The organism is Pseudomonas sp. SJZ079 (assembly GCF_007993865.1).
Lineage (GTDB): Bacteria > Pseudomonadota > Gammaproteobacteria > Pseudomonadales > Pseudomonadaceae > Aquipseudomonas.
The window spans coordinates 126,038-182,979 of sequence record NZ_VIUH01000005.1 but is presented as its reverse complement, the minus strand read 5'-3'; the positions used below and the strand labels follow the sequence as shown (position 1 = coordinate 182,979).

The 56,942-nt window shown below is 60.8% G+C and carries 55 protein-coding genes and 2 pseudogenes (1 of these 57 cut by a window edge); 13 read left to right on the top strand and 44 right to left on the bottom strand.

Translation table 11 applies throughout. The features are described from left to right. From FBY03_RS07600 to FBY03_RS07580, 5 genes are all read right to left on the bottom strand, one after another. Positions 1-1,446: the 5' portion of a VWA domain-containing protein gene (locus FBY03_RS07600; RefSeq protein WP_147171585.1), read on the bottom strand. 288 nt of this gene lie to the left of the window's left edge; 1,446 of the gene's 1,734 nt are visible here — the first part of the coding sequence; the start codon lies at positions 1,444-1,446; the stop codon falls past the left edge of the window. Between the two features lie 86 nt (positions 1,447-1,532). Beyond that, positions 1,533-2,972 carry a PLP-dependent aminotransferase family protein gene (locus tag FBY03_RS07595; RefSeq protein ID WP_147171584.1) on the bottom strand — a complete coding sequence of 480 codons (1,440 nt, stop codon included), beginning with the start codon at positions 2,970-2,972 and terminating at the stop codon, positions 1,533-1,535. A 292-nt stretch (positions 2,973-3,264) separates the two neighbouring features. Then, on the bottom strand, positions 3,265-4,077 hold the full coding sequence (locus FBY03_RS07590) for an OmpA family protein (protein ID WP_147171583.1): 813 nt from the start codon (positions 4,075-4,077) through the stop codon (positions 3,265-3,267). Continuing rightward, positions 4,074-4,427 (bottom strand): DUF4398 domain-containing protein, encoded by a 354-nt coding sequence (locus FBY03_RS07585; RefSeq protein WP_147171582.1) that lies wholly within the window; start codon positions 4,425-4,427, stop codon positions 4,074-4,076. The genes FBY03_RS07590 and FBY03_RS07585 overlap by 4 nt, the downstream gene beginning before the upstream one ends. Positions 4,428-4,436: 9 nt before the next feature. Next, positions 4,437-5,261: an ABC transporter substrate-binding protein gene (locus FBY03_RS07580; RefSeq protein ID WP_147171581.1), complete on the bottom strand. Its 825-nt coding sequence runs from the start codon at positions 5,259-5,261 to the stop codon at positions 4,437-4,439. A 113-nt stretch (positions 5,262-5,374) separates the two neighbouring features. On the opposite strand from FBY03_RS07580, the gene FBY03_RS07575 reads away from it, so the two are divergent. Then, positions 5,375-6,304: an alpha/beta fold hydrolase gene (locus FBY03_RS07575; RefSeq protein ID WP_147171580.1), complete on the top strand. Its 930-nt coding sequence runs from the start codon at positions 5,375-5,377 to the stop codon at positions 6,302-6,304. 338 nt (positions 6,305-6,642) lie between these two features. Here the strand turns inward: FBY03_RS07575 and FBY03_RS07570 are convergent, their stop codons facing one another. Further along, the gene (locus FBY03_RS07570) at positions 6,643-7,572 is read right to left on the bottom strand and encodes an electron transfer flavoprotein subunit alpha/FixB family protein (protein WP_147171579.1); all 930 of its coding nucleotides are present in this window, start codon (positions 7,570-7,572) and stop codon (positions 6,643-6,645) included. Further along, on the bottom strand, positions 7,573-8,322 hold the full coding sequence (locus FBY03_RS07565; RefSeq protein ID WP_147171578.1) for an electron transfer flavoprotein subunit beta/FixA family protein: 750 nt from the start codon (positions 8,320-8,322) through the stop codon (positions 7,573-7,575). A gap of 323 nt (positions 8,323-8,645) precedes the next feature. Between FBY03_RS07565 and FBY03_RS07560 the strand changes: the two genes are divergently transcribed. Beyond that, positions 8,646-10,310, top strand: a complete 1,665-nt coding sequence (locus tag FBY03_RS07560; protein WP_147171577.1) for an electron transfer flavoprotein-ubiquinone oxidoreductase — start codon at positions 8,646-8,648, stop codon at positions 10,308-10,310. A gap of 82 nt (positions 10,311-10,392) precedes the next feature. On the opposite strand, the gene FBY03_RS07555 is transcribed toward FBY03_RS07560, so the two are convergent. From FBY03_RS07555 to FBY03_RS07540, 4 genes are all read right to left on the bottom strand, one after another. Next, positions 10,393-10,962, bottom strand: coding sequence for a DUF1285 domain-containing protein (locus FBY03_RS07555; RefSeq protein ID WP_147171576.1), 570 nt, complete (start codon positions 10,960-10,962; stop codon positions 10,393-10,395). A 9-nt stretch (positions 10,963-10,971) separates the two neighbouring features. Then, complete coding sequence (locus FBY03_RS07550) at positions 10,972-11,574, bottom strand: DUF4823 domain-containing protein (protein WP_147171575.1); 603 nt, start codon at positions 11,572-11,574, stop codon at positions 10,972-10,974. Positions 11,575-11,648: 74 nt separating this feature from the next. Then, a complete protein-coding gene (locus FBY03_RS07545; RefSeq protein WP_147171574.1) occupies positions 11,649-11,993 on the bottom strand; it encodes a hypothetical protein in 345 nt (114 codons plus the stop codon). Between the two features lie 202 nt (positions 11,994-12,195). Next, entirely contained in the window at positions 12,196-13,218 is a 1,023-nt protein-coding gene (locus FBY03_RS07540) for an AraC family transcriptional regulator (RefSeq protein ID WP_147171573.1), read from the bottom strand. A gap of 157 nt (positions 13,219-13,375) precedes the next feature. On the opposite strand from FBY03_RS07540, the pseudogene FBY03_RS23215 reads away from it, so the two are divergent. The 3 genes and pseudogenes from FBY03_RS23215 to FBY03_RS07530 form a co-directional block, all read left to right on the top strand. Then, positions 13,376-14,326 (top strand): annotated as a pseudogene (locus FBY03_RS23215) (FAD-dependent oxidoreductase); the annotation flags it as partial. A gap of 798 nt (positions 14,327-15,124) precedes the next feature. After that, positions 15,125-17,335 carry a molybdopterin oxidoreductase family protein gene (locus tag FBY03_RS23210; RefSeq protein ID WP_256677883.1) on the top strand — a complete coding sequence of 737 codons (2,211 nt, stop codon included), beginning with the start codon at positions 15,125-15,127 and terminating at the stop codon, positions 17,333-17,335. 100 nt (positions 17,336-17,435) lie between these two features. Continuing rightward, positions 17,436-17,870 (top strand): annotated as a pseudogene (locus tag FBY03_RS07530) (transposase); the annotation flags it as partial. Positions 17,871-17,966: 96 nt separating this feature from the next. On the opposite strand, the gene FBY03_RS07525 reads toward FBY03_RS07530, so the two are convergent. From FBY03_RS07525 to FBY03_RS07515, 3 genes are all read right to left on the bottom strand, one after another. Then, positions 17,967-18,719 carry a hypothetical protein gene (locus tag FBY03_RS07525; protein ID WP_147171571.1) on the bottom strand — a complete coding sequence of 251 codons (753 nt, stop codon included), beginning with the start codon at positions 18,717-18,719 and terminating at the stop codon, positions 17,967-17,969. 194 nt (positions 18,720-18,913) lie between these two features. After that, positions 18,914-20,362, bottom strand: coding sequence for a DUF5666 domain-containing protein (locus FBY03_RS07520; RefSeq protein ID WP_256677878.1), 1,449 nt, complete (start codon positions 20,360-20,362; stop codon positions 18,914-18,916). Then, a complete protein-coding gene (locus FBY03_RS07515; RefSeq protein WP_147171570.1) occupies positions 20,359-21,213 on the bottom strand; it encodes a DUF6502 family protein in 855 nt (284 codons plus the stop codon). Before FBY03_RS07515 ends, FBY03_RS07520 begins: the two co-directional genes overlap by 4 nt. Positions 21,214-21,377: 164 nt before the next feature. Between FBY03_RS07515 and FBY03_RS23410 the strand changes: the two genes are divergently transcribed. Beyond that, positions 21,378-22,016, top strand: coding sequence for a hypothetical protein (locus tag FBY03_RS23410; RefSeq protein WP_178090585.1), 639 nt, complete (start codon positions 21,378-21,380; stop codon positions 22,014-22,016). Between the two features lie 357 nt (positions 22,017-22,373). Here the strand turns inward: FBY03_RS23410 and FBY03_RS07500 are convergent, their stop codons facing one another. Next, the gene (locus tag FBY03_RS07500; protein ID WP_147171568.1) at positions 22,374-23,342 is read right to left on the bottom strand and encodes a GTP 3',8-cyclase MoaA; all 969 of its coding nucleotides are present in this window, start codon (positions 23,340-23,342) and stop codon (positions 22,374-22,376) included. 89 nt (positions 23,343-23,431) lie between these two features. Next, a complete protein-coding gene (locus FBY03_RS07495) occupies positions 23,432-24,070 on the bottom strand; it encodes a TetR/AcrR family transcriptional regulator (protein WP_147171567.1) in 639 nt (212 codons plus the stop codon). A gap of 77 nt (positions 24,071-24,147) precedes the next feature. On the opposite strand from FBY03_RS07495, the gene FBY03_RS07490 reads away from it, so the two are divergent. Then, positions 24,148-25,281: an aminotransferase class V-fold PLP-dependent enzyme gene (locus FBY03_RS07490; RefSeq protein WP_147171566.1), complete on the top strand. Its 1,134-nt coding sequence runs from the start codon at positions 24,148-24,150 to the stop codon at positions 25,279-25,281. 257 nt (positions 25,282-25,538) lie between these two features. On the opposite strand, the gene FBY03_RS07485 is transcribed toward FBY03_RS07490, so the two are convergent. The 13 genes from FBY03_RS07485 to FBY03_RS07425 form a co-directional block, all read right to left on the bottom strand. Next, complete coding sequence (locus tag FBY03_RS07485) at positions 25,539-26,324, bottom strand: TatD family hydrolase (RefSeq protein WP_147171565.1); 786 nt, start codon at positions 26,322-26,324, stop codon at positions 25,539-25,541. A 71-nt stretch (positions 26,325-26,395) separates the two neighbouring features. Next, positions 26,396-26,752, bottom strand: coding sequence for a PilZ domain-containing protein (locus tag FBY03_RS07480; RefSeq protein WP_025167430.1), 357 nt, complete (start codon positions 26,750-26,752; stop codon positions 26,396-26,398). A gap of 36 nt (positions 26,753-26,788) precedes the next feature. Next, entirely contained in the window at positions 26,789-27,775 is a 987-nt protein-coding gene (locus FBY03_RS07475; RefSeq protein WP_147171564.1) for a DNA polymerase III subunit delta', read from the bottom strand. Further along, entirely contained in the window at positions 27,768-28,400 is a 633-nt protein-coding gene (tmk, locus tag FBY03_RS07470) for a dTMP kinase (RefSeq protein ID WP_147171563.1), read from the bottom strand. The genes FBY03_RS07475 and tmk overlap by 8 nt, the downstream gene beginning before the upstream one ends. Positions 28,401-28,412: 12 nt before the next feature. Continuing rightward, complete coding sequence (gene mltG, locus FBY03_RS07465; RefSeq protein WP_147171562.1) at positions 28,413-29,462, bottom strand: endolytic transglycosylase MltG; 1,050 nt, start codon at positions 29,460-29,462, stop codon at positions 28,413-28,415. Positions 29,463-29,465: 3 nt separating this feature from the next. Beyond that, positions 29,466-30,281 (bottom strand): aminodeoxychorismate lyase, encoded by an 816-nt coding sequence (gene pabC, locus FBY03_RS07460; RefSeq protein WP_147171561.1) that lies wholly within the window; start codon positions 30,279-30,281, stop codon positions 29,466-29,468. Beyond that, on the bottom strand, positions 30,281-31,525 hold the full coding sequence (fabF, locus tag FBY03_RS07455; protein ID WP_147171560.1) for a beta-ketoacyl-ACP synthase II: 1,245 nt from the start codon (positions 31,523-31,525) through the stop codon (positions 30,281-30,283). The genes pabC and fabF overlap by 1 nt, the downstream gene beginning before the upstream one ends. Positions 31,526-31,770: 245 nt before the next feature. Then, entirely contained in the window at positions 31,771-32,007 is a 237-nt protein-coding gene (gene acpP / locus FBY03_RS07450; RefSeq protein ID WP_025167424.1) for an acyl carrier protein, read from the bottom strand. A gap of 196 nt (positions 32,008-32,203) precedes the next feature. Beyond that, complete coding sequence (gene fabG / locus FBY03_RS07445; protein ID WP_025167423.1) at positions 32,204-32,947, bottom strand: 3-oxoacyl-ACP reductase FabG; 744 nt, start codon at positions 32,945-32,947, stop codon at positions 32,204-32,206. A 14-nt stretch (positions 32,948-32,961) separates the two neighbouring features. After that, positions 32,962-33,900, bottom strand: a complete 939-nt coding sequence (fabD, locus tag FBY03_RS07440) for an ACP S-malonyltransferase (RefSeq protein ID WP_147171559.1) — start codon at positions 33,898-33,900, stop codon at positions 32,962-32,964. A gap of 105 nt (positions 33,901-34,005) precedes the next feature. Beyond that, positions 34,006-35,016: a phosphate acyltransferase PlsX gene (gene plsX / locus FBY03_RS07435; RefSeq protein WP_147171558.1), complete on the bottom strand. Its 1,011-nt coding sequence runs from the start codon at positions 35,014-35,016 to the stop codon at positions 34,006-34,008. 3 nt (positions 35,017-35,019) lie between these two features. Next, the gene (gene rpmF, locus FBY03_RS07430) at positions 35,020-35,202 is read right to left on the bottom strand and encodes a 50S ribosomal protein L32 (RefSeq protein ID WP_025167420.1); all 183 of its coding nucleotides are present in this window, start codon (positions 35,200-35,202) and stop codon (positions 35,020-35,022) included. Positions 35,203-35,215: 13 nt separating this feature from the next. Further along, positions 35,216-35,743: a YceD family protein gene (locus FBY03_RS07425; protein ID WP_147171557.1), complete on the bottom strand. Its 528-nt coding sequence runs from the start codon at positions 35,741-35,743 to the stop codon at positions 35,216-35,218. Between the two features lie 105 nt (positions 35,744-35,848). Between FBY03_RS07425 and FBY03_RS07420 the strand changes: the two genes are divergently transcribed. Continuing rightward, positions 35,849-36,427 carry a nucleoside triphosphate pyrophosphatase gene (locus FBY03_RS07420; protein ID WP_147171556.1) on the top strand — a complete coding sequence of 193 codons (579 nt, stop codon included), beginning with the start codon at positions 35,849-35,851 and terminating at the stop codon, positions 36,425-36,427. Between the two features lie 72 nt (positions 36,428-36,499). On the opposite strand, the gene FBY03_RS07415 is transcribed toward FBY03_RS07420, so the two are convergent. Genes FBY03_RS07415 through rluC form a run of 3 tightly spaced genes read right to left on the bottom strand, consistent with a single transcriptional unit; the run spans position 36,500 to position 39,111 of the window. After that, a complete protein-coding gene (locus tag FBY03_RS07415; protein ID WP_147171612.1) occupies positions 36,500-37,480 on the bottom strand; it encodes a S49 family peptidase in 981 nt (326 codons plus the stop codon). After that, positions 37,470-38,165, bottom strand: a complete 696-nt coding sequence (locus FBY03_RS07410) for an HAD-IA family hydrolase (RefSeq protein WP_147171555.1) — start codon at positions 38,163-38,165, stop codon at positions 37,470-37,472. Before FBY03_RS07410 ends, FBY03_RS07415 begins: the two co-directional genes overlap by 11 nt. Further along, complete coding sequence (rluC, locus tag FBY03_RS07405) at positions 38,158-39,111, bottom strand: 23S rRNA pseudouridine(955/2504/2580) synthase RluC (RefSeq protein ID WP_147171554.1); 954 nt, start codon at positions 39,109-39,111, stop codon at positions 38,158-38,160. Before rluC ends, FBY03_RS07410 begins: the two co-directional genes overlap by 8 nt. A gap of 580 nt (positions 39,112-39,691) precedes the next feature. Here rluC and rne point away from each other — a divergent pair. Further along, positions 39,692-42,733 carry a ribonuclease E gene (rne, locus tag FBY03_RS07400; RefSeq protein ID WP_147171553.1) on the top strand — a complete coding sequence of 1,014 codons (3,042 nt, stop codon included), beginning with the start codon at positions 39,692-39,694 and terminating at the stop codon, positions 42,731-42,733. Positions 42,734-42,824: 91 nt separating this feature from the next. Here rne and murB read toward each other — a convergent pair whose 3' ends face one another. From murB to FBY03_RS07360, 8 genes are all read right to left on the bottom strand, one after another. After that, positions 42,825-43,844, bottom strand: a complete 1,020-nt coding sequence (gene murB, locus FBY03_RS07395) for a UDP-N-acetylmuramate dehydrogenase (protein ID WP_147171552.1) — start codon at positions 43,842-43,844, stop codon at positions 42,825-42,827. Continuing rightward, positions 43,841-44,305 (bottom strand): low molecular weight protein-tyrosine-phosphatase, encoded by a 465-nt coding sequence (locus FBY03_RS07390; protein ID WP_147171551.1) that lies wholly within the window; start codon positions 44,303-44,305, stop codon positions 43,841-43,843. Before FBY03_RS07390 ends, murB begins: the two co-directional genes overlap by 4 nt. Then, positions 44,305-45,069, bottom strand: a complete 765-nt coding sequence (gene kdsB / locus FBY03_RS07385; protein WP_147171550.1) for a 3-deoxy-manno-octulosonate cytidylyltransferase — start codon at positions 45,067-45,069, stop codon at positions 44,305-44,307. Before kdsB ends, FBY03_RS07390 begins: the two co-directional genes overlap by 1 nt. Then, positions 45,070-45,255, bottom strand: coding sequence for a Trm112 family protein (locus FBY03_RS07380; RefSeq protein WP_147171549.1), 186 nt, complete (start codon positions 45,253-45,255; stop codon positions 45,070-45,072). It lies immediately after the preceding gene. Between the two features lie 62 nt (positions 45,256-45,317). After that, positions 45,318-46,325 (bottom strand): tetraacyldisaccharide 4'-kinase, encoded by a 1,008-nt coding sequence (gene lpxK / locus FBY03_RS07375; protein ID WP_147171548.1) that lies wholly within the window; start codon positions 46,323-46,325, stop codon positions 45,318-45,320. Between the two features lie 13 nt (positions 46,326-46,338). Continuing rightward, positions 46,339-46,767: a biopolymer transporter ExbD gene (locus FBY03_RS07370; RefSeq protein ID WP_025167406.1), complete on the bottom strand. Its 429-nt coding sequence runs from the start codon at positions 46,765-46,767 to the stop codon at positions 46,339-46,341. Further along, positions 46,764-47,396, bottom strand: coding sequence for a MotA/TolQ/ExbB proton channel family protein (locus FBY03_RS07365; protein WP_147171547.1), 633 nt, complete (start codon positions 47,394-47,396; stop codon positions 46,764-46,766). The genes FBY03_RS07370 and FBY03_RS07365 overlap by 4 nt, the downstream gene beginning before the upstream one ends. 72 nt (positions 47,397-47,468) lie before the next feature. Then, positions 47,469-49,694: a DNA internalization-related competence protein ComEC/Rec2 gene (locus FBY03_RS07360; protein WP_256677876.1), complete on the bottom strand. Its 2,226-nt coding sequence runs from the start codon at positions 49,692-49,694 to the stop codon at positions 47,469-47,471. Positions 49,695-49,833: 139 nt separating this feature from the next. On the opposite strand from FBY03_RS07360, the gene FBY03_RS07355 reads away from it, so the two are divergent. After that, positions 49,834-50,367, top strand: a complete 534-nt coding sequence (locus FBY03_RS07355) for a DUF2062 domain-containing protein (protein ID WP_147171546.1) — start codon at positions 49,834-49,836, stop codon at positions 50,365-50,367. Positions 50,368-50,417: 50 nt separating this feature from the next. Here the strand turns inward: FBY03_RS07355 and FBY03_RS07350 are convergent, their stop codons facing one another. The 3 genes from FBY03_RS07350 to FBY03_RS07340 are packed head-to-tail and all read right to left on the bottom strand — an operon-like array spanning position 50,418 to position 53,618. Beyond that, entirely contained in the window at positions 50,418-51,662 is a 1,245-nt protein-coding gene (locus tag FBY03_RS07350) for a lipoprotein-releasing ABC transporter permease subunit (protein WP_147171545.1), read from the bottom strand. Then, positions 51,662-52,360 carry a lipoprotein-releasing ABC transporter ATP-binding protein LolD gene (lolD, locus tag FBY03_RS07345; RefSeq protein WP_147171610.1) on the bottom strand — a complete coding sequence of 233 codons (699 nt, stop codon included), beginning with the start codon at positions 52,358-52,360 and terminating at the stop codon, positions 51,662-51,664. The genes FBY03_RS07350 and lolD overlap by 1 nt, the downstream gene beginning before the upstream one ends. A gap of 7 nt (positions 52,361-52,367) precedes the next feature. Continuing rightward, complete coding sequence (locus FBY03_RS07340; protein WP_147171544.1) at positions 52,368-53,618, bottom strand: lipoprotein-releasing ABC transporter permease subunit; 1,251 nt, start codon at positions 53,616-53,618, stop codon at positions 52,368-52,370. A 95-nt stretch (positions 53,619-53,713) separates the two neighbouring features. On the opposite strand from FBY03_RS07340, the gene FBY03_RS07335 reads away from it, so the two are divergent. Genes FBY03_RS07335 through FBY03_RS07325 form a run of 3 tightly spaced genes read left to right on the top strand, consistent with a single transcriptional unit; the run spans position 53,714 to position 55,328 of the window. Beyond that, positions 53,714-54,298 (top strand): PilZ domain-containing protein, encoded by a 585-nt coding sequence (locus FBY03_RS07335; RefSeq protein WP_147171543.1) that lies wholly within the window; start codon positions 53,714-53,716, stop codon positions 54,296-54,298. An 8-nt stretch (positions 54,299-54,306) separates the two neighbouring features. After that, positions 54,307-54,612 (top strand): phosphodiesterase, encoded by a 306-nt coding sequence (locus FBY03_RS07330; protein WP_147171542.1) that lies wholly within the window; start codon positions 54,307-54,309, stop codon positions 54,610-54,612. Then, the gene (locus tag FBY03_RS07325; protein ID WP_147171541.1) at positions 54,609-55,328 is read left to right on the top strand and encodes a glycerophosphodiester phosphodiesterase; all 720 of its coding nucleotides are present in this window, start codon (positions 54,609-54,611) and stop codon (positions 55,326-55,328) included. The genes FBY03_RS07330 and FBY03_RS07325 overlap by 4 nt, the downstream gene beginning before the upstream one ends. Positions 55,329-55,488: 160 nt before the next feature. Here the strand turns inward: FBY03_RS07325 and sthA are convergent, their stop codons facing one another. Beyond that, positions 55,489-56,883, bottom strand: a complete 1,395-nt coding sequence (gene sthA, locus FBY03_RS07320) for a Si-specific NAD(P)(+) transhydrogenase (protein ID WP_147171540.1) — start codon at positions 56,881-56,883, stop codon at positions 55,489-55,491. Between the last annotated feature and the right edge of the window lie 59 nt (positions 56,884-56,942).

Genomic DNA, 56,942 nt, shown 5'->3' with positions numbered 1-56,942 from the left:
CAGCAAGCGACTGTCGCCCTGCTGCGGGGCCTTGTAGCGAATACGCAACCACGCCAACTCGCCAGCCTTGCCCTCGGCCTTGGCCACGCGCTGATAACGCAGCGGCTCCAGCCAACCCCGATGGCCGACCGGGACTATCTCGTACAGCGCGGTGACGCTGTGGCCGGCACCAATCTCACCGGCATCGACCTTGTCGTTGCTGAAGTCTTCGCGGCGCAGGGCGCGGTTCTCGTAGCCGAGCAGGCGGTATTCGCTAACCTGGGCCGGATTGAACTCGACCTGGATTTTCACATCCCTGGCCACCACCGCCAGGGTCGAACTGAGTTGCTCGACCAGCACCTTGCGCGCCTCGCGCAGGTTGTCGATATAGGCGTAGTTGCCATCCCCGGCATCGGCCAACTGTTCCATCAGCTGCTCGTTATAGTTGTCCGTACCAAAGCCCAGGGTGGTCAGGGACACACCGGTTTTGCGCTTCTCGGCGGCCAGCGCCTTGAGCGAAGCGAAGTCGCTGATGCCGACATTGAAGTCGCCATCGGTAGCCAGCAGGATGCGGTTGATCCCGCCAGTGATAAAGCCCTGCTGCGCCTGCTGGTAGGCCAGCTGAATACCCGACTCACCGGCCGTCGAACCGCCCGCGCGCAGTTGCTCGATGGCGGCACGAATCTTGGTTTTCTCAGTGCCCGCAGTCGGTGCCAGCACCAGCCGTGATTCACCGGCGTAGGCTACCAGCGACACACTGTCCTCGGCGCGTAGCTGCCCGGTTAGCAACTTCAAGCTGCTCTGCACCAGGGGCAACCCCTCCCGGCGGTCCATAGAGCCGGACACATCCACCAGAAACACCAGATTGGCCGGTGGCAGTGCCGCGACCTGGGTATCCGAGGCCTTGATGGCGATGCGCAGCAGGCGGCTCTGCGGGTTCCACGGCGTCACCGCCAACTCGCTGCCAACCCCGAACGGGACGTCACCCTTGGGCTGCGGATAGGCATAAGGGAAGTAGTTGACCAGCTCCTCCAGACGCACCGCCTCGCTCGGCGGCAGCTGGCCCTGATTGAGGAAGCGTCGCACGTTGGCATAGCTGCCGGTGTCCACGTCGATGCTGAAGGTGGATACCGGCGACTCGGCCACCGCATGCACCGGGTTGGCGGCGAGCCGTTGGTATTGTTCGCGGTAGGCCTCCCGGTAAGCCGGCACTTGATAGTCGGCTAGCGCAGGCGCGGGCATCTCACTCGACTGCTGGGCAGTCGCAGGGTAACGGGAGCGCTCGGCTTTTTTCTCCGGCAGCACGGCCAACGATTCATGCGCAATGTCAGCCGCCGGGTGCCTAGCGATAGGACGCTCGCTGGGCGGCTCGGACTGAGTGGCGTTACAGGCGGTCAAGCTCAGCAACAGGCTGGCGCTAAAGCCAAGCCAGAATGGCTGCCGGGGCAGCGCGATAGACGGGTACATGATGCGTCTCCTGGGCAGGAAAGAAGAACTCCTGCCTCAGTAGACGCACTGCCTGATGGATTAGGGTTAACCCGCGTGAGGGTATTTTAGAAGGCCCCAGTGGTCTCCTGGCACAACTGGTTGGCCAGCATGCCCAGGGTCATCAGCGCCCGCTCGGCTTCACGGTTCCAGGGAATGCCGCAGTTCAGCCGCACACAGTGATTGAACTGTTCGGTATTGCTGAAAATCAGCCCTGGCGCGATGCTGATGCCTTGCTGCAGCGCACGTACATGCAAGTCCTTGGTGTTGACCCGTGCCGGCAGACTGACCCACAGAATGAAGCCGCCATTGGGCCGAGTGATCTGCGTACCTTCGGGAAAATTCTGCTGCACCGCCAGCTGGAAAGCACTGAGATTCTTGCGGTATTCCTGGCGGATATGCCGCAGATGGCGATCATAACCGCCGTTCTCCAGGTAAGCCGCCACCGCCATCTGCGTGACACTGCAGGCCGAGTGGGTGCTGAAGGTCTGCAGGCGCTGAATTTCGTCCTGGTACTTGCCCGCGATGATCCAGCCAATGCGCACACCCGGCGACAGGGTCTTGGAAAAGCTCGAGCAATACACCACCCGCCCTTCCCGATCATGGGATTTCAGCGCCTTGGTCGGGCCCTGCTCGAACATCAGCTCACCGTAGATATCGTCCTCGATGATCTGAATATCGAAATCACTGGCCAGGCGCAGCAGCTGCTTCTGCCGCACTTCCGGAATGGTGCCGCCCAGCGGGTTGCTTAGCCGTGCGGTCAACACCAAGGCCTTGATTGGCCACTGGCTGGCGGCCAGCTGCAAGGCTTCCAGGCTGATGCCGGTGGTCGGATCGCTGGGAATCTCGATGACTTTCAACCCGAGCAGATCGGCCAGCTGCAACAGACCGTAGTAAGTCGGTGACTCGGCGGCGATCAGATCTCCCGGACGGGTCAGCACCCGCAGCGACATCTGCAAGGCGTCCACACAGCCATGGGTAATCACCACTTCCGAGGGGTTGACCACCACCCCGGCATCGCGCATGCGGATCGCCACCTGCCGGCGTAACGGCTCAAACCCGGGACTGAACATGTAACTGAACGCCCGCGGGCTGTGAAAGCGGGTGACCTTGGCCAATTGCTGATGCAAGGCACGCACCGGCAAATACTCCACATGCGGCACGGCGGCGCCCAGCGGAAACACCCCTTCACGGCGCGACTCGGTCAAGATCTGGTTGATGATACTGCTGCGGGTCACCAGACCCGGCCGCTCGACACGCGCGATATCCGGGGTCGGTGCGGTTAGCGCAGGCGTCTGGTGCACATAGAAGCCCGACTGCGGCCGCGCGCGGATCAGACCGAGGTCCTCAAGGTTGGCGTAGGCCTGCAGCACCGTGGCGTGGCTGACGCTGAGCTGCGAGCTCATCTTGCGCACCGACGGCACCCGCTCCCCCGGCTGATAGACACCGCGACGGATATCTTCCGCCAACTGCTGGGCGATACGCTGATAGAGCAACAGATTGGTCATAGCCGCATTCCTGCCTAACTGAACCACAACAGTAACCCGATACAGCGAAAGTGCACCGGTACAGACCTGAAAATTGTCGACGATACAGTGCAAATCCGCCAAGGACTGTATCGGTCTAATTGGATCAAAGGATGACTGTTCTGGAAATAAGCCGGTCTGAAGCGGTGCATTGCCCAGAGTTAGTGACTCAGACGTTAGATACCAGCGCACAATCAGCCCGCCGAGCGGCAAAGTGCGACCACAAAAAACCCCGGTAGCCTGACGCTAGCCGGGGTTTGTAGTGCACCCTCGATCAGCGAGCGGCGCCCAGACGCCCTTGCTCGTCGGAAAATACGATCTCGACTCGGCGGTTTTGCGCACGCCCTTTAGCCGAAGCATTCTCCTTCACGGGGAAGTTCTCCCCATGGCCTTGCACCTCGATGCGCTTGGCGTCGATCCCCAGATCGACCAGCATATCGGCCACGGCCTGCGCCCGCGCCCGGGACAACTCGAGGTTCACCTGCTTATCGCCCCGGTTGTCGGTGTAGCCCTCGATACGCACCACCCGACGCGGGTTGAGCTGGAGGAAATGCACCAGCTTCAACACTGTACGGTTGGCCGAGGCCTGAAGATCAGCTTGCCCGGCATCGAACAACACGTCGCCCAGGGTCATCACCAGGCCTCGCTCGCTCTCGCTGGTCGCCAGGCTGAGCATTTGTTCTTCCAGCCAATTGCCATGCTCCTGCACGCTCAGCAGCTTGGCTTCACGCAGAGCCAACTGCAGGCGCTGGACGTCCAACTCGAGCTTGACCGCCCGCTCCTGGTTCAGGTTCAGCGCGCTGTGCTGCTCGGCGATTTCACTGTAGCGCTGACTCAGGTAAGCGTAATGCCTGACATCGTCGGCACTGCCCCAGTAGCTCGACAAGCGGTCTGCACGAGCCAGCGATTCACCGGCGCGAATCACATCTTTAGGCGCACTGCGTAGCACATTGGAATCCTCCTTGACCGCCTGAAAACGGCTGCGAGCCGCCTCGAGCGCCTCACCGCTGTCCGTCGGCGAGCCCGCACAACCGCTCAACAGCAGGGCCAGCATGACGCCGATAACTGCTCGGGTTCTAGCGCTCATTGCAACGCCCCCAACTGCTTACGCAGACGGTTGATCCGATTGTGCAACTCGCTCAGTTGCGCCTGGCTTTTCTCGGTCAACACGCGCGCTTCTGCCAAGCGTGCATCCAGCTCGGCCTGTTCGGCGAGCATCCGCGCATCCTTGTATGCCTCTTGCGCCATGGCAGCTTGGGCCTGTGCCAACTTGTGTTCGGCCAGAGACAGTTCGGCCACTTGCTCACTCGCACCGACGGCTTTAGCTTGGCTCATCGCCTGCTCGCTCAGCCGCAGTTGCTCGGTTGGCGCCGGGTCACTGGCACAACCGCTCAGAACTATCAGCACCAGCGCGCTGTATAAAAATCGATTAGTCACGAATATTTCCTACTGATTCGAGGCGCTGGCGGGTCGTAACCGCTGCTCCTTCCATCGCAGCAAATTGCGCTGCAACAAGTCCTCCGGCAGGCCGGCGGCGGCTAATTCTGTCATTTTTTTCGCTAACTGTCCGCGCAGCCAGGGGTCGTTGCACGCCGAGTTGTGCGACAGCGAGAGGTACAGGCCTTCGCTGGCAATCGGTGGGGACAATGCCAGCAGGTCGTCCTGCAAGCCCAGGGTGTAGGCCAGCGCTTGCCCCGGCTCTCGCTCATGCAGCACATAGTCGACTTCGCCAAGCATCAACTTCTGAAACAGCTGGGTGAGACTGGCGCCTTGTTCGAGGCTCAAATTGGCTTTGGCGAACTCATCGAATGCTAGGCCGAAATCACTGCTGACCATGGCCCCCCGACGCTCGCGCAGGTCAGCCCACTCGATGTAGGGGAAACTCGCCACGCTGCGCACCCAGACCACCTTGGCGCGACTGAACACCGCTGGATACACATAATCCATCGTCTCCAGATCGGCGAGGGTCAGCGCCGCGCCCGCCAACAAATCGACCCGCCCGCTACGTACCTCCTCCTGGGCTTTATCCCATGAGCGACTGTAGAGCATCTCGATCCGCACCCCCAGCTCTTTACCCAGGCGCGCCAGCAGGTCAGCCTGAGCACCGATCAAGCGCTGCGGGTTCTGTGGGTCACGCCAGCTGAAGGGCGGGTAATCGGGATGGCCGGTGGCGACCAAGCGCTCACACTTGCCCGCAGCCATGGCTAAGCCAGGCATACCGAGTAATGCGATAAACACTAAACAGGACTTCAGAAAAACACGATCAAGCATTCAATAGGTCTCGACTTAACGTTCGCTGGGGCGCACGCCGCTGCCGAACGCCTGGGTTGTTCTTCATGCTAGGTTAGCGGCCGCACACTGGTAATTCGCGATAAGGACATGCCATGAAAAAACTGTTGCTCGCTCTACTGCTGGTAATCGGCGTTACCGCCGGTGGGCTGTATACCTTCCCTGCCGCGTTACTGGCCAGTGCTCAATACCTGGAACAGCAAATAGCCGGGCTATCCAGTGAGCAGCTGGAGGTCGCGAATCTTAGCATCCATTACTACGAAGGCGGTCCGAGCGACGCTGAAACCCTGCTGATGATCCATGGGTTCGGCGCCAACAAGGATAACTGGCTGCGCTTTGCCCGCCACTTTACCGAACGCTACCACGTAATTGCTCTCGATTTACCGGGCTTTGGCAACAGCAGTCAGCCACTCGCCAGCTATGACGTTGGCAGCCAGGTGGAACGCGTAGCGGCCTTCACCCAGGCCCTGGGGATCAAAAAAATCCACCTGATCGGCAACTCCATGGGCGGCCATATCAGCGCACTGTATGCCGCGCGTTACCCGGAGCAGGTGCGCTCAGTCGCCCTGTTCGACAATGCAGGCGTTACCGCACCGCACAAGAGTGAACTGACCGAACGACTCGAACGCGGCGAGCGCAACCCTCTGATAGTGAAAGAACCTGAGGACTTCAAGCGACTGCTGGATTTTGTCTTCGTCGAAGCGCCACCCCTACCGGCTGTGCTGAAGAACTATCTGGCCGAGCAGGCTATCGCGCAGAGCACGCACTATGACAAGGTTTTCGATCACCTGAGGAACCGCTATATCCCGCTCGAACCCGAACTCCCGAAGATTCGGGCTCCCGTTCTGCTGCTGTGGGGGGATAAGGACAGGGTACTGGATGTCTCCAGCATCCAAGTCATGCAGCCACTGCTGCGTAACTCCAGCGTGGTGATCATGAAAAACTGTGGCCATGCGCCAATGATCGAGCGCCCGAAAGAAACCGCACACCACTATCAGGCGTTCCTCGACAGCGTCGAGGGCTAACAGCTCCTAGGGTCTGTTGCCGTTTCATTCGCGGCCGCGCCGTAGCTTGTTTTTGCGCGAGGCAAGGCACGAGGAGCGCGGTTTGGTTGTTCCAAATGAGCGACGAGAAACGCTGCATCGCGCAAAAACAGGCCCGGCCCTTCGGGTTGCGCGGGAAATGGCCCCAGCTGTTGTTGCAGGACTTGGCAAGGGAATGACCATTACCTGCGTCCTGCGCCTAATCGGGGGCCATTTCTCGCGGCAACGCGGCTCGCAATGAAACGGCAACAGACCCTAACCGCAGGCAACAAAAAACCCGCTTGATCAGCGGGTTTTTTATGGGGGCAAGAAAAGCTGGCTTACACCAGGTTTTCGAACTCCGGGATGGCTTCGAACAGGTCAGCAACCAGGCCGTAGTCGGCCACCTGGAAGATTGGCGCATCCTCGTCCTTGTTGATCGCGACGATCACCTTGGAGTCTTTCATGCCAGCCAGGTGCTGAATCGCGCCGGAAATACCGACGGCGATGTACAGCTCCGGAGCGACGATCTTACCGGTCTGACCGACCTGCATGTCGTTCGGCACGAAACCGGCATCCACCGCGGCGCGCGAAGCACCGACGGCAGCACCCAGCTTGTCGGCCAGGGCGTACAGATGCTTGAAGTTGTCGCCATTCTGCATGCCGCGACCACCGGAAACGACGATCTTGGCAGCGGTCAGCTCAGGACGATCGGACTTGGCCAGCTCTTCGCCGACGAAGGCCGACTTACCGGCATCGCCGCCTACGGCGACGGCTTCAACGGCCGCCGAACCACCCTCGGCAGCGACCGGGTCGAAACCGGTGGCGCGCACGGTGATCACTTTCACCGCAGCCGAGGATTGCACGGTGGCGATAGCGTTACCGGCATAGATCGGGCGTTTGAAGGTATCGGCGCTTTCGACGGCAATGATCTCGGAGATCTGGTCAACATCCAACTGCGCCGCAACGCGCGGCAGGATGTTCTTGCCGTTGCTGGTGGCGGCAGCCAGAATGTGGCTGTAGCCCTTGCCCAGCTCGGCTACCAACGGCGCGACGTTTTCCGGCAGCTGATGGGCGAAAGCCGCATTGTCGGCAACCAGTACCTTGCTAACGCCGGCCACTTTGCCAGCAGCATCGGCAGCGGCGCCACAGCCTGCGCCGGCGACCAGCACATGAATATCGCCACCGATGGCTTGCGCCGCGGCGATGGTATTCAAGGTAGCGGCAGCCAGAGCAGCGTTAGTGTGTTCTGCAACAACTAAGATAGCCATTTAGATTACCTTCGCTTCGTTCTTCAGTTTCTCGACCAGTTCAGCCACGGACTTGACCTTGATGCCGGCGCTGCGGGTAGCAGGCGCTTCGACTTTCAGGGTCTTCACGGTGGAAGCGGTGGAAACACCGAGGGTTTCCGGAGTAACCACTTCCAGCGGCTTCTTCTTGGCCTTCATGATGTTCGGCAGCGACGCGTAGCGCGGCTCGTTCAGACGCAGGTCGGTGGTAACGATTGCCGGCAGGTTCAGTGCAACGGTCTGCAGGCCACCATCGATCTCGCGAGTGACGTTGACCTTGTCACCGGCCACTTCGACCTTGGAGGCGAAGGTACCCTGTGCGTAGCCACTCAGCGCAGCCAGCATCTGGCCAGTCTGGTTGTTGTCGCTGTCGATCGCCTGTTTGCCAAGGATCACCAGCTGCGGCTGCTCCTTATCGACCACTGCCTTGAGCAGCTTGGCCACGGCCAGAGAGTTCAGCTCATCGCCAGATTCAACCAGGATGGCACGGTCGGCGCCCAGGGCCAGGGCGGTACGCAGCTGCTCTTGAGCAGCAGTCGGGCCGATCGAGACGACGACGATTTCGCTCGCCACGCCCTTCTCTTTCAGGCGTACAGCTTCTTCCACGGCGATTTCGCAGAAGGGGTTCATCGACATCTTGACGTTGGCAAGATCAACGCCACTGTTGTCCGCTTTGACGCGAACCTTGACGTTGTAGTCGACCACTCGTTTGACAGCTACAAGAACCTTCATGGATTCCTCGTTACTCTCCGGTGAATAGGAATGTCGCCAGAAGCGAACATGGCGGGTGATGCGAATCGGCCGGAACCGACGGTCAGCCTATAGCAGCTGACGCAAAACCGCCCGTATCTTGACCGTACCACCCAGCCCGGTCAATACAGCGAAGCGACCAATCGGCCGCGATGATGTAGTACGATTCTAGCAGCCCTACAGAAAATTCAAACAAACGTTTGTATTGGATCATTTGGGGGGGCTCGATATAATGCGCGCGCATCGCCCAGGGAACGAGCCTGATCGTCAAATACAACTAGAGAGCCTTGAGTAGGAGATAACCTGTGGAACGCGAATTTATGGAATTCGACGTCGTCATCGTCGGCGCCGGCCCTGCTGGTTTGTCCGCCGCCTGCCGACTGAAGCAGAAAGCCGCCGAAGCGGGTAAAGAAATCAGCGTCTGCGTGGTCGAGAAAGGCTCCGAAGTCGGTGCACACATACTGTCCGGCGCGGTGTTCGAGCCGCGCGCATTGAACGAACTGTTCCCCGACTGGAAAGAACTCGGCGCACCGCTGAACACCCCGGTCAAGCGCGACGACATCTACATGCTGACCAACGCTGAGAAATCCACTCGCGTGCCTGACCTGTTCGTGCCCAAGACCATGCACAATCAGGGCAACTACATCATCTCCCTGGGCAACCTGTGCCGCTGGCTGGCTCAGCAAGCGGAAAACCTCGGTGTAGAAATCTATCCGGGCTTCGCCGCCCAGGAAGCCCTGATCGACGAAAAAGGCTCGGTCTACGGCATCCTCACCGGCGACCTCGGCGTCGACCGCGAAGGCAAGCCGAAAGAGGGTTATTACACCCCGGGCATGGAATTGCGCGCCAAGTACACCCTGTTCGCCGAAGGCTGCCGTGGCCATATCGGCAAGCAATTGATCAGCAAGTACAACCTGGACAGCGAAGCCGACGCCCAGCATTACGGCATCGGCCTCAAGGAAATCTGGGACATCGACCCGACCAAACACGAGCAAGGCCTGGTGGTGCACACCGCCGGTTGGCCACTGGACGTGGTCGGCAATCAGAATACCGGCGGCTCGTTCCTCTACCACCTGGAAAACAATCAGGTAGTGGTCGGCTTGATCGTCGACCTGTCCTACAGCAACCCGCACCTGTCGCCGTTCGATGAGTTCCAGCGCTACAAGCACCATCCGGTGATTGCCCAGTACCTGGAAGGCGGCAAGCGCGTGGCTTACGGCGCACGCGCCATCAGCAAAGGCGGCCTCAACTCGCTGCCGAAGATGGTGTTCAACGGCGGCGCACTGATCGGCTGCGACCTCGGCACGCTGAACTTCGCCAAGATCAAGGGCAGCCACACCGCCATGAAGTCCGGGATGCTCGCCGCAGACGCGGCGGCCGAGGCGTTGTTCGCAGGCCGTGAGGGCGGCGATCAACTGACCGGTTATGTGGATGCGTTCAAGGCCAGCTGGTTGTACGACGAATTGTTCAGCAGCCGTAACTTCGGCCCGGCGCTGCACAAGTTTGGCGTTCTGGCGGGCGCGGCATTCAACTACATCGACCAGAACTGGTTCGGCGGCAAGATCCCCTTCACCCTGCACGACACCAAGCCGGATTACGCCTGCATGAAGCTGGCCGCCGAGTCCACCAAGATCAATTACCCGAAGCCGGACGGCAAGCTCAGCTTCGACAAGCTGAGCTCGGTATTCCTCTCCAGCACCAACCATGAAGAGGAACAACCCTGCCACCTGAAGCTCAGCGACCCGAGCATCCCGATCGGCAAGAACCTGCCGATGTACGACGAGCCCGCGCAACGCTACTGCCCGGCCGGCGTATATGAGGTGGTGACTCAGGAAGACGGCGAGAAGCGCTTCCAGATCAACGCGCAGAACTGCGTGCACTGCAAGACCTGCGACATCAAGGATCCCGCCCAGAACATCACCTGGGTCGCACCTGAAGGTGCCGGCGGCCCGAATTACCCCAACATGTAAGCAAGATGTAAGTCACGCGAAAGGCTCCCACGGGAGCCTTTTTCTGTTCCAGTAAAGCCACGACCGCACGCCAGCCGTGTGGCTATTCGGGTTGCGGACCGATCGAAAAAAACTGCCCGTCACTCCACACACCCAGCCAGGTTTTGCCGTCGATCTCGCGCGGCACCGCCAGCTCGACCAGCTGATAGAACACGTTGCGATGAATCAGCGCCTCGAGGTTACTGCGCACGTGCACATAGGGCGCCGGCTCCTGGGTCTGCTCATTAAGCATCACGCGTAGCGGATGCTCGGCGCCGGCAATGACCTCCTCCTCGACGTTAGTAGTGAAACGCAGCAGCTGCGTCTGGCCCTCACCCTCCACGTGCAAACTGACGGCGACGAAGGGCGCATCATCGACCTGGATGCCGACCTTCTCCACCGGAGTGACCAGAAAGTAGTCGTCACCATCGCGACGGATAATGGTCGAGAACAGCTTAACCATCGGTTTGCGGCCGATTGGGGTGCCCATGTAGAACCAGCTGCCGTCGCGCGCGATGCGCATGTCGATGTCGCCGCAAAAATCCGGATTCCACAGGTGCACCGGCGGTAAGCCTTTTTTCTCGCTCTTGGGAATCTGTGCCAGCAGGTCGCTGGCTTTGCCCGGGTCAGTCATCTGCAACTCCTAGCGACTCAAGCCCAACAAGCTACGGGCGTAGTCCTGCAAGGGTGGGCCGAGTAAATCTTCTGGCCTGGCATCATAAAACGTCAGGAAACCACCGCGGCTACGAATTCGTGCGGTATCGACAAGGTAACGGGTATTGGTCTCGATCAGCATCAACTGAATCACGCTACGGTCGGTACCGAGTCGATCCAGCGCTTCCTGATCAACCCACTCATCAGCAGTGCCTATACGGTCATCGGCATAGGCAAAGCGGCCGTACAGCAAATAATGCGCGCCGAGCTCGCGCGCCTGCACCATCGCCTCCTCCAGGCCCGCCGGAGCTCGAGCTCGGCGCACCATAGGGAAATACTCGACGAAGCCCTTGAACGCCTCCTCGGCCACCACATTGGGCCGCGGATAAGCATCGCCCGAAGGAACGAAGTGTCCCTGGGCAATATAGATAAAGGAATCGGCTTGCAGGCGCCGCGAACTGGCGCGGCTAGTCTGGCTATGATCGAGCACGCCGGCATCGCGCAATTGATAAGCGGCGCCATCGGCCAAATCACTGACCTTCATGCAGCCGCCAAGGGCCAACAACGCCAGCAGTGAAATCAGGCTACGCATCACACTCCTCCCGTGCCGGTGACGAAAAACCGGCGGATTACGTTGCAATGCAGATTCCACGCCACAACAGTCTGTTACAAACCGCAGCGCAAAGAAGCCTGTTGAGGACGCTCGCTGGCCTGACGCACCTCGGCCAACGGACGCGTTTTATCCGCGTCCAGCATGCCCTTGAGTGCCGGGTAATTGAAGGCATTATCATTGCGCAACACCGTGTCGCGCAGCTCAGCCCCCTGCGCCAGGCGCTCGACTTCTACGAACAATTGCGCCTGCCTCAACGACTGATAGTCGGCAAACGCCTGCCGGAAGCGCGCATCGCCCAGACCACCAAAACCTGAAGTGTGCACCCGACAGGGACGGTTCCGAAGTAGTTCCTGAAAGAGCCACGGCGATCGTTTGATGCTCGCTGCCGCACATTGCATTTGTCACTGCATTATCGTGACGTGGTCGATGAGGGCTGGGCATAACCTTCGTCGATCATGCGTCGACTGAGCAGGATCAGACTCTGTCCTGGCCGGTAGGGTGCTACCGGCCAGGATCGAACACTCTGCACGCCCATCAGGACGATCCAAGGGCTGGCAACCAGGATCAATTGGCTTGAACGGGAGAAAGCCATGCTAAAAACTACAGTGCTGACTCTGCCTCGCCCTCAGGGGGCTTGTGCAAGTGGCGCCGGTAGCCCTGCGGGGGGCTGCCACTCCAGGTGCGGAAGGCGCGGGTAAAGGCACTCTGTTCGGAATAGCCCAGCAGCAGGGCAATCTCCGCCAATGACAGACGGGGATCGGCGAGGTACATGCGCGCCAGCTTGAAACGCACGTCGCCGAGCAGCACGCGATAACGCAGGCCGTGCTCGGCCAGCTGCCGATAGAACGAACGCAGGGAGCAGTTCATCCGTCCCGCCAGGGTGGCGGCGGAAGGCTCCCCCTCCTGCAGGGCCACCATCATGTGCTGCTGCAACTGCTCGATGAATTTGTCGGGCCTGGGCTGATGCGCCAGCATCGCCTGAGCCTGTTGGTCGAACAGGCCGCGCATGTAAGGGTCGCTGGTAGTGATGCGCATGGCCAGCAGGCTGGCGGGGATCTCCAGGGCGTGGCAGGGCGCCTCGAAGCGCACCGGACAGCCCATCAACACTTCATAGATGGCGGACTCCGCTGGCCGCGCATAGGGAATCTCGATGGCGATTGGCGCAATGGCCTGGCCAATCAGCGCCTGGTACAGGTTGACGAAGGCCGCCACCCCGAATTCGCTGGCCAGCGGAATGGTGTGATGTTCGCCCTCCCCCCAGCTGTAGCGGACCACCTCGCCCTGCCGGCTCACCTGGATATCGAGATTGCTCACCAGCAGGGTCTGGAACCGCCGGTAGCGCATCAGCGCCTGGCCCAGGCCACTGCAGGAGGCGGCCAGGTAACCGACCACGCCAAAATGCTGGGGCTTGGCGCAGCGGCCGATACGCAGGCCCAGCGCCGGCACCGGGTGCAAGGCCTGCAGCCGCTCCAGCAGTCCCCAGAACAGCAGGATGGGCATGTGCTGACTGCTGGAAAAGGGCGCCAGGGCCTCTAGCACGTCGGGCGCGGCCAGCTGATTCTTCTCGATGTAGTCGCGCAGGGTTTCGGCCAGGGCGCAGGAAATAGAAACGTCTTTCGACATGCGGTGTCCGGATTGCCAGGGGCATGGCACAAAATGTCAAACAGCAGACCATGGTGTCAAGACGCCGGGGATACAGAGGCCGTAAATTTGCCGGCAGATAGTGCTGCGACCGGGGATTTCCGGAGGGTGGCCACACGTCACGGGCTGGAGAATAAAAATGGCATACGTCGTAACCGCAAGCTGCTTGGGTGACCGATACACCAAATGTGTGGATGTGTGCCCGGTGGACGCCTTCCGCGAAGGCCCGGAGATGCTGTATATCGACCCGCAGGTGTGCATCGACTGCAACGCCTGCCTGACCGAATGCCCGGTGCGTGCCATCTATCCGGACTCCGCCGTGCCGGAGCCGATGCAGGACTACATCGAACTGAACGCGCGCATGGCCAAACAATACCCGCCGATCACCGAGAGCCTGGATCTCGACGATAGCCCGGCAGGCATGACGGCCAAGGCGTCGCGCGCCGTTGGCCCGACCCGCCGCCTGGCGGTGATTGGCGCCGGCCCTTCGGGCTTTTATGCCGCCGACGAAATGCTCCGGCAGCTGCCGGAGGCGACTGTGGACATCTTCGAGCGCCTGCCTACACCCTTCGGCCTGGTGCGTTACGGGGTCGCCCCGGATCATCCGAAGATCAAATCGGTAACCGCCAGTTTCGACAAGATCGCCCGTTCGCCCAAGGTGCGTTTCTTCGGCAACGTCGAGCTGGGGCGCGACCTCAGCCGCGATGAGCTGCTTGAGCACTACGACGCGGTACTCTACGCCACCGGTGGCTCGGCTAGCCGCCCGCTCGCCCTGCCCGGTGCGGAGCTGGCGAACATCCAGGGGGCTTCCGCCTTCGTCGGCTGGTACAACGGCCACCCGGATTGCCGCGACCTGCAGGTCGACCTGTCCGGCGACACTGCCGTGGTGATCGGCATGGGCAACGTCGCCTTGGATATCGCGCGCATCCTCGCCATGCCGGTGGCCGAATTGGAAGCCACCGACATCGCCGACTACGCCTTGGAGGCCCTGCGCCAGAGCAATATCCGCGAGGTCTGTCTGGTCGCCCGGCGTGGACCGGTGCAGGCGGCATTCACCCCCAAGGAGCTGCGCCAGCTGTTGGACACCCAGGGCGTGGACATCCTGGTCGAGGCCGACGACCTGCTGCTGGACGCCGCCAGCGCTGCGGAGCTGGCCGAGCCGCTGAACACCGAAGCCCGGCATAACATGAGTCTGCTGCAGGAAGCCCTGGCCCGGCCACGCCTGGCTGACCGGACTATCCGCTTGGTCTTCAAGGCCTCGCCCAGCGGCTTCGCCGGCGCCGACAACCGCGTCGTCGCCATGCAGGGCGTACACAATAGCCTGCAGGACGACGGCCGCGGTTCGGTCAGCGCCCAGGCCAGCGACCGACAATTTCGCCTAGACACCGGCCTGGTGCTGAATGCCACCGGCTATCAAGGAGTGGCTATTGCCGGGGTCCCCTTCGATGCACGCCGCGGCGTGATTGCCAATGATAGCGGCCGGGTTCTCGCCGGCCAGGGCGTGGTGTCCGCCAAGGAATATGCGGCGGGCTGGATCAAGCGCGGCGCCAGCGGGGTGATCGGCAGCAACAAGCAGTGCGCGGTGGATTCCGTCGGCCGGCTGGTGGCGGACCTGGCCGAGGCACCCGCGGCGTTCGCGCCGGGGCAGACCCCGGACGTGCTGGCCCTGCTCGAGGCGCGCGGCGTCGAATTCGTCTCGTTCGACGACTGGACGCTGCTCGACGCACATGAATGCGCACAGGGTAAGCCACAGGGTCGGCCGCGGCGCAAGGAAGTGCAGGTCGCGCGCATGCTGGAGATCATTCGCGCCCGGCGCCAGGCGGCCAATGAGGCTCAGCAGTCCGCTGGCGCGCCCGGACTTGCAGCCAAGGCAGCCGCCAGCGACCAGATGGCGAGCATTGCCAGTGTCGAGGTCAGGACCCACTTCCGCACCTGTACCCTGTGCGAGGCCATGTGCGGAATCAAGATCGAGTACCAGGGCGACAAGATCCTCTCCATCGCCGGTGACCCGGACGACCCGCACAGCCACGGCCATATCTGCCCCAAGGGCTACGCCATGCAGGATCTGCACAACGATCCGGAACGCCTGCGCACGCCGCTCAAGCGCGTCGGCGAGCAGTGGCTGCCGATCTCCTGGGACGACGCCCTGGAGGAAGTCGCCAGCCGCCTGACGGATATCCAATCGAGACACGGCAACGATGCGGTGGCGGCCTACTGGGGCAACCCCATAGCCCATAACCTGGGCATCCTGCTGACCATGGGGCGCTTCCGTCAGGCGCTGGGCACGCGCAACCTGTTCTCCGCCTCCAGCCTCGACCAGATGCCGCACCAGCTGGTGTCTTACCTGATGTTCGGGCACAGCCAGCTATTCACCATCCCGGACATCGATCGTACCGACTATATGCTGATGCTCGGCGCCAACCCGGCGGCCTCCAACGGCAGCCTGATGTCAGCGGGCGACGTACTCGGCCGCCTGCAGGCGATCACCGGGCGCGGCGGCAAGATCGTGCTGATCGACCCGCGGCGCACGGAAACCGCGCTGTACGTTAGCGAGCACCAATTCATCCAGCCCGGCACCGACGCACTGTTCCTGCTCGGCCTGCTGCAGGTGATCATCGAGCGTCGCCTGAGCAAGCCGGGCCGGCTACTGGAACTGAGCAAGGGCTGGGAGGCATTGAGCGCCCTGCTCGAGCGGGTTCCGCTGGCACGCATCGCCGAACAGACCGGCATCGCCGCGGCCGACATCGAGCGCATCGCCGTCGAATTCGCCAGCGCCAACCAAGCGGTGTGCTACGGCCGTATGGGCGTCGCCACCCAGGAGTTCGGCGCCCTCAACCACTGGCTGATCAACCTGCTGAACATCCTCACCGGCAACCTTGATAGTGCCGGCGGCATGATGTTCAGCACCCCGGCGGTGGACATGCTGAAAACCACCGGGCGCGGCGGCTTCGACCGCTATCGCAGCCGGGTGCGCGCCCTGCCCGAATTCAACCGCGAACTGCCTGCCGTGGCCATGGCCGAGGAAATGCTGCAGCCCGGCAAGGGCCAGGTGCGCGCCTTCGTCAGCGTCGCCGGCAACCCGGTGCTGTCCTCGCCCAACGGCCGGCAACTGGAGCAGGCCCTGGAGCAGCTGAAGTTCATGGTCTCGGTGGATTTCTACCTCAACGAGACCACCCGCCATGCCCATATCATCCTGCCGCCAACCGGGCCGTTCGAACACGAGCAGTACGACCTGGTATTCAATTTGTTCTCCGTGCATAACGTGGCCAAGTACGCCGACCCGCTGTTCGCCCATCCGCCCGGCACTCGCTCCGACGGCGATATCTTCGGCGAGCTGAGCAAGCGTATCGAGCGCCGCAAGATCGCAGGCAAGCCGTTGCGGCAGCGCCTCAAGTACCTGGCCAACGCGCGACTGGGCGAATACTTCACACCCCAGCGCATCCTTGACCAGGGCCTGCGCAGCGGCGCTTACGGCAACGGCGGCGGCCTGCTGTCCAGGCTCAATCCCTTCGCCCGCAAAGGCTTGTCCCTGGCGGAACTGAAGAAGCACCCCCACGGCATCGACCTGGGGCCGCTGAAGCCGTCGCTGCCGGGCCGCCTGTTCACCAAGGACAAGAAAATCGACCTGGCGCCCACAATCCTGCTGGCCGACCTGGACCGGCTGTGCCAACGCTTCGGCGAGCACGCCGCCAAGCCCGGCCTGCTGCTGATCGGCCGGCGCGACCTGCGCACCAACAACTCCTGGATGCACAACAGCTACCGGCTGGTGAAGGGCAAGGACCGCTGCGCGCTGTTCCTGCACCCGCAGGATGCCGCCGCCCACGGCCTGGGCAACCGCGACCAGGCGCGCCTGGTCTCGGCCAAGGGCGAACTGCTGGTGACGGTGAAGATCACCGAAGACATCAAACCCGGCGTGGTCAGCCTGCCCCACGGCTGGGGTCATCACCGTCCCGGCATGCGCATCAGCACCGCCCAGGCCAGTCCTGGGATCAGCATGAATGACCTCACCGACGAGCAACTGGTCGACCAGTTGTCGGGCAACGCGGTACTGAATGGGGTGCCGGTGACACTTCAGCGCTTCGACGGCGCCGAGCAGTGATCCCTCAGTAGGCTGTTCATCCGGGGTCTGCCCGAATTGCTGGAGGTGTGGGCAACACCGCCTTCGACCTGGAGGTGAAACCGCACTGCCCTCTGGCGAAGTGGTGCACGACTTGTTCCATGTCGCGGCCCGCTATGGGCACGACGTGATCGATTGCATCCGGGTCGACCAGGTGAATGCGCTTCGCCATGACAAGTCCGCGCGCAACCTGGTCAAGCAGAGCCGCTGGCTGCTCTGGCGCAGCCGGGAAAACCGCAAAGGCGAGCAGGCGGTGCAGGTGCAGGAGTTACTGGCTGCCAATCAGCCCCTGGCCACCGTCCATGGGCTTAAGGACGCCCTCAAGGAGGTCTGCTATGCGCTTAGCGTGCGTGAAGGTTGGCAGCGCTGGCGGACCTGGTTACGCCACCGCCCGAGACAGTGGATTGATACCGCTACAGCACTTCGCCAAGAATCTCAGGCGCTACGCCCGAGGCATCCTCGCCAGCGCCCGCTTCCACATGCATACCAATCTGCTGGACGGGTGAACAACCGCATCAAGGTGATCAAGCGCATGGCCTATGGTTTCAGGGACTCCGACTACTTCTTCCTGAAAATCCGGCCGCCTTCCCTGGGAAAACGTGATGCAAGCCATTCAGAACGAGTGGCTGAGCAGCAATCCACCGCCGGAGTCGGGGCTGGCATCGGAAAAGCCTTTAAGCGCATACAACTGGACCTTCCAAGATGGGCTGAGCCTCTGGGTCAGGAACAGGGTGAACTCCTGGATTTCATCGCCATCGGAGGTCACTTTCTGTCGCCAGTCATACACCGCGCCGACGGAAGTCGCAGGCGCAAGTCGGGTAACAAAGCCGAGCGAGGCAAAAATCGGATCGCGGAAGTCAGTTCCCGATGGATCGCCGAACTTCTTCCAGCCCAGCGTGGCAAAACTAGTGATTGCGCCGAAAGCCTGCGCGAGGTCGATCTGTGCGGAGTAATCGGCCTTGCCGGTGCCGAGACAGCTGTCTTCATCGGCCGTCGGCAGCTTTATCTTGCCGACCAGATCCACCATCAGCCCATCACCTCGACTGCCGTCCAACAGCGCGAAGCCCGCGCTGGCCACAGTGTCACCCAGACCGCTTTCAACGCTGCCGCAGTCCCCCGCCAGGGGTTCGCCATCCGGCCCCACTGAGGGATTGGTGATGCGCAGGTATGGGATGGTTAACTTGTAAATAATGGAACCGGTTTCATACCTGGCGATCACCGGGACATACCAGGTCTCGCTGGTGGTCGGGCTTCCATATTTCCCCCGCGAGTAATCGAGCCCTGTCGAAACCGTGAACTCCTCGGCCAGAGCCGGCAGAGCCAGGAACACCAACAGGCCCGGCAAGATCAGGCGAGCGGTTCGCATGTTTACCTCGTGGCTATCCAGATATCGACGTTCACCTCTCGATCATTGCCCGTCCTGACGGAACCTTCATAACGCCCGGTTACCCCCTGTTCCGCGGTCAGGCAAGTGCGGCGACAACCCGCCTTGCTTAGCTTAGCCGGCTATCTGCTTCTCGCTTGGGCAATGTCTGCCTCCAGCAGAGATCGACTCGATCTTTAGTTGGGGCCGGATCGGTCCACCTTGTCGGGTCGTTCGACGCGTTCAGGCCTGTCCACACGCTCTACGCGTTCAACCCGTTCCGGTTTATCAACACGGTCCAGCCGTTCGATTCGCTCGATACGCTCCACCCGCACACCGTTCTCGAAAATCTCGATCCGCTCCCGGGTTTCCAGGCGGCCGCCGGAGTCGCGTACCTCAATCCGTTCGCGACGCTCAAGGTCGCCGGAAGGCGATTCCACTCTCCGCTCGATGCGCTCCCGAGTCTCGTCATCGTCACTCCGTTCAACTCTCTCCCGGGTCTCGCCATCGTCGCTGCGCTCGCGTGACTCATTGTCGTCCTGATCGGAGCCCTTACTCTCGTGCTGCTCGGTTTCTGTCGTAGACGAGCCATGCTGACCGGAACCCTGTTGGCTGGAGGTGGCGGGCTGCTCCCGGGTGAATTCGATGCGCTCGGCGCGGATTTCCCGTCCCTTGCCGAACACGCCGGTCACCCTGATACGTTGGTCGAGCGTAAGGTCGGCGGCCTGCCCGCCGGAATAGGAGGTGCTGCGATCCACATAGGCCGTGAAGCCACCGAACTCAATGCGGTCTCCCTGCTGTCCGCGCACCAATCCCTCCACCAGCGCATTACGCACCCGTCCAGCGAAGGGCATGCCTGGATCGCTACGCGTCTGGACAACATTCAACTGCCTGCCATCCCAGGTTCCGCTCACCAGGACCTCGCTGCTGGGCGCCAGCGGCTTGCTCAGGACCAGTCCTTGAAGGTCACCGGTGCGCGCGATGGCGCCAATGGCGCTGACCTGCGCCAGGTTCGGTGCCCGATCGATCCGGCTGGCGATCACTTCGCCACGGGCATTGCGCAGTCCACTGACCCGTACCGACTCGCCGATTCGCAGCCCTTCGGCCACGCGCGCGCTTGGAGCAACGCGCACGGACTGCCCCATCACCCGCAGCGAGGCGAAGCCCGACGCCACATCGGTAATAGGGCCTTCATAGGCATGCAGGATGGCAATGCTGCGCGCCTCCAACCCTCTGGACGACGTGCGAGCCTCCACCGCCACGACCTGGCCGATAGCCAGTTGGTTACTGCTGGCGGGTACGCCGTTCTCGCTGAGCGAAACCTCGCTATCGAAGTGCACTTCCACCCCGTTGACACAGATGGAAGCAAAGCCGGTGATGGTGCCCACAATGCCGGTACCACCCATTCCACCGTCATCGGCCGCGCCGGTACCTCCTACGCCACCGCCATCAGCCGCGCCGGTGCCTCCTACGCCACCGTTATCGGCTGGAGCGCCGGTGCCGCCGATTCCACCGGTGGCAACGGCTCCTGTCCCACCCATGCCGCCCGGCTCAAGACAAACGGGAGCGGCGCTCAACGACGACGCAAGCAGGAACGGGCCGCAAATGAAGGCAAAGATACACAGGAGGCGAGAGGCAGTGCTCATGACGAACTGGCCTTAGTCGGGGTGGAGACTGCTGACGGGCTAGGTTCAGTGTAGAAATAAAGGCCGATGGTGATGCGCTGTCTGGAATCGGGGGGCGGAACGTCCCGCTCTTCCAGCTCGGCTGCCAGCAGGTTGAGGCCGTTCAGTACCTGCATGCCTTCGACCTCCACGGCTTCACGCAGATGGGAAACCGCCCAGGGTGACAGGCTGTCGTAGTGGACACTGCGCTCGAAGAAAGGCGCCCCGGCTTCGGTCAGGTTGTGCACGGCGGCGCAGGCATGGTCGTGGAGGTTGTGCCGAAAATAGGCGGCTTTTTCGTCAAATCCCTTTTGCGGAATGAATGCCATTGTCTCCAAGTGGACGCAGTCCTGGTCGTCTATTCGCACAATGCCCAGACGCAGCCACTCGTCCAGCACGACGCGAGCACGGATATCCTTGCTGACCTGAGCTACCAGTGCATCGAACGAACACTCGCCACCCATGCTGGCCAGGCGAGCCAAAGGCAGCGGCCGGCCAGGTTGCGTGCAGAACGGCGAGTTGTTCAACCAGACACTGACCAGGTGAGCGCCAAACGAAATGATATCGGGCAGCGAGACGTCCTGCCCGGCCGTCTTGGCCCGCAGGCGCCTGACATCCTTGCGATGCACACCCGTAAGCAGGCTGATTCTACTGTCAGTCGGGGGCTTGTCGTCGAGGCGGAATTCGCGCTCGGCGACATCAACGAATATCTGCTTGAGCAGTTCGGCAAAACTGGTAAAGGTGACCCCCTTTTTGAGCATCAACCTCACCAATGGGCGCATGACGTATTGCAGCGCCGGCAGTAGGGAGGGAGGCAAGGTGGGCAATTGCATTCAACACATTCCTTAAAAATAGTAGCGCGCGAGGCGCTCACCCTAAGCGGTCAGCCCAGTGCTTCACCGGAGATTTTCGGCGATCCCGCCTCCATCGCCTAGAGCACTACAACCGTCTAGGTTAACGACCCACCAGCACAAAACCCGGAGGAACTCCGGGTTTTGTGGACAACTGGAGCGACTGTTCAGACCCCAGTTTGGTCTTCGTCGACATCATGGTCGGGGCCGTCATCCGCACCCTGGCCGACACCATGGACCTCGCCCACGTCATGGTCGGGACCGTCGTCCGCACCGTGGCCGACACCATGGACCTCGCCCACGTCATGGTCGGGACCGTCATCCGCACCGTGGCCGACACCGTGGACCTCGCCCACGTCATGGTCGGGACCGTCATCCGCACCGTGGCCGACACCGTGGGGGCCGCCGGCCTCGTGATCCGCATCATCCGCATCGTGGTCAATGCCACGCCCGCTGTTCGCGCTCCCAGGACCACTGTTGCTGCCGTGGCCACCACCGTCGCCGTCGTGACCGCCTCCACCACCACCGTGGCCACCGCCGTCGCCGCCGCGACCACCACCGTCGCCGCCATGACCGCCTCCACCGCCACCATCGCCGCCGTGTCCGCCACCGCCGCTGCCGCCATCTTTGGCATACACGCTGGAGAAACTACTGACGTAATCGGGCACCAGAACCGTGGATGCCGACAAGACTCCGCCAATTGCCAGAGCCAACAAACATTTCTTGAGCAGCATGATGAACCTCCGCTTAGAGTTGCGTGGTTACTTGCGTATCGAACGCCGTAACCAGGAAGTTTCCCGCCGCCCATTGGGGCGGCCAGCCAACTAGCGCGGCCATTTATCTGCAGCGAATGTGCAACTGCGGTTTCCGCACGATCCTTCGGAGCCAGTTAGCATCGTTGCGTGGGAATTTTTCCCACACACTGAGATTAGACCTGTCAGTCCGAGTGTCAACGACCGAATATCGGGATTAGCCGCGCATGAGGTTGCTTGAACCCGAGACCGTGGGCGTCGCATGAGCATTTGATGACGAACCGGGTTGGCTATAGCGATCCAGCGATGGAGGCAGGAATACCGGTTCTATCTAGTGAATGGGGAACTCGGCAGCAGGCACGCGGAAATACCCGAACTCCGAGCGGCGACTTAGCCGCCGATAATTTTCATCACCGTCGCGCCGCCCGAGAAGGCGATCTCCTGCTTGTCGCCCAACGCCTTGACCAGCAACCCCTGCAACGCCGGCAACGCCTCATGGCGCGGCTTGTCGAGCAGGTCGCCAACGTAATGGCGATTGCTCGATGACAGGCAACCGTGCAGCCAACCGGTCGAGGACAAGCGCAAGCGCGAACAGGTGCGGCAGAACGGTACGCTTTCGTTGGCGATGACCCCGAAGAAGCCCATTCCAGGAATCTGATAGCGCAACGCCGTGGCATCCAGTGGGGCCTCGGCCTGAGCAAAAGCATGCCGCTCACCAATCATCGCCAACAGCTCGGGCATACCGACAAACTGCTGGACGAAACTGTTGCCAGGCCGCGCCAGATGGCCCATGCGCATCAACTCGATGAAGCGCAACTCAAAGCCGCGCTCCAGGCAATAGTCGAGCAGTGGCAAGACCTGGTCGAGGTTCTGTCCACGCAACGGCACCATATTGACCTTGATCGATACACCCGCCGCGCGCGCCGCTTCCATACCAGCCAGCACCGTGGCCAGATCGCCGCCGCGGGCAATCGTGCGGAACGCATCGGCATCAAGCGTATCCAGGGACACGTTCAGGCGGCGGATACCGCTTTCCAGCAGCAACGGCAGCTTGCGCGCGAGCAACTGGCCATTGGTGGTGAGGCTGATGTCGGCCAGCCCCAACTGACTGACGCCACGCAACAGCATGTCCAGCTTCGGGCTGACCAAGGGCTCACCGCCGGTGATACGCAGGCGCTCGATACCCGCCGCTTCGATCAGGTAGGCCACACCGCGCACCATGGCCTCGGCGGACAGTTCATCCTGCGCCGCCACCAGCCGTTTACCGTCCGGCACGCAGTAAGTACAGGCGTAATTACAGGCGGCGGTCAGACTGATGCGCAGGTTGCGAAAGCGTCTACCTTGGCGGTCAACAATCATGAAAGACTCCGACGAAGAATACTCGGAGTATATCGCTGCAGCCGGTCCCAGCACATGCACCGCATACGCTATAGACCTGCTGAATAACGTCAACTAGGCGGCGCTTCGCCGTCACGTTTACGCTTGTTGCCCATGCGCACGCCGATATCCATGAGGAACTGGAAGAAGCCTTCCTGATCCTCCAGCACGTTGCTCCAGAACGGTGAGTGATACAGCGCCACCGCCCCATGCACCAACGCCCAAGCGGCGCAGTAGTGGAAGTACGGCGGCACGTCTTCCAGCTTACCCTCGGCAATCCGCCCCTTGATCAGCAGGGTCAGGCGCTCGAAGTTGGAGGCGCGGATCTTGTGCAGCTGCTCGACCATTTCCGGTACCTGGTTGCCCTTGACCACCTTTTCCTCAAGGCGGTCGAACAACCGATAGCGCTGCGGGTCACGCATGCGGAATTCAAAGTAGGCGCGCGACAACGCCTCCTTATCACGGTCCACGTCGGCCGAGTGCAACAACTCGTTCAAGTCGCGCTCGTAGTCGAGCATCAGGCGCAGGTAGATCTCCGCCTTGGACTTGAAGTGCTTGTAGATGGTGCCTTTGCCGATACCGACCGCGTCAGCGATCATCTCGACAGTTACGCTATCCTCACCCTGTTCCAGGAACAGTTTCAGCGCGGTGTCGAGAATTTCCTGTTCGCGGCGGCGGAACTCACGAACCTTACGGGGCTCTTTCAGCATATAAAGGGACTACAGGGTCAAAAATAGAAGCCGAGTATTATGCCTATTTAGCGCCAAATTGCACGGATCATCCGACCATGTACGCCATTCATGATGAGTTTCCGCAACTTCCAGATATCCGTTATTTGAATCACGCCGCCATCGCCCCCTGGCCCAAACGCGCTGTCGTCGCCGTCAGCCGTTTCGCCGAACAGAACGCCCAGTCGGGCGCACGCGATTACCCTGAATGGCTATTGGTCGAGCGAACGCTACGCGAGCGACTGCAACGCCTGCTCAACGCACCGTCCAGCGCCGATATTGCACTGGTCAAGAACACCTCGGAGGCGCTGTCATTCGTCGCGTTCGGCCTGGACTGGCAAGCGGGCGATCAGGTGGTGATCAGCGATGAGGAGTTCCCCTCCAATCGAGTGGTCTGGGAGGCGCTCAAACCCAAAGGCGTAGAGGTGATCCAGGTCAACCTGCAACAGGGCGACCCGGAAACTAATCTGCTTAATGCCTGCGGCCCGCGTACTCGCCTGCTGTCGATCAGCGCGGTGCAATATGGCAACGGCCTGCGCCTGGACCTGGAACGCCTCGGCCATGGCTGCGAAAAATTCGGTGTGCTGTTCTGCATCGATGCGATCCAGCAGCTCGGCGCCCTGCCCTTCGACGCCCAGGCCTACCGGTGCGCTTTCGCCATGGCCGATGGCCATAAGTGGTTACTCGGCCCGGAAGGCCTGGGCGTGTTCTATTGCCGCAGCGACCTACGTGAACAATTGACCCTGCACGAATACGGCTGGCACATGCTCGAGCACGCCGGCGATTTTCAGCGTACTGACTGGCAAGTGGCACGCACCGCCAGACGGTTCGAGTGCGGCAGCCCGAACATGCTCGGCAGCATGGCTCTGGAGGCCAGCCTGGGGCTGCTTGAGGAGGTGGGTATGCTAGAGGTGGGCAAGGCCCTGCAGGAACGGACCCAGTGGCTGATCGACGGCCTGGACAGAATACCCGGGGCCAGCCTGCACAGCCCCCTCAATCCGTCACGACGCGCCGGCATCGTCACCTTTAGCCTGGCCAGTTGGGAGAACCAGGCACTGTTCGAACGCCTCAAAGCCGGAAAAGTAGTCTGCGCACTGCGCGGCGGGGGCGTACGCCTGTCGCCACATTTTTACAGTGAAGCGCGAGTTATCGAGGAAACTCTACAGCTGCTACGCCAGCTGGCATCGGCCTGAGAACTCAACAGCCGCATAGGTATTCCAAATTTGTTTAAAAAATGAGCTGAATCGGCCTGGACGTTCGGCAAACTTCGCCAATACTCAAAGGTACTGGTGTGCGGCATCTCCCCCCAAGTGCCCCACCAGGCAAGGTACCGTGGACCGCGTACCTTGATTTACTCCTAATGGTCTTAACCCGGATTCATCCCCCAGAACCCGGGTTTTTTTTACGTCTGTTTTTTCGCAACCGCCATCCGCAGACTTGGAGGGCAGCGTCAGGCAGCCACTCGCGCCAATGGAAACAAGCGCTTGAAATTGGCGGTGGTTTGCTCGGCCAACTGCTCGAAACTGACGCCGCGCAATACCGCCAGGTACTCGGCCACGTCACGCACATACTCCGGCAGGTTCGGTTTACCACGATGCGGTACCGGCGCCAGATAGGGTGAGTCGGTTTCCACCAGCAGGCGATCGACCGGCACTTGGCGGGCGACTTCACGCAGCGCCTCGGCATTGCGAAAGGTGACGATGCCGGACAGGGAAATATAAAAACCAAGATCCAAGGCCGCCTTGGCCATCGCCCAGTCCTCGGTGAAGCAATGCAATACACCCGCCTGTGACAACGCCGCTTCGCGCAGCAGCATCAGGGTATCGGCACGCGCCTCACGGGTATGCACGATCACCGGCTTTCCGGTGACCTGGGCAGCCTGCAGGTGCAGGCGGAAGGCGTCCTGCTGCAATTCAGCCGCCTCGGGTTCGTAATGATAATCCAGCCCCGTCTCACCAATGGCCACCACACGTGGGTGGTTCAGCTCGGCCAGCAGCCAGTCCAACGCTGGCGCAGCCCCGGGCTCCAGATCCAGCGGATGCACGCCGACCGAGCAGTCGACATCGGCATAGCGTTCGGCCAACCCCTTCACCGCGGCGGCATTCTCGGCGCTGACGCCGATACACAGAAAATGACCGACGCCGCGCGCCCGCGCAGCGTCCAGCGCCGCATCAAGAGAGCCGCTGTGGGCAGCCAGATCGAGGCGGTCGAGATGACAATGAGAATCTACCAGCATGGATAACTATCGCTTAAGAGTCGGCGCCAGCACTGGCACCGCGAGCCTTACGGCTCTGATATAAGAATGGGTTACATGGTATGGGTCGGGCGATCCGACTTCAGCGCGCCTGCCAGGTAAGTTTCGATCTTGTTGCGTGCGGTGTTGTCACCGTCATTGAACTGCACGCCCACACCCGCCGCCCGGTTACCCTGAGCGCCCTTGGGCGTAATCCACACCACCTTACCCGCCACTGGAATCTTCTCCGGCTCGTCCATCAGGTTAAGCAGCATGAATACTTCATCGCCGAGCTTGTAGCTCTTGCCGGTCGGAATGAACAACCCACCATTCTTGATAAAGGGCATGTAAGCGGCATAGAGCACGGACTTGTCTTTGATGGTCAGAGACAAGATCCCGCTACGCGAACCCAAGTTAGGTGGCAAGCTCATGTGGTGTTCCTGGTTTTTATGACTCGATGGCCGATTCTAGCCCGGTCCGGGCAGGCTTGCCCACTGCACCAGCAAGGCTTCGAGAAGCAAGACACGGTTGAGGTTAGCCTTGCCGATGACTTTCTGCCGTTGCGCCAGCAGCCAATCCTGCACCCTGAGCACCTTGGGCTGCGGCGTTTTCTCCGCCAGGTACTGCACGACTTTACGCATATCGCCCTGACCCAAGCCGGCTTCGTCACGCGTCATCTGATAGCGCAGCATCAGTTGCGTCCAATCGCAGAACCAGTCGAACAGCAATGCTAACGGCACCGCATTCCAGCTTTCAGCCAGCTGACTCGGCGCCAGCTGTTGCTTGAGCAACTTCTTCACGCCCTCAACCACCTGAGTTCGCTGCTGCCGAACCCCCTGCGCCTGCATACGCACGGCCGCCAAAGGAGAGCCCGCAGCCAAGTAGAGCAGCTCGCCGCGCTCCTCCTCAGTGCTGTCGGGTAGAGCCTCAGCCAGCCAGGCCAGACTCATTGCCGCAGTCGGCAATGGGCATGCCTGTTGCACACAACGGCTCCTTACCGTAGGCAGCAGTCGGCTCGGCTGATGGCTAACCAATAGCAGGACAGTGTCGCCGGAGGGCTCTTCCAGGCTTTTCAGCAGGGCATTGGCGGCGTTCAGGTTCATCGCTTCGGCCGGCTCGACCAACACCACCTTACGTCCACCCAACTGCGCGGTCTGCACCACGAAACTGACCAGTTCCCGCACCTGATCGACCTTGATTGGCTTGTCCGGTTCCTCCGGCTGCAGGATGAAGTTGTCGGGGTGGGTGCCGGCCGCGAGCAGATGACAGGCCTTGCACTGGCCACATGCCCCCACATCAGTCGGTTGCCGGCAGAGCAGATAGGCCATCAACCGCTCGGCCAAAGCACGCTTACCGATACCCGCCACGCCATGCAACAAATAGGCATGAGCGTGCTGCGTACGCCCGACCAATTGCCGCCAGAGTGCGGCCTGCCAGGGATACACATCAACCACGGCTCAGCCCTACGATGTGCGGCAGCAAACCATCCAAGGCCTGCTGCACCTGAGTGAGCGACTGCGCGGCGTCGACGATCCGATAACGCTGAGGCTCGATACTGGCGCGGCGCAGGTAGGTCTGTCGGACCGACTCGAAGAACTCTCGCCCCTCTTGCTCGAAACGGTCCAAGCGACCACGCGCAGCGGCGCGCGCCAGACCGACCTCGATCGGCAAATCGAATACCAGCGTCAAGTCCGGGCGCAACTCACCCTGGACAAAATTTTCCAGTAACGCAATACGCTCTTCCGACAAGCCACGACCACCACCCTGATAGGCATAGGTCGCATCGGTAAAACGATCGCAGAGTACGACACAGCCACGCGCCAAGGCCGGACCGATTACCCGTGCCAGGTGCTGGGCACGCGCCGCGAACACCAATAACAACTCGGTATCGGCCGCCATCGGTTCATCGCTCTGCGCCAATAATAGTTCGCGCACGCGTTCCGCCAGCGGTGTACCGCCGGGCTCGCGGGTCAACAGCACCTCGATGCCGCGCTCGCGCAAACGTTCGGCCAGGTAGTCACGGTTAGTGCTCTTGCCGGCGCCTTCCGGGCCTTCCAGGGTGATAAACAAACCGCTCACAGGCTGTCCTTATTAATTGCTGGGCTGTACCGGGGCGGGGCTGGATCGGTAATCCGCACGACGATTGAGCTGATACTCGCGCACCGCACGGTTGTGTGCCTCAAGGGAGTTGGAAAATACATGACTGCCATCGCCACGGGCGACGAAATACAAACTCCTGCCCGCCACTGGATGCAGCGCCGCATGAATGGCCTCGCGCCCGACCAGGGCAATCGGTGTCGGCGGCATGCCGTCGATCTGATAAGTGTTATAGGGCGTCACTTCGAGTAGATGGGCGCGCGTCAACCGGCCTCTGTAGCGCTCACCCAGACCATAAATCACCGTCGGGTCCGTCTGCAGGCGCATACCGATACGCAGACGGCGTATGAACACCCCGGCAATTGCGCCGCGCTCCTCGGATACACCGGTTTCTTTTTCGATCATCGAGGCCATGATCAAGGCGTCGTAAGGCTCCTTGTATGGCAACTCATCGGCACGCGCCTCCCACTCCTCGGCCAATACCAGCTCCAGGCGCGCATAGGCTTGCTTGAGCAGATCCAAGTCGGTCATACCGCGAACAAAGCGATAGGTATCGGGAAAGAAGCGCCCTTCGGGATTGACCCCCGGCTGCCCCAAACGCTCCATCAACTGCTCATCGTCCAGTTCACTCAGGGTGAGCTCAAGCTTGCTTTCGCGCGCCAAGGCCGCACGCACCTGACGGAAGCTCCAACCCTCGACCAGGGTCAGGTTGTACTGCACTACCTCGCCGCGCCGCCAGAGCGCCAACATGTCACGCACCCTGAACCCGGGAGTGAGTCGATATTCGCCACTGTGCAGGGGCTGATCACGCAAGTTGAACCGCCAGTACAGCCGCAACCAAAACGCATCGTGCAAGACGCCTTCGGCCTGCAGACGATTGAGCACGCCACCCGGCGTGGCCCCGGCCGGTACGTCAAGCAAACGTTCTTCAGTGAGGTTTAGCGGCTGCTCAAGCGCCGAGTGTTGCTGCCAGGCGAGGAACACCACGAGCAAGCCAGCCAGCAACACACCGCCTTCCAGCAGCAGCAATATTTTGCGTATCACGAATCAGCAATCCAGTAGGTCGCGGGCAATAACCTGCAGTTTACGGGTCAGCGGGCCCACCGACCAGTCGCGCCCTTGCAGTGCCCGCACCGGCCAAACGCCGTAGAGACTATTACAGAGGAAGACTTCGTCGGCCGCCAACAGCTCGTCATAACCGATATCCCGCACCTCGCAGCTCAAGCCAAGCGACTCGGCCTGCGTCTGCAACTCCGCACGCATGACACCGGCCACGCCGCAGCGGGATAGATCGGGAGTCAACAACCGACCATCTTTAACCAGAAAGAGGTTGCTGTAGACGCCCTCGATCACCCGCCCCGAGGTGTCTCGCATCAAGCCCTCGGCATGCTCGGCATCGTGCCATTCGCCACGTGCCAGAACCTGTTCCAGTCGATTGAGGTGCTTCATACCTGCGAGCAAAGGCTGCTCAGCCAGACGTGTCATGCAGGCAAATACGCGCACGCCCTGCTCGGCATTCGCCGCGGGATAAGACGGCTTTGGATTGCCCTGCAGCAGCCGGCGCGGCACCGATGGCTGTGGCGGCGCATAACCGCGCAAGCCATCGCCTCGGGTGACCATCAACTTGGCCACGCCATCGCCCAGTTGGTTGCTAAAGGCCAGCAATTCGGTACGGACCTGCATCAGGTCAAGCGGTATGTACAAGCGCGCACAGCCTTCGGCCAAGCGTGCGAGGTGGCGATCCAGCAAGCAAGGTGCACCACGGTTGACGGCGATGGTCTCGAACAGACCATCGCCGTAGGCCAAGCCACGGTCCCTGACGGACAGCAGCGAGGCCGGACAGCCGTCGATCCAGCTCAGCATCAATCGGCGAACCGGCGGAACACCAGCGAGCCATTAGTGCCGCCAAAACCGAAGGAGTTGGACAACACTACGTCGATTGGCATGGCCTTGGCCTGATGCGGCACGAAATCGAGGTCGCAGCCCTCGTCCGGCTCATCCAGGTTAATAGTCGGCGGCGCCACCTGATCACGCAAGGCCAGCACACTGAAGATCGCCTCTACCGCACCCGCGGCACCAAGCAGATGCCCGGTCATCGATTTAGTCGAGCTGACCGCGAGTCGATAAGCGTGCTCACCGAATACCGCCTTGACCGCCGAGACCTCCGCCTTATCGCCAGCCGGGGTCGAAGTGCCATGGGCATTGATGTACTGCACCTGATCGGCACCCAGTCCGGCATCGCGCAGCGCATTGGCCATGCAGCGCGCCGCGCCGCCACCATCTTCCGGCGGCGAAGTCATATGGTACGCATCACCACTCATGCCAAACCCGATCAGCTCAGCATAGATGGTCGCGCCGCGTGCCTTGGCGTGCTCCAACTCTTCCAGAACCAGGGTGCCGGCGCCATCGGACAATACAAAGCCATCGCGTCCCTTATCCCAAGGACGACTGGCCTTAGCCGGCTCATCGTTGCGCGTAGACAGTGCACGGGCAGCCGCAAAGCCGCCGATGCCGAGACCACAGGCGGCCATTTCCGCGCCACCCGCCAACATCACATCGGCCTCACCGTAGGCGATATTGCGTGCAGCCATACCAATGCAGTGAGTACCAGTGGTGCAGGCCGTCGCAATGGCATAGTTCGGTCCCTGTACGCCCAGATGGATCGACAGAAACCCTGAAATCATATTGATAATCGAACCTGGCACGAAGAATGGCGAAATTCGTCGCGGCCCTTGCTCGATCAGTGATTTGCAGCTGTTTTCGATATTAGTCAGGCCGCCGATACCGGAGCCAATGGCCACGCCAATACGCTCACGGTTGGCATCGGTTACTTCCAGGCCGGAATGTCGCATCGCCTGAAAGCTGGCAGCCAGACCGTATTGAATAAACAGATCGATCTTGCGCGCTTCTTTGGCCGACAAATATTCCTCGACATTAAACCCCTTCACCGAACCACCAAAACGGGTGGAATAGGCGGAAAGGTCCATGTGTTCAATTAAGCCGATGCCACTGCGCCCGGCCAAAATGCCCTGCCAGCTACTCGGCACATCGTTACCCAGCGGCGACAACATGCCCATACCGGTAACCACGACGCGTCTACGCGACACAGCAATCTCCTCTTGTTCGGTTTCACAACGCTTAGGTGCGCCTAACGGGCCGTTGAAAAAGGTAGCGAGCGAAAGCAGAGTAGGCACGAAAGCGCAGCGTACAAACTGTACATGAGCATCCGAACCAGGGATCGACGCCGTACAACGCGCGAAGCCCGCACTGGTTTTTCAACGGCCTGCTAAAGAAAAGCCGCACGCCTGATAAGGGCAGTGCGGCTTTTCCGAGTCAGGAATCGACGATTAGCTTATTGCGCGTGCGCAGTCACGTAATCGATAGCTTCTTGAACAGAGGTGATCTTCTCAGCTTGCTCGTCCGGGATCTCGGTCTCGAATTCTTCCTCGAGAGCCATCACCAGCTCAACGGTGTCAAGAGAGTCGGCACCCAAGTCTTCGACGAAGGAAGCGCTGTTGGTTACTTCGTCTTCTTTGACGCCAAGTTGCTCGGCCACAATTTTCTTGACGCGTTCTTCGATGGTGCTCATACCTTGTTTTCACTCCTATTGGACAAATCCAGGCAGCTGGTCTGCGGCCAAGTGTATAGAAAGGGTTTTTAGCATTTCAAGCTGAATGCTGGGGTGCCCCCAGGAACACTTCAACGATCTATCTATAAACCTGTTGCAGCTTTATAACGGATTTTAGACAGCATCTATGACAGTTTTCTGAAGGCACCCGTCACATTCAGCTCATATACATACCGCCATTCACAGGGATAGTAGCTCCTGTGACGTAGGCTGCGCCATCCGAAGCGAGAAAAGCGACCACTTTAGCGATCTCTTCGGCTTGCCCCAAACGACCCAATGGAATCTGCGCCCGTAACGCATCACGCTGTGCTTCTGGTAACTCACGGGTCATATCGGTGTCGATGAACCCAGGTGCCACGGCGTTTACGGTAATAGCCCGCGAACCGACTTCTCGCGCCAGTGCACGACCAAAGCCTTCCAGCCCGGCCTTGGCCGCAGCATAGTTCACCTGACCGGCGTTGCCCATAGCACCAACGACCGAACCGATGTTGATGATGCGCCCGAAGCGCGCCTTGGTCATACCGCGCAATACCGCTTTGGACAGGCGATAGAGGCTGTTCAGATTGGTATTGATGACATCGAACCATTCGTCATCTTTCATCCGCAACATCAGGTTATCGCGGGTGATCCCGGCATTATTGACCAGGATCAACGGCTGACCGAGGTGCTGCTGAATGTGCTCCAAAGTGCTGGCCACCGACTCGTTACTGCTAACGTCCAATACCAGGCCAGCACCTTCGATGCCATTGGCTTTCAGGGTTTCGGCGATGCGCTCTGCACCCGATGCCGAAGTAGCCGTCCCGATGACCACAGCGCCTTGACGCCCCAGTTCCAGGGCAATCGCCTGACCAATACCACGGCTCGCACCGGTGACCAGAGCAACCTTACCTTGCAGGCTCATAAGCCTCTCCTTAATCAGGCTAAGGCCGCGCGCGTGGCGGCGAAAGCGTTTAGGGTATCCAGATTATGGGTATTAATGCCTTTGACGCAGCGCTTATTCAGCCCCGACAAAACCTTGCCTGGGCCACACTCGACCAGATCGGTCACGCCCTGCTCGGCCAAACAAACGATCGACTCAACCCAACGTACTGGGCTGTACAACTGCGCCAGCAAATTATTCTTAAGGCTGTCGAGATCGGCCACCACCGCCGCACTGACGTTCTGCACCAGGGGAATCTGCGGTGCCTGCCAGGCAATGGCAGAGACGAACTCGGTGAAACGCTCAGCGGCCGGACGCATCAGCTCGCAGTGCGATGGCACGCTAACGGGCAACGGCATGGCCCGCTTGGCACCACGCGCCTTACAGGCGTCTATAGCACGCATCACAGCGGCAGCGGCACCAGCAATCACCACCTGACCAGGCGCATTGAAATTCACCGCACTCACGACCTCACCCTGCGCAACCTCGGCACAAGCCGCAAGCACATCCGCATCCTCCAGGCCGAGAATTGCCGCCATGCCACCCTGCCCGGAAGGCACAGCCTGCTGCATTAACCGACCGCGACACTCCACCAACTTCACCGCTTCGGCAAAACCGAGGCTGCCAGCAGCCACCAACGCGGAGTACTCACCCAAGCTATGACCCGCAACGAATGCTGGGCGTACGCCACCCTCGGCCAACCACAGACGCCATAAGGCGATGGATGCAGTCAGGATTGCCGGCTGGGTTTTATCTGTTTGATTAAGCTGATCTTCTGGCCCCTGCTGGGTCAGCGCCCAGAGGTCATAGCCTAGCGCTTCGGATGCTTCGGCAAAGGTGTCGAGAACTGACTTCTGCTCTGCGCCGTGCTCGGCCAGCATCGCCAGAGACTGCGAACCTTGGCCAGGAAAGACGAATGCGAGGGATGCAGACATGTAATCGGGCCTCTAATGGTCTTATCGACGTAAAAATTGACGCCTGACATAGCCAAGCGCGACAAACTGACAGTTGGATGACGAGCCGCCAACTGCGGTCACATCCTAGAGCAGGAGATCTTCGAGGCGACCATGCAGGCGCTGCGGTAGATTCTCGTTAATCTCCATCAAGGTTCGGCGAATTGCGCTTTTGAAACCCTCTGGACCCGCTGCACCATGGCTTTTCACGACTATACCTTGCAGCCCAAGAAAGCTCGCCCCGTTGTACTGTGCGGGCGCAAGATCAGCCCGCAGACGGCGTAACAAGGGCAAGGCCAAGGCGCCGACCACACGCGAGGCCAGGCTTCCCTTGAACAGCGACTCGACCCGTGCGGAAATCATCGCAGCCAAGCCCTCACTGGACTTGAGCAAGACATTACCGACGAAACCGTCGCACACCACCACATCGGCCTCGCCGCGATAAAGCCCATCACCCTCGACAAAGCCGATGTAATTCAAACCAACGGCCTGCTGCAACAAACTGGCAGTCAGCTTTACCTGCTGATTACCCTTATTCTCTTCGCTACCGACATTGAGAAGCGCCACCCGCGGGTTGACGACCCCCAACACCTCGACCGCTACCGACCCCATCACAGCAAACTGATAGAGGTGCTCGGCACTGCAATCGACATTGGCGCCCAAATCGAGCAAATGACAGCAACCGCCCTGCGTCGGAATAGCCGCCATCATTGCCGGACGATCAACCCCAGGCAGGGTTTTCAGCACATAGCGCGACAGAGCCATCAAGGCGCCGGTATTACCTGCACTGATACACGCCTGCACCCGCCCATCACGCAATAACTCCAGCGCGACGCGCATCGACGAATCCGGCTTACCGCGTAACGCCTGTGCGGGGCGCTCGCCCATAGCGATTACCTCACCGGCATGTTCGACACGCAGACGCGCACGATCAACCCCGGGATTCTGGGCAATCAAATCTTCGATTAGAGGAGCTTGGCCGACAAGGACCAGATGCAGCGAGGGGTATTCAGCCAGACAAGCAATACTGGCCGGAACAATGCAGTGGGGACCGAAGTCCCCACCCATTGCATCAATCGCGATGATTGGAGCGGACAAGGATTACTCGTCAGCGCCCTTATCGATCACTTTGCGACCACGGTAAACACCTTCCGGCGATACGTGGTGACGCAGGTGAACTTCACCGGTGCTCTTCTCAACGGACAGAGCGTTACCCTCAAGGGCGTCGTGCGAACGACGCATGTCGCGGGCGGAACGGGATTTTTTGTTCTGCTGAACAGCCATAACTAATTAACTCCTAAACGTTTGGGTCACGCTTTAACTGTGCCAATACACTGAACGGGTTGGACCGCGTTACCTCGTCCTCACTCGACTCGGGCTCTTCGAGGCCGGCCGGTTGCTGGCAATCTTTTGGGTCATGGGCCGGAATGATGGGCAAGGCGAGCAACAGCTCCTCCTCAACCAACGCCAGCAGATCCAAGGGATCCTCACCCAACTCCAGTACGTCATAGCCTTTCGGCACAGACTGGGTATTCGCACCTTCCTTCACCACAGCGTAATCACATGCGCTTTGGATCGGCAGAGCGACCAGCTCCAGACAACGCTGGCAAACCATACTGACCTCAACCGCGAGCTCACTATGGAAAACCACAGCGTTACGCTCGTCGCGCTCGAAGAAAAACTTCGCACGCACCATACCGTGGTTATCGGCAAGCGGATCACAAAGTCGCTTTAAATCGGCAAGCGGCACCACACCCTCAAGGGTGGTAGTGCGATCAGCCAATTTGCGCGGATCAACGTGAGGTGGAATCGGACCATTCGACATAGGCGCCGCATTCTAGGGATGCGACCACCCCCTGTCAAAGGAAATTCAGCCTGTCCAGCAGCCAGACCGACCGCTAAAATCGCCATCCTATATAAGGAGAAGGCCATGCTACCCCTGGTACTCGCATCCAGCTCACCCTACCGCCGCGAATTACTGTCGCGCCTGCGCACCCCCTTCACCTGGGGCGCCCCCGCAATAGACGAAAGCCGCCACCCGGATGAAGACGCAAACAGCCTGGTTCGTCGCCTAGCCGAAGAAAAGGCACAGGCGCTCAGCGCAACGCACCCGAAGCACTTGATCATCGGCTCAGACCAAGTCGCCGTGCTCGACCGGAAAATCCTCGGCAAGCCCCACACATTCGAGCGCGCCCTCGAACAACTACTGGCCGCCAGCGGCAACAGCGTCACCTTCCTGACGGGCCTCAGCCTACTCAACAGCGAGAGTGGGCACCGCCAGACCGACTGCATACCCTTTACCGTGCATTTCCGCGAACTATCCGAGGCGCAAATCACCCGCTACCTGCAAGCCGAACAGCCTTACGACTGCGCCGGCAGCTTCAAAGCCGAAGGCCTGGGCGTCAGCCTGTTTCGCCGCACCGAAGGCGATGACAGCAACAGCCTGATCGGCCTGCCCCTGATCCGCTTGGTGGACATGCTGCACGACGCCGGCATCGACATCCCATGACACCTTCCGATAACCCACCCTATAAATGAAGAAGCCCGACCAAGGCCGGGCCTCCACATACTTTAGACGGGCCTAGCGCAATACAGGCCCCTGGAAGCCCATCCAGATGGCCAGATGCTCAGCAACACTGGCGCCGAGCTTTTTCGCAAATCGGTCAAACGACGATTCCTGCACCGTGAAATCAACCAGTTCTTTTTCGCCGATCACTTCTCGCGCCACGTAACTGGTGTTACCCAACGCGTCGACCAAACCGAGCTTCAAGGCCTGCTCCCCCGACCACACCAACCCCGAAAACAGCTCAGGGTGCCCATCGACCTTCAACCGCTCACCACGCCCCTGCTTGACACTGTCGATAAACTGGCGATGGGTGGTTTCCAGAACCCCCTGCCAGAAGCGCGCCTCTTCCTCCTTGGGCGGCTGGAACGGATCGAGAAAGGCCTTGTGCTCACCCGAGGTATAAACCCGGCGATCGACCCCCAACTTCTCCATCACTCCGACAAAACCAAAACCGGCAGCCGTCACCCCGATAGACCCGACTAAACTGGCCTTGTCGGCATAAATCTGGTCTGCCGCACTGGCGATGTAATAAGCACCCGAGGCACCGAGATCGCTGATCACCGCATACAGCTTGATCGCCGGATACTCCACACGCAGCCGGCGAATTTCATCGTAGATATAGCCCGACTGCACCGGACTGCCACCCGGACTGTTGATCCGCAGGATCACACCCTTGGTATTGGCATCCTCAAACGCCGCGCGCAGACTGCCGACAATGTTGTCGGCGCTGGCGGCCTCTTGATCGGCGATCATTCCGCGCACCTCAATCAGCGCAGTATGGCTGCCACTACCTGCAACCCCCTTTTGCAGATTGAACAGCGGGGCAAGCAACGCAAGCCCCGCAAACAGATACACAACGATCAGCAACTTGAAGAAAATCCCCCAGCGTCGCGCCCGACGCTGCTCTTGCACGCTAGCCAGCAGGGCTTTCTCCAGCAACTTCCAGCTTTTATCTTCGCCCTCTACCGCTGCCGATGCTTTCCATTCATCCGCCATAACCACCCACCTCAACTCGTTGCTCATCTGCGCACTGCTCAAGCCAAGTACGCAATTCGGTAAAATTCTCTATCGCCAACTTAGGCGCATGCTCGCGCAAGGCCGACAAAGGCATGGCACCGTAGCCGACCGCCACGGAGTCAATCCCCGCGCGTTGCGCCATTAACAAATCGAAGGATGAATCACCCACCATCAGAGCCTGATTCGCCGCAACGCCGCAATGCGCCAGAATCTCTTCCAGCATAAGCGGATCCGGCTTACTCGCCGTCTCGTCTGCGCAGCGAGTGGTATCGAAATAATTCAACCAGCCTCGCCCCGCCAGCACCCGCTGCAATCCATGCCGCCCCTTGCCCGTCGCCACCGCCAAGCGATAACCCGCCGAGCGAAACACCTCCAGCGCTTCGGCAACCCCTGGAAACAAGGCCGAAGGTTGCTGCTCCAGCGCCAGATAATGTTCACTGTAGCTGCAGCGAAAGCGCTCAACACATGCCGACTCGACGAGATCTGGATACAAGCTCTGGATCGCCTCGGGCAAGCCAAGCCCGATAATACCCTTGACCCGTGCATCGCTACGCCGCACCAAGCTGCAGGCATCGGCCGCGCAATGCATCGCCTCGACGATACGACCGATTGAATCGACCAAGGTGCCATCCCAATCGAAGATCAGCAGCCGGTAATCAGACACTCAGCCGCTCCAGCGTGCGCTTCCACACCTCATCGACCGGCGCCTCCAACCGCAGCTCACCGCCATCCGGCAAGGGCACCACCAACTCATAAGCATGCAGAAACAGACGCTTGCCACCCAACTCACGAATCTCGCGACTGAAGTCGTCATCGCCGTATTTGCTGTCACCCGCAATGCAATGCCCGGCATGCTGGGCATGCACACGAATCTGGTGAGTTCGGCCGGTTACCGGCTTAGCCTCCACCAGGGTGGCGAACTCGCCGAAACGGCGCAGCACGCGAAACAGAGTCAGCGCCTCCTTACCCTCATCACTGACCTCAACCATGCGCTCCCCCGAGCGCAGATTGCTCTTCTGCAAGGGCGCATTCACCCGCTTCTTGGCGGTTGCCCAGTGGCCGCGCACCAACGCCATATACCGCTTGTCCACACCATCGCCGCGCAGGGCCTCATGCAAATGGCGCAACATGCTGCGCCTCTTGGCAATCATCAACAGCCCAGACGTGTCGCGATCGAGGCGATGCACCAACTCCAGCTCCTTGGCATCTGGACGCAACTGGCGAAACGCCTCGATGACCCCATAATCCAAACCACTGCCGCCATGCACGGCGATACCGGCCGGCTTATTCAGCACAATCAGCGTTTTATCCTCATACACCACTGCCGCCTCAAGCCGCTCAAGCAGCCCGCGCGCCAGCGGAGCCGGCTCATCACGCTCAGCCAGACGCAAAGGCGGTACGCGAACGATATCGCCGACCTGCAACTTATATTCTGGCTTGATCCGACCCTTGTTCACGCGCACTTCGCCTTTGCGCAAAATGCGGTAAATCAATGTCTTGGGCACACCCTTGAGTCGAGTGCGAAGAAAGTTATCGATACGCTGGCCGGCGAGTTCCGGCGCAACCTCGAGCAGCTGAACGCCGGAGGTTGGAAGGGCAGGAGTTGTCATCCGGCGATAATAACAATTTTTATGGATTTGAAGCACTTAATCATTGCTGCTATAGTCGCGAACGCCGCCAAAAGCGGCCTGGTATGCGGATGATCGCCAAAACTGCCATCCCCAACCAACGCAACCCATTCAGGACGCGGGGCCGTCCGACGGGTTCTTCAGAGATAGAAAGGCCGCGAAGGTCCCTCGAAGAGTTCGGAAATAAAGCCTTAACACATAGATGCGCAGCCATCCCCATTGGACGGTTGCGGTAAATGCCAACCCGCTACGGATTCTGCGAGCGGCACAAGATTTTCAGCGATACGTGTAGGGTGGAGATGTACAACTGCTGGTCTGCGTAGCAATTAGCTTTACCAAGACGCTTTATCTCGTCCGCTACCAGCAATTGATTCCTCCTCCTGACTTAGTGCTTTCTGTCACCACAGCGAGCAGGAGACGTCCGTCGCGGCCCAGTCCAACTGGCTGACCGTCGCTTGACACTGAAACGCCTTACGACCGTTTCTGACGCGCCTGACACCGACCCTGAGAGTCGTGTGTGCCGAACGCCGCTTCCGGAAGCACCGGAAACCGACGGTACTACATGAAAAGAATGCTGATTAACGCAACTCAACCCGAAGAGTTGCGCGTTGCTCTGGTCGATGGCCAACGCCTGTACGACCTGGACATCGAATCGGGCGCCCGCGAGCAGAAAAAGGCCAACATCTATAAAGGCCGTATCACTCGCGTCGAGCCTAGCCTCGAAGCGGCCTTTGTCGACTTCGGCTCAGAGCGTCACGGTTTCCTTCCCCTCAAAGAAATCTCCCGCGAGTACTTCAGCAAGGCTCCCGAAGGGCGCGTCAATATCAAGGACGTGCTGAAAGAAGGCCAGGAAGTCATCGTTCAGGTCGAGAAAGAAGAACGTGGCAACAAGGGCGCAGCCCTGACCACCTTCATCAGCCTGGCCGGCCGCTACCTGGTACTGATGCCGAACAACCCGCGCGCCGGTGGCATCTCACGCCGCATTGAAGGCGAAGAGCGTAACGAGCTGCGTGAAGCGCTGAACGGCCTCAACGCCCCGGTCGACATGGGCCTGATCGTACGCACCGCCGGCCTCGGCCGCTCCAGCGAAGAAATGCAGTGGGACCTCGATTACCTGCTGCAACTGTGGGGCGCCATTAAAGAAGCCTCACTGGATCGCGCTGCACCCTTCCTGATCTACCAGGAAAGCAACGTCATCATTCGCGCGATCCGCGACTACCTGCGCCAGGACATCGGCGAAGTACTGGTCGACAGCGTCGAAGCGCAAGAAGAAGCCCTGAGCTTCATCCGCCAAGTGATGCCGCAGTACGCCAGCAAGATCAAACTCTACGAGGACAGCGTTCCGCTGTTCAACCGCTTCCAGATCGAAAGCCAGATCGAAACCGCCTTCCAGCGCGAAGTCAAACTGCCTTCCGGCGGCTCGATCTTTATCGACCCGACTGAAGCCTTGGTGTCGATCGACATCAACTCGGCCCGCGCGACCAAAGGCAGCGACATCGAGGAAACTGCCCTGCAGACCAACCTCGAAGCCGCCGAAGAAATTGCCCGTCAGTTGCGCCTGCGCGACATCGGCGGCCTGATCGTCATCGACTTTATCGACATGACCCCGGCGAAAAATCAGCGCGCCGTGGAAGAAAAAGTTCGCGAAAGCCTCGAAGCCGACCGCGCCCGCGTGCAAGTTGGACGCATCTCGCGCTTCGGCCTGCTGGAAATGTCCCGTCAGCGTCTGCGCCCCTCCCTCGGCGAAAGCAGCGGTATCGTCTGCCCACGCTGCAATGGCCAAGGCATCATTCGTGATGTCGAATCGCTGTCGCTGGCGATCCTGCGCCTGATCGAAGAAGAAGCCCTGAAGGATCGCACCGCCGAGGTTCGCGCCCAGGTGCCAATCCCAGTCGCCGCGTTCCTGCTCAACGAAAAGCGCAACTCGATTACTAAAATCGAGCTGCGCACCCGTGCGCGCATCGTGATCCTGCCGAACGATCACCTGGAAACGCCGCACTTCGAAGTTCAACGCATCCGCGACGACAGCCCCGAAGCCCAGACCAACCAGTCCAGCTACGAAATCGCCACCACTGAAGTGGAAGAGGTCGTTGAGGCCAGCGCCACCCGCACCCTGGTACGCCAGGAAGCCGCAATCAAGACCGCACCGCAGCGCACCGCAGCGCCGACCCCGGTCGAGCAGGCCGTCGAGCCGCAAAAACCTGCGACCGAGCCTAGCCTGTTCAAAGGCCTGGTGAAATCGCTGGTCAGCCTGTTTGCCGGCAAGGAAGAAGAAAAGCCTGCAACAGTTGTAGAGAAAAAAACCAGCGAGCGCCCACAGCGCAGCGATGAGCGCCGTAGTGGCCGCCAGCAGAATCGCAGCCGCGGCGGTCGTCGTGACGAAGAGCGCAAGCCTCGCGAAGAACGCGCGCCACGCGAGGAGCGTCAACCGCGCGCCCCGCGTGAAGAGCGTCAACCACGTGAAAACGTAGAAGTTCGCGAGCCACAGGAAGTCCGCCAGGCACGCCCACCACGTGAGCCGCGCGAAGGCCGCGATCGCAAACCACGCGAAGAGCGTCAAACGCGCGAGCTGCGTGCCCCCTTGGACGCACCTGAAACTGCTAGCGAGGAGACTCTCGCCGAACGCCCGCAACGTGAGCCGCGCCAGCCGCGCCCACCGCGTGAAGAGCGCCAGCCTCGCAGCGAACAAGCGCCTAAAGTAGAAGCAGAAGCAGAAGAAGCACTGCCAACCGAGGAGCAACTGCAGGACGAGGAACAGGATAGCGCCGAAGGCGAACGCCCTCGCCGCCGTTCACGTGGTCAGCGTCGTCGCAGCAACCGCCGCGAGCGTCAGCGTGATGCCAATGGCAATCTGATCGAAAGCGCCGAAGAAGGCAGCGAAGGCGGTAGCGAGGCCCCGGCTCAAACAGCGGCTGCACCCACCGTTGCCGCCGTCGCGCTCGCGACTACTGAAGAAGCGACTGCTGAGCCGGCAGTGACCGAGCAGACAACCGAGGAAACAGTTGCCAAGCCCACGCTTGAAGCGGCTGCAGCCGAGCCAGTCAGCATCGCCAGCAATGAAACTGCCGAAGTAGCTGTCGACGTGAAAGAGGCCCAGGCCAGCGAAGTCGAAGCGCCGCCTGCGACTGACACCGCCGCAGCTCAAGCAACCGAAAGCGCAGTAGAGGCTGAACCAGCGCCGGCAGAGATCGCCCGCGAAGTTGAGGCCGAAACGAGCGTCGACACCCCTGCAGCAGAACCTGCCGAAGGCGCTGTAAGCGCAGCCGAAGCAGCGCCAGTGGTAGTGACTGCTGGCGGGCGTGCACCGAACGACCCTCGCGAAGTGCGTCGACGCAAGCGTGAAGCCGAGCGCCTGGCCCGCGAAGCAGCCGAAGCGCCAGCGCCACAGGCCGAGGAAGCCCAAGCTGAAGCCGTTGCCGAACCCCTAGCGGAAAGCAGAGCGGCTGACGACAACAGCGCATCGGCAGAGCCTAAAGCTCAGGCTGCAACTGAGGCGCCAGCCAACCCGGCTGCCGAACCAGACAGCACAGCCACCAGCGAAACTGAAGCTGAAACTGGAACTGAAGAGCAAGAGACTGAGCGCGCGGTTAAACCCCACGCCTGAAGCGATTCAGCGGCATAAAAAAGGGGATGCTTCGGCATCCCCTTTTCCTTTGTGGTGTCTCTCAACGGGCCGACCACCAAGCCGCTAGAGCTCAGAGCACGTTAGGCTCAATCTCCAACTCAAGCGCAAAACGCTGAGCAATATCCGCCTGAATACGCCGCGCCAGCGCCAACAGCTGCGATCCCGTGGCCTGACCATAGTTGACCAGAACCAAGGCTTGCAGGCGGTGCACACCGGCATCACCCTCGCGAAAACCCTTCCAGCCCGCCCGCTCGATCAACCAACCCGCCGCCAACTTCACTCGCCCATCCGCTTGCGGGTAGGCTACCAAGCCCGGATACTCGCGACCCAGGCGCTGTGCCAGTTCGGCCGACACTTGGGGGTTCTTGAAAAAGCTGCCGGCATTACCCAGCACGGCCGGATCCGGCAGCTTCTCATTGCGAATGTCACAGATCGCTCGACTGACATCGACCGCAGTCGGCGCATCAATGCCCTGCTCATTCAATCGCTGACGCACAGGACCGTAGTCCAGATGCAGAGGCGCCGTGCGACTCAAGGCAAAGCGCACCCGCAAAATCACCCAGCATTCTGGCTCGCGCTTGAACAGACTGTCGCGATAGGCGAAGGCGCAGTCGCTCAGGGTAAATTCACGCAGCTCACCGGTCCGCCGATCCAGCGCCGTCAACCCGGCGAACACGTCCTTCAACTCGACGCCGTAGGCGCCGATATTCTGCATCGGTGCGGCACCGACCGTACCCGGGATCAGGCTGAGGTTTTCCAGCCCGACCAAGCCGTGCTGCAACGTCCACTGCACGAAAGGGTGCCAGGACTCGCCGGCCTCCGACTCGACCAGCACCCGTTCGCCGTCGTCGTGCAACACACGAATACCGCGACTGACCATGCGCAGCACCAACGCCTCGACATAGGCGGTCAACAGCAGGTTGCTGCCACCCCCAAGCAGTAATACTGGCAAGCGCTTGCCCGCCGCATAGGCCAGCGCCTCGCGCACCTGATCATCGTTATGCGCCTCAGCAAACTCACGCGCATAGACCTCAACCGCGAAACTGTTATGCGCCTTGAGCGAGACTCGCTCCTGCACAGACAAACTCATAGACGCCCCTTCAGCTCGACCAGCAATGCATCACTGGCCTGTTCAATCAGATCCAGCACCCGCTCGAAGCCCTGCTCGCCGCCATAATAAGGGTCGGGCACTTCGTCCACGGCCAATTGATAGCGACGCAGGAATAGATCGAGCTCGGCCGAGCTGTTGCCGGGGCGCAGACTGAGGAGATGACTCAGGTTGCTGTTATCCATAGCCAGAATCAGATCGAATCGGGCGAAGTCGCTCATCGACACCTGGCGCCCACGCAAGGTCGCGAGATCATAGCCGCGCTGCTGCGCCGCCTGCCGAGTGCGGACATCCGGCGCCTTGCCGACATGCCAGTCACCCGTACCGGCAGAATCGACCTCAATACGATCGGCCAGGCCCGCCTCACGCAACTTGTGGCGCAACACGCCTTCGGCAGTGGGCGAGCGGCAGATATTGCCCAGACAGACAAACAAAACCCGCATCAAGCCCCCAAGAGTCGGCGCACGCGCTCGAGATCTTCCGCCGTATCGACGCCCGCCGGCGGCGCTTGCAGCGCGTCAGCCACATGGATACGCACGCCGTGCCACAGAGCACGCAGTTGCTCCAGACACTCGGTATCCTCCAGACAGCAAGGGCCCCAGGCGACGAAATCATGCAGAAACTGTGTGCGATAGGCGTAGATACCGATGTGCCGACGATAGGGCACACCGTGCGGTAGCTGCTCGCGGTTGCCGGCAAACGCATCGCGCGCCCAGGGTAAGGGCGCACGACTGAAGGTCAGTGCCAGACCATTGAGGTCCGTCGACACCTTGACCACATTCGGATTGAACAGCGCAGCGGCCTCCTCGATCGGCTCGGCCAGGGTGGCTATCGCCGCCTCGGGGTGAGCGGCCAGATTGGCCGCCACCTGATCGATAATCGCGGGAGGGATCAGCGGTTCGTCTCCCTGCACGTTGACCACGATGGCGTCGGCGGCCAACCCCAGCGCAGTGGCAACTTCGGCGAGGCGATCGGTACCGGAATTATGCTCGGCGCGAGTTAACTGCACCTCGGCGCCAAAGGCCCGACACGCCTCGACAATCCGCGCATCGTCGGTCGCCACCACCACCCGCTGCGCGCTGCTCTTGCACGCCTGCTCCCAGACGCGCTGGATCATCGGTTTGCCGGCAATCTCCTGCAGAGGCTTGCCCGGCAGGCGACTGGAGGCGAAACGCGCAGGAATCACCACAGTAAACGCTGTGCTCATTTACTTATCCAGGCGCTCGTCGACGTTGAGGGTACGCGCTTCGCTTTCCAGCATCACCGGAATGTCGTCACGCACCGGAAAAGCCAGGGCATCGGCCTTGCAGATCAGCTCGGATTTATCGGCGGCAAGCTTCAACGGCCCCTTGCACAGTGGGCAGGCCAAGATATCGAGTAGTTTCGGGTCCATGGGAAATCCTTGAAGGAAAACGATTGCATCGGCCGACACTAGGTGCACAACGCCATGCAGGATTAATCGGCGAGCGACAGCAAGCGGGTCAGCTGCCCATCGAACCAGGTGATAAAAGCCACAGAAGGCTCGGCATCTACCGCCAGGTACCACCAGTCATCAGCGGCAAACGCTCGGCACTTCACCGCATCTTTCTCCGTCATCAGCACAGGATGCGCCGGACTGAAATCCAGCAGTTCAGGGCTGTACTGCGCATGGTCGGTAAAAGCATGGGGAATCGCTCGCCAGTTTAGCGCCTCCAGCGTATTGAAGAAACGCTGCGGGTTACCGATGCCCGCCACGGCATGTAGGCGTTGTTGCGCTGGAAAATGCGTCAGCGGGCGCTGCTCGCCGCTGCGCAGATTGACCAGCACGCGGGGCCGCAGGCTGAAGGCATAGCCGCCTTCTGGATCGCTGGCGGCGCCGTTGTAGAGCAACGCATCGACACTGTGCAGACGCTCGACCGGCTCACGTAGCGGCCCAGCCGGCAGGCAGCGCCGATTGCCCAGACCGCGCGCCGCGTCGATCAACACCAGTTCCAGATCACGAGCCAGACGGTAGTGCTGCAGGCCATCGTCACTGAGGATCAAGTCCAGGGGTTCTGCTTCGAGTAACCCACGCACTGCGCGGCCACGGTCCGGATCGATCATCAGCGGCACGCCACTGCGCTGCACGATCAGCAACGGCTCATCACCAGCCACGCTGGCGACCTGATCGGCCTGTACCCGCCAGGGCAACTGTGGCGGCGCAGCACCGTAACCACGACTGACCACCCCGACCTTGAGGCCTCGGCGCTGGCAATGCTCGATCAACCAGAGAATCAGCGGGGTTTTACCGGTGCCGCCGACGGTGATATTTCCGACCACCAGCAGCGGAACCGGGGCACGGTAAATATCCCCCTCGCCCGCCAGGAAACGCGCACGTTTGCGCCGCACGACTCGACGGTAGAGCAGTTCCAGCGGGCGCAACAGGTTGAGCGCCGGATGACCGGCGTACCAGGCGGATAGCAGACGTTCGGCCAACGATGCCATCAACGAGAGGCCATCAAGGCGCAGCCTGCGCCTCGACCGTGGTAATGCGCAGGTGAGCAAAGCCCAGTTTGCCTGCTGCATCCATGGCCGTGATCACCGCCTGGTGTGGCGTCTTGGCGTCGGCACTGATGGTCAACGGCAGGCTGTTGTCGCCCTCCGATTCTTTTTGCAGCGCGGCGATCAAACTGTCCAGGCTACTTTTCAGCAATTGCCGGCCGTTCAGCGAGTAACTGCCATCGGCGGCGATCAGCACCTCCAGTTGCTTCAGCTCGGTCTGTTCCGGCGGCGTGCCACTAGCGGCTTCTGGCAGGTCGACCTTGAGCTGAGTCTCGCGGGTGAAGGTGGTGGTGACCACGAAAAACAGCAGCAGGATAAACACCACGTCGATCAAGGAAGCCAGGTTGATCTCGACATTTTCCCGCGGTTTGCGTCGAAACTTCACGCCTTGCCCTCTCCCAGGTCGACGTCACGATCACCCTGCACCACCTCCACCAGCTTGATCGCTTCCTGCTCCATGCCTACCACCAGCTCATCGACCCGACGCTGCAGGTAACGGTGGAAGAACAGCGCTGGAATCGCCACCATCAGACCGGCCGCGGTGGTAATCAAGGCCTTGGCGATACCCGCGGCGAGCAGCGGAGCATTGGCCATCCCTGAACCCATAAAGGAACTGAAGATTTCGATCATGCCCAGCACGGTACCCAGCAAGCCGAGCAGCGGGGCGATACCGGCGATAGTGCCGAGCGCATTCAGGTAGCGTTCCAGCTCGTGAATGACCCGTGCAGCGGCCTCCTCGATGCACTCCTTCATGATCTCGCGACCGTGTTTGGAGTTGGCCAGACCGGCGGCCAGAATCTGCCCGAGCGGGGAATCGGCACGTAACTCTTTAAGCTTTTGGTTATTGAGCTTTTTGTCTTTGATCCAGCGCCACACCTGACCGAGCAGGTGAGGCGGTGTGATGCGGCTCGGCCGCAGAGTCCACAAGCGCTCGGCAATGATGCCGGCCGCAGCGATAGAGCACAGTATGATCGGCAGCATCATCCAGCCGCCAGCTTTGACCAGTTCCCACACGGTGGCAAATCCCCTTTGGAAAAGTGGCGCCACTCTAGCATAGGGTCACCTCAGCGCCGACCGTCGCCGTTCTCATTTTTCCCGCCAGAATCGCGCGTGCTGACGCAATCCCCGGCCCGCGGCAAAGGCGCCCAACTGCACATGCAGCGCACCCTGCTCAACCGTGTCATAGATTTTTGCGGAGACGCCCTCATAGCGAGCGAGCACCGTGGGATGCGGATGACCGAAGTTGTTGTGCTGCCCACGCGAGATCAGCACCGCACGCGGCGCGACCGCCTGCACAAATGCCGGCGAGGACGAGCTGCGACTGCCATGATGCGGCGCCAACAGCCAGTCGGCGCGCACATCCAGTCCGCTCTCAAGCAACGCGCGCTCGGCACGGCTATCGATATCGCCGGTCAACAGCATGCGCTCACCAGCGGCTTCAATCAGCAAGACACAGGAGGCCTGATTCGCATTACTCGCCTCCGACCAGCGCCAGGTGCTGAAACGCACCCCATCCCACTGCCAGCTTCGCCCTGCCTCACAGGCTTGCGCCTGCAGCGCAGCGGGTAACGCGGCAGGCTCACCACTGACCACTCGCTCGATCGCCATGCCCCGCTGAACCGCGCGAGCACCGCCTGCGTGATCATTGTCGGCATGACTGATCAGCAGCAGATCAAGTCGGCGCTCATCCAGACCGCGTAAGCTCGGCAGCACCACTCGTTCGCCGATATCAAAATCGCCGAAGCGCGGCCCCGCGTCATATAACAGCGTATGCCCATGGGTACGCAGCAATACCGCCAGCCCCTGCCCGACATCCAGCACCCACACTTCGGCCTGACCAAGTGCCGGGCGTTGTTGCGGGGTGTAAAACAGCGCAAGCAATAAAAGCCAGCCCAGGCTGCGCAGTGGCACGCCTGCTGGCAATAACAGCAGCACAGCACCCAGCGCACACAACAACCAGGACCACAGCGGCAACACGCTGGGCTGCCAGGCCGGCAACCAGTCGGCGATCTGCGCCAACAGCATGAACAGCAGATCGAGCAGCCCGCCAGCCACCCATAACAGTGCCTCACCCACACCAAACAACGGCAATAGCAGGGTTCCCAACAACGCCAGAGGTACAACCGTCAAGCCAACCCAGGGCACCGCAATCAAATTGGCGACTGGCCCACTGGCGCTAACAGGTAATCCCAGCGCCAACAGTAGCGGCAACAATCCCACAGCCATCGCCCATTGCGCCCGCCCCAGCGTCTGCCACCAGGTCCAGGCGCCCAGACGGCCACCGAAAATCAGCATAAGCAGCGCCACCGCCCCGAAGGACAGCCAGAAACCCGGCTGTAGTCCGGCCAAGGGTTCCAACAGCAAGACCACAGCCAACGCTGCCAGCAACGGCAAACCGGTGCCCAGGTGGCGAAATCGCCAACGCCAGAGCAGCACCAGGCCGACCATCATGCATGCCCGCCGAACCGGAACCTCGAAACCCGCCAGCATCCCGTACCCCAGCGCGCCGGCAAAAGCCAACACGCAGGCACAAGGCAACCAAGGCCACGCTTTCGGCCACCACCCCAAGCGGGCCAAGCCCGCAATCAGGCCATACAGCAGCCCAGCCAAGAGGGCGATATGCTGACCGGAAATCACCATTAAGTGCACCGTGCCGGTGTCTTGCAGCACCCGCCAATCGGCCACCGACAACCCCGAACCATCCCCAAGTACCAAAGCCGCCAGCGCCCCCTCACGACCGTGCGCCGGACTATTGAGCATGCGTTGGCGCATGCTGTCGCGCCAAGCGCCGGGGCCAGTCGCGGCAGCCAACCGGGTACCCGTTTGAACCGTGCCGGTGGCGCCAATGTGCCGCGCCAGTAGCCAGGCCTCGTAATCGAAGGCTTGCGGATTGACCAGGCCGCGCGGACGCTTCAGCCGTACCGCCAGCCGCCAGGTTTCACCGGCGCGCAACTCGGGCCCGCCATACCAGGCCAACCGCAACCGCTCGGGCAGCTTGGCCCGACGCGAGGTGACCTGCTGCAATTGAAAACGCACAACGCCATCGCTCACTTCCGGCAAGCCGGACACCCGCCCCTGCAACCACAGGGTGCGACCATCCAGCTGCGGATCCAGGCGATCATCCAACGCCCATTGCGCGCTGACGCACGCCCAACTGAAGCCAAAGAGAAAAAAAGCCAGCGGATAACTGCGAAAGGGCAACAACAGCAGACCGATTATCGGCAGCAGGTATAACAACCAGACTGGCGGCAGCGTCGGTAAAAATCGCAGCAGTAACATACCGGCCACCAGCGCCAACATCCCTATGCGCATCGCCACACACTCCTTGTGCTTGCACCCCGCCGATACGGCCAACGGTCTGCATTCGCTTATCTGCTGTCACAAAGTGTGAAAGCAGACCGCCATGAATCTGTGCATAATATTGACGCTGTTAGCCTGCCAGAGAGCCCCCATGCCGCGTCGCTTATTCAAGCGCTACATGCCCAACCCGAATCGCATCAAGGACAGCAAGTCCCTGCGGTTTCTTGGCACTCTAATCCACGACCCCAATCTCTGGCACCTCAATCGCCACTCCGTCTCTCGCGCCATGGCCATCGGCCTGTTCTGGGCGATGATTCCCATGCCCCTGCAGATGCTCGCCGCCGCCGCCATGGCCATTCCCGCGCGCGCCAATTTACCGATTTCCATTGGTCTGGTCTGGCTGACCAATCCGGTCACCATGCCGCCGGTGTTTTATTGCAGCTACAAGTTCGGTGCCTGGATGACCAACACCCCCCCCTTAATGATGCCCGAGCACATCAGCCTGAGCTGGGTCGGCCAAGTCATGCAAAGCCACTGGCAACCGCTCTACCTGGGTTCATTGGTGCTGGGATTGATCTTCGCGCTGCTGGGTTACCTGGCCACCAACAGCTACTGGCACTGGTGGGTGCGGCATAACTGGCGCAAGCGCCAGGAAGCGCGCCGTAATCGCGCCAACAAGGATTGAGACGAAAAAGCCGTTACTGAGTAACGGCTTTTTCTTGGAGAGAGACTAGCTCACTCGTAGCGCAAGGCCTCGGCGGGCTGGATGCGCGATGCACGCCAGGAAGGGTACAGCGTGGCGAGAAAGCTCAAGACCAGGGCCGCCGTGCAGATCAGCAGCACATCCGGGACCTGCAAGTCCGATGGCAAGTTGTTGATGAAGTACACATCAGAGCTGAGCACCTGCTGGCCGATCGAGCGCTCCAGCCAACCGACCAGCTGACTGACATTCAATGCCGCCAGTACACCCAGCACGCCACCGATCAGCGTACCGATCACGCCTATCACCGTGCCCTGAACCATGAAAACTCCCATGATCTGCCGGGGCGTCGCACCCAGGGTGCGCAGAATGGCGATATCGGCGCCTTTATCGGCCACCACCATGATCAAGGTGGCAATGATGTTGAATGCCGCCACCGCCACGATCAACAACAGCAACAGGCCGATCATGGTCTTTTCCATCTTCATCGCACTGAACAGACTGCCCTGGCTCAAGGTCCAGTCACTGGCGCGGTAGCCTGCGCCCAGCTCCGCGACCACGGCGGCCGACACCTGCGGCGCCTGGTAAAGGTCTTGCAACTTCAGGCGTACGCCCTGCACCTGCCCCGGCTGCATGCGTTGAATCTGCGCGGCATCGGCGACATTGATCAACGCCAGCGAACTGTCCAGCTCGGCACCGACCTTGAAAATCCCGACCACATTGATCCGCTGCATGCGCGGGGTGATGCCGCCGGGCACCGAGCTGACTTCCGGCACGATCAAGGCCAGCTTGTCGCCTACTTTCAGTTGAAAGCGTCGCGCGGTGATCTCGCCAATCACCACGCCGAACTCACCCGCCTGCAGGTCCGCCAGGCGCCCCTGCACCATGTGATCGCCAATAATCGAGACCTTCGGCTCCAACTCGGGATCGATGCCGTGCAGCTGAATCGGCTGCATCGCACCCCGGTAGGAGAGCATGCCCTCCAGCTCGGCAAACGGCACCGCAGCCAGCACTTGCGGGTTTTTCCTGGCGGCAGCCGCCACCGCCGACCAATCATCCAGCGGTTGCACGCCGGCGATACTGGCATGCGGCACCATGCCGAGGATCCGCGCGCTCATTTCCTTCTGAAAGCCATTCATCACCGACAGCACCACGATCATCGCCAAGACGCCCAAGGCGAGGCCGATCATCGAGGTCAGCGAAATAAAGGAGATGAAATGATTACGCCGTTTCGCCCGGGTATAGCGGGTACCGATAAAGATACTCAGAGGGCGGAACATCAGGCGGCCACCAACTTGCCATCTTCCAGGCGCAACACCCGGTCCATCTGCTGGGCCAGTTGCATGTCGTGGGTGACCACCAGAAAGGCGGTCTGCGACGAACTGCTCAGCTCCTTCATCAAGTCCTGAATGCCCTGTGCGGTGTGGTGATCGAGGTTGCCGGTTGGTTCATCCAACATTACCAAGCCGGGTCGATTGACCAGCGCCCGGGCAATCGCGACACGCTGGCGCTCGCCGCCGGACAGCTCCGCCGGCTTGTGCGCCAGGCGATGGCCAAGACCGACGCGCTCGAGCAACTGCGTGGCCCGCTGGCGCGCCTCGGCAATCGCCGTACGGCCGATCAGCAAGGGCATGCAGACGTTCTCCAAGGCGCTGAACTCCGGCAACAGGTGATGAAACTGGTAAACGAAGCCCAGGGCCCGATTGCGCAGCAAACCGCGTTGCTTTTCATTCAGCGCCGACAGCTCTTCACCGGCCAGCCAGACGCTGCCCGTAGTGGGCGTATCCAGGCCGCCGAGCATGTTCAGCAAGGTGCTCTTGCCTGAGCCCGAACTGCCGACAATCGCGATCCGCTCGCCAGGGTGCAGTTCAAGCGTCAAGCCATCCAGCACCACCACCGATTGCGGGCCTTCTTCATAGCACTTGCCGAGGTTGCGACAACTCAGAACGGCCTGATCCTGCTTCACTAGGTCACCCATAACTTGATTATTCATAACGCAGTGCCTCCGCAGGCTGAGTGCGCGCCGCACGCCAAGCCGGATAAAGGGTCGCGAGAAAACTTAGAACCAAGGCCGCGCCGCACACCAGCAGCACATCCTCCAGCAACAGCTGGGAAGGCAGGTAATCGATGAAATACACATCGGCGTTGAGAAATTTCATGCCCAGCGCTCGCTCCAGGGCGGCGATACCGGCGCTGACATTAAGCGCCGCGCCGATCCCCAGGAGCGCGCCGAGCGCCGTGCCGAACACCCCGATCACGGTGCCCTGGACCATGAAGATCGCCATGATCTGCCCCGGCGTCGCACCCAGGGTGCGCAAAATGGCGATGTCGCCTTTCTTGTCGGTAACCACCATGACCAGGGTCGAGATGATGTTGAAGGCGGCCACTGCAACGATCAGCAACAGGAGCAGACCGATGATGGCCTTCTCCATGCGAATCGCCTGATACAGGTTGCCGTGGGTGCGCGTCCAGTCACGCGCATAAAAATCGCCATCGCCGAGGCTTTTCGCTAACTCCCAGGCGGTTCTGGGTGCTTGGAAGAGGTCGGCGAATTTCAGCCGTATCCCCTGCACTTGCTCGGCCTGCCAGCGCTGCAGGCGGGCCAGGTCTTGCACATGGGTCAAGGCCAGGTAGCCGTCGATCTCGCCTGCGCCAACATGAAAGATGCCGACCACGGTGAAGCGCTTGAGCCTGGGGAACATCCCGGCGGGCGTCACCGTCACTTCCGGGGCGACGAAGGTGAGCTTGTCGCCGAGACCAACCCCCAGCTTGGCGGCGGCCTTATCGCCGATCACCATGCCGAACCCACCCGGCTCGAGGTCTTGCAGGCGCCCTTGCTGGAAGAAATCGCCAATGATCGAGACCTTCGCCTCTTCCTGCGGATCGATCGCATTGATCAGCACCTTCTGCACCTTGCCCTCATGCGTGAGCAGGCCCTGCATCTGGCTGAACGGTGCCACCGCCAACACCTGCGGATGCTGCAGGGCGGTATCGGCCAGCTTGCGCCAGTCAGCAACCGGCGTAGCGCTTTCTACTGTGGCATGCGGCACCATGCCGAGCACACGGGTACGCATCTCATGATCGAAGCCGTTCATCACCGACAGCACCACGATCATCACCAGCACACCGAGTGCCAGACCGATCATCGAGGTCAGGGAAATGAAGGAGACGAAATGGTTGCGGCGTTTGGCGCGCGTGTAGCGCGTACCAATAAATACGAACAAGGGTTTGAACATGGCGGAGGCTGATTCGCGGGAAAGAGGAACGTCCTTGTGGCGGGGCTAGGCAAGCAGCTTTACACTCAGACCACCACTGCTGCCATGGGTTCGCCATGCCGACTCAAGATGAAGATGATCGCCGCGAATACTATCGTATCGACGACACGATCGCACTGGAATTCACCCCCCTGTCCGGTGCCGACGCACTGGCCAGTGACGAGCTTCACGACAGTTCTCCGCTGTTTAACCTGCTCAGCGAGCTGCACCTGATGGACTTCGAGTCGCAGCATTTGCTGCGGCATATCAGCGAACGCGATCGCACCCTGGCCAACTACCTGAAAGTCGTCAATAAACGTATCGACCTGCTCGGCCAAGCCGTGGCGCTGAGCCTGATGCGTGATATTGGCTCACCCAAGCAGGTCACGCTGTCCGAAGGCGGCGTCAGCTTCAACAGCCCACACAGCATCGCCGTCGACAGCCACCTGGCGATCAAGATCGTTCTGATGCCACAGGCGCTGGGGCTGTTGCTAAGGGCCAAGGTAATCCATTGCCGCCCCCTCGCCGACGAACAATTCGAAATTGGTACAGAGTTCGAAGCGTTGACCGACGCACAGCGCCAGTTACTGGCCCGACATATCCTACAAAAGCAGGCACTGGAACGCCGCCAGGCCCGCGAACACCCCTACCCCTCTGGATGAGAGCCCATATGCCACGTCTGCCTGCCCTGTTCATGCTCTTATGGCTACCGCTGACCGCTAGCGCAGAGTCGTTGCAAATCCCCCTCGGCGAGCAAGGTGCCGCGTCCCTCCAGTTACCCCAGCGTGGCGAATCACGCCGCGCGGTGCTGGAACGCTTCGGTCTGGCCGACGAAGAACACCCGACGATCGGCCAGCCGCCCATCACCCGCTGGGATTACCGCGAGTTCAGCGTGTACTTCGAGTACGACCATGTAATCGACAGTGTGCGCCACCATCAGCCGCGTACTGCCATGCCGGTGAAGGAACAACCATGACCCTGATCTATGGCCATCGCGGGGCCAAAGGCGAAGCACCGGAAAATACCCTGGCCAGCTTCCAGAAATGCCTGGAGCACGGCGTGCGTCGTTGCGAGCTGGACCTGCACCTGTCGCGCGACAGCGAGTTGATGGTGATTCACGATCCGACGCTGAAACGCACCACCGGCCACCGCGGCAAGGTGGTCGAGCACGACGCCGCCGAACTGGTCACTTATGACGCGCGTAAGAGCGGTCCGAACTGGGTGCAGCCCTGCCCCATCCCGCGCCTGGCAGAACTCTTCGAAACCTGCGATTTCGAGCATTGGCAGCTGGAAGTCAAAAGCGCCTCGAAAGTCCGCGCGGCACGCACCGTCACGGCGATTGCCGAGCTGAGCGAACGCTACGGCTTGACTGACAAGGTCACCGTCACCTCTAGCTCGCGAGCAGTGCTGACTGCACTCAAGCAGCTGACGCCACAACTGTCGCGCGGGCTGGTTGCGGAATATGCCTGGCTCGACCCCCTGAAAGTTGCCCGCCATTATGAATGCCAATTGCTCGCGCTGAACTGGACGCTGTGCACCCCGGAGCGCTTGCTCAAAGCACAGAAATCCGGACTGCATGTCTCGGTCTGGACAGTCAACGAGCCGGCGCTGATGCAACGACTCGCGGATTTCGGCGTTGACAGCCTGATTACCGACTTCCCAGGCCTGGCGGCAGCGACCCTGGCACGCTGAGTCAATGCATCGAAACCAACCGCCTACAAAAAAACCGGTCACCAGGACCGGTTTTGTTATGTGCAGCCTGGTCAGAAACTCTCCCGATTTGGCCAGCGCCACGCCCGGGAGTCGCTGAAGGGGTCCTCCCCGACCGGCTCAGGCCACCGGTCGGAGCCGCTCAAAAAAGCCGATTGAGGCCGTCGAACGCCGCCACCCGATAGGCTTCCGCCATGGTTGGGTAGTTGAAGGTGGTGTTGACGAAATACTTGATGCTATTCGCCTCGCCCTTCTGGTTCATGATCGCCTGACCGATATGCACAATCTCCGAGGCCTGGTAGCCAAAGCAGTGCACCCCCAGAACCTCCAGCGTTTCGCGGTGGAACAGAATTTTCAGCATGCCCACCGGCTCATGGGAAATCTGCGCGCGCGCCATGCTCTTGAAGAATGCCTTGCCCACTTCATAAGGAATCTTCGCCTGGGTCAGCTCACGCTCGTTCTTGCCGATCGAGCTGATCTCCGGAATGGTGTAGATCCCGGTCGGCACGTCATCGACGAAGCGCCAGCTGTCGTTCTCGACGATGTTACCCGCCGCGGAACGCCCCTGGTCATAGGCTGCACTGGCCAGGCTCGGCCAGCCGATCACATCGCCGGCGGCGAAGATGTTCGAAACGTCGGTGCGATAGTTCTGGTCGACTTCGACCTGACCCCGGCCATTGACCTGAATGCCGATGTTTTCCAGACCCAACTTGTCGGTGTTGCCGGTACGCCCGTTGCACCAGAGCAAGGCATCTGCCTTGATCTTCTTGCCCGATTTCAGGTGCAGAATCACCCCGTTATCCAGGCCTTCGATGCTCTCGTATTCCTCGTTATGACGAATCAAAACGTTGTTATTGCGCAGGTGATAACTGAGCGCATCGGAGATTTCTGCATCGAGGAAGCTCAAAAGCTGGTCACGGTTGTCGATCAGGTCGACCAGCACCCCGAGACCGCTGAAAATCGACGCATACTCGCAACCGATGACCCCGGCGCCATAAATGATCAACCGGCGCGGCGTGTGACTGAGGGTCAGAATGGTGTCGCTTTCGTAAACCCGCGGGTGGCGGAAGTCGACATCCGCAGGGCGGTACGGGCGTGAGCCGGTGGCGATGACGATCTGCTTGGCGACCAGCTTTTCCACCACGCCGTTCGGACAGACCACTTCGACGGTTTGCTCATCGGCAAAACTGCCAGTACCGAAGAACAGGTCAATCCGATTACGCGCGTAGTAGCCGGTGCGGGACGACACTTGCTTGTCGATGACCCGCTCGGCGCTTTTCAATACATCGGGAAAGGAGAACCAACGCGGCTCGCCAATCTGGCGGAACATCGGGTTGGTGTTGAACTGCATGATCTGCCGCACCGAATGGCGCAGCGCCTTGGACGGAATGGTACCCAGGTGGGTGCAGTTGCCGCCGACTTCACGACGGCTATCGACCACGGCCACCTTGCGCCCGGCCTTGGCCGCATTCATCGCCGCCCCCTCACCCGCGGGGCCAGAGCCCAGCACCACTACGTCGTAGTTGTAGACCGCCATGTTTACTCCTTCAGATCACGCCGGCGTGCTTATTGCGCACCCTCGGCAGGGCCAGCACT

Excerpts from the sequence above, each read along its gene's own strand:
- FBY03_RS07595 (WP_147171584.1), bottom strand. The coding sequence starts at position 2,972 with ATGACCAATCTGTTGCTCTATCAGCGTATCGCCCAGCAGTTGGCGGAA.
- FBY03_RS07590 (WP_147171583.1), bottom strand. The coding sequence starts at position 4,077 with ATGAGCGCTAGAACCCGAGCAGTTATCGGCGTCATGCTGGCCCTGCTG.
- FBY03_RS07580 (WP_147171581.1), bottom strand. The coding sequence starts at position 5,261 with ATGCTTGATCGTGTTTTTCTGAAGTCCTGTTTAGTGTTTATCGCATTA.
- FBY03_RS07575 (WP_147171580.1), top strand. The coding sequence starts at position 5,375 with ATGAAAAAACTGTTGCTCGCTCTACTGCTGGTAATCGGCGTTACCGCC.
- FBY03_RS07570 (WP_147171579.1), bottom strand. The coding sequence starts at position 7,572 with ATGGCTATCTTAGTTGTTGCAGAACACACTAACGCTGCTCTGGCTGCC.
- FBY03_RS07565 (WP_147171578.1), bottom strand. The coding sequence starts at position 8,322 with ATGAAGGTTCTTGTAGCTGTCAAACGAGTGGTCGACTACAACGTCAAG.
- FBY03_RS07555 (WP_147171576.1), bottom strand. The coding sequence starts at position 10,962 with ATGACTGACCCGGGCAAAGCCAGCGACCTGCTGGCACAGATTCCCAAG.
- FBY03_RS07550 (WP_147171575.1), bottom strand. The coding sequence starts at position 11,574 with ATGCGTAGCCTGATTTCACTGCTGGCGTTGTTGGCCCTTGGCGGCTGC.
- FBY03_RS07545 (WP_147171574.1), bottom strand. The coding sequence starts at position 11,993 with ATGCAATGTGCGGCAGCGAGCATCAAACGATCGCCGTGGCTCTTTCAG.
- FBY03_RS07540 (WP_147171573.1), bottom strand. The coding sequence starts at position 13,218 with ATGTCGAAAGACGTTTCTATTTCCTGCGCCCTGGCCGAAACCCTGCGC.
- FBY03_RS23210 (WP_256677883.1), top strand. The coding sequence starts at position 15,125 with ATGGCGAGCATTGCCAGTGTCGAGGTCAGGACCCACTTCCGCACCTGT.
- FBY03_RS07525 (WP_147171571.1), bottom strand. The coding sequence starts at position 18,719 with ATGCGAACCGCTCGCCTGATCTTGCCGGGCCTGTTGGTGTTCCTGGCT.
- FBY03_RS07520 (WP_256677878.1), bottom strand. The coding sequence starts at position 20,362 with ATGAGCACTGCCTCTCGCCTCCTGTGTATCTTTGCCTTCATTTGCGGC.
- FBY03_RS07515 (WP_147171570.1), bottom strand. The coding sequence starts at position 21,213 with ATGCAATTGCCCACCTTGCCTCCCTCCCTACTGCCGGCGCTGCAATAC.
- FBY03_RS07500 (WP_147171568.1), bottom strand. The coding sequence starts at position 23,342 with ATGATTGTTGACCGCCAAGGTAGACGCTTTCGCAACCTGCGCATCAGT.
- FBY03_RS07495 (WP_147171567.1), bottom strand. The coding sequence starts at position 24,070 with ATGCTGAAAGAGCCCCGTAAGGTTCGTGAGTTCCGCCGCCGCGAACAG.
- FBY03_RS07490 (WP_147171566.1), top strand. The coding sequence starts at position 24,148 with ATGTACGCCATTCATGATGAGTTTCCGCAACTTCCAGATATCCGTTAT.
- FBY03_RS07485 (WP_147171565.1), bottom strand. The coding sequence starts at position 26,324 with ATGCTGGTAGATTCTCATTGTCATCTCGACCGCCTCGATCTGGCTGCC.
- FBY03_RS07480 (WP_025167430.1), bottom strand. The coding sequence starts at position 26,752 with ATGAGCTTGCCACCTAACTTGGGTTCGCGTAGCGGGATCTTGTCTCTG.
- pabC (WP_147171561.1), bottom strand. The coding sequence starts at position 30,281 with ATGCTGAGCTGGATCGACGGCTGTCCGGCCTCGCTGCTGTCCGTCAGG.
- acpP (WP_025167424.1), bottom strand. The coding sequence starts at position 32,007 with ATGAGCACCATCGAAGAACGCGTCAAGAAAATTGTGGCCGAGCAACTT.
- fabG (WP_025167423.1), bottom strand. The coding sequence starts at position 32,947 with ATGAGCCTGCAAGGTAAGGTTGCTCTGGTCACCGGTGCGAGCCGTGGT.
- fabD (WP_147171559.1), bottom strand. The coding sequence starts at position 33,900 with ATGTCTGCATCCCTCGCATTCGTCTTTCCTGGCCAAGGTTCGCAGTCT.
- rpmF (WP_025167420.1), bottom strand. The coding sequence starts at position 35,202 with ATGGCTGTTCAGCAGAACAAAAAATCCCGTTCCGCCCGCGACATGCGT.
- FBY03_RS07425 (WP_147171557.1), bottom strand. The coding sequence starts at position 35,743 with ATGTCGAATGGTCCGATTCCACCTCACGTTGATCCGCGCAAATTGGCT.
- FBY03_RS07420 (WP_147171556.1), top strand. The coding sequence starts at position 35,849 with ATGCTACCCCTGGTACTCGCATCCAGCTCACCCTACCGCCGCGAATTA.
- FBY03_RS07415 (WP_147171612.1), bottom strand. The coding sequence starts at position 37,480 with ATGGCGGATGAATGGAAAGCATCGGCAGCGGTAGAGGGCGAAGATAAA.
- rluC (WP_147171554.1), bottom strand. The coding sequence starts at position 39,111 with ATGACAACTCCTGCCCTTCCAACCTCCGGCGTTCAGCTGCTCGAGGTT.
- rne (WP_147171553.1), top strand. The coding sequence starts at position 39,692 with ATGAAAAGAATGCTGATTAACGCAACTCAACCCGAAGAGTTGCGCGTT.
- murB (WP_147171552.1), bottom strand. The coding sequence starts at position 43,844 with ATGAGTTTGTCTGTGCAGGAGCGAGTCTCGCTCAAGGCGCATAACAGT.
- FBY03_RS07390 (WP_147171551.1), bottom strand. The coding sequence starts at position 44,305 with ATGCGGGTTTTGTTTGTCTGTCTGGGCAATATCTGCCGCTCGCCCACT.
- kdsB (WP_147171550.1), bottom strand. The coding sequence starts at position 45,069 with ATGAGCACAGCGTTTACTGTGGTGATTCCTGCGCGTTTCGCCTCCAGT.
- FBY03_RS07380 (WP_147171549.1), bottom strand. The coding sequence starts at position 45,255 with ATGGACCCGAAACTACTCGATATCTTGGCCTGCCCACTGTGCAAGGGG.
- lpxK (WP_147171548.1), bottom strand. The coding sequence starts at position 46,325 with ATGGCATCGTTGGCCGAACGTCTGCTATCCGCCTGGTACGCCGGTCAT.
- FBY03_RS07360 (WP_256677876.1), bottom strand. The coding sequence starts at position 49,694 with ATGCGCATAGGGATGTTGGCGCTGGTGGCCGGTATGTTACTGCTGCGA.
- FBY03_RS07355 (WP_147171546.1), top strand. The coding sequence starts at position 49,834 with ATGCCGCGTCGCTTATTCAAGCGCTACATGCCCAACCCGAATCGCATC.
- FBY03_RS07350 (WP_147171545.1), bottom strand. The coding sequence starts at position 51,662 with ATGTTCCGCCCTCTGAGTATCTTTATCGGTACCCGCTATACCCGGGCG.
- lolD (WP_147171610.1), bottom strand. The coding sequence starts at position 52,360 with ATGGGTGACCTAGTGAAGCAGGATCAGGCCGTTCTGAGTTGTCGCAAC.
- FBY03_RS07340 (WP_147171544.1), bottom strand. The coding sequence starts at position 53,618 with ATGTTCAAACCCTTGTTCGTATTTATTGGTACGCGCTACACGCGCGCC.
- FBY03_RS07335 (WP_147171543.1), top strand. The coding sequence starts at position 53,714 with ATGCCGACTCAAGATGAAGATGATCGCCGCGAATACTATCGTATCGAC.
- FBY03_RS07330 (WP_147171542.1), top strand. The coding sequence starts at position 54,307 with ATGCCACGTCTGCCTGCCCTGTTCATGCTCTTATGGCTACCGCTGACC.
- FBY03_RS07325 (WP_147171541.1), top strand. The coding sequence starts at position 54,609 with ATGACCCTGATCTATGGCCATCGCGGGGCCAAAGGCGAAGCACCGGAA.
- sthA (WP_147171540.1), bottom strand. The coding sequence starts at position 56,883 with ATGGCGGTCTACAACTACGACGTAGTGGTGCTGGGCTCTGGCCCCGCG.